Source organism: Lysinibacillus sp. HST-98 (assembly GCF_016757845.1).
Taxonomy (GTDB): domain Bacteria; phylum Bacillota; class Bacilli; order Bacillales_A; family Planococcaceae; genus Lysinibacillus; species Lysinibacillus capsici.
Genome location: NZ_JAENHX010000012.1, coordinates 57,672 through 115,342, shown reverse-complemented (window position 1 = coordinate 115,342; position 57,671 = coordinate 57,672). Strand labels below are relative to the sequence as shown.

Annotated in this window: 61 protein-coding genes, 1 pseudogene and 1 riboswitch (2 of these 63 cut by a window edge); of the genes and pseudogenes, 22 read left to right on the top strand and 40 right to left on the bottom strand. The window is 37.3% G+C overall.

All coding sequences use genetic code 11. The annotated features are described in order from the left end of the window. The 7 genes from JIN86_RS21090 to mutY all read right to left on the bottom strand — a co-directional run. Positions 1–506, bottom strand: the 5' portion of a protein-coding gene (locus JIN86_RS21090; protein WP_004230490.1) for an ABC transporter substrate-binding protein. It extends 1,111 nt beyond the left edge of the window; 506 of the gene's 1,617 nt are visible here — the first part of the coding sequence; the start codon lies at positions 504–506; the stop codon falls past the left edge of the window. Positions 507–527: 21 nt separating this feature from the next. Continuing rightward, positions 528–1,517 (bottom strand): ABC transporter ATP-binding protein, encoded by a 990-nt coding sequence (locus JIN86_RS21085; protein ID WP_009371538.1) that lies wholly within the window; start codon positions 1,515–1,517, stop codon positions 528–530. After that, positions 1,492–2,505, bottom strand: a complete 1,014-nt coding sequence (locus tag JIN86_RS21080; protein WP_009371539.1) for an ABC transporter ATP-binding protein — start codon at positions 2,503–2,505, stop codon at positions 1,492–1,494. Before JIN86_RS21080 ends, JIN86_RS21085 begins: the two co-directional genes overlap by 26 nt. Before the next feature lie 293 nt (positions 2,506–2,798). Next, complete coding sequence (locus JIN86_RS21075; protein WP_305067968.1) at positions 2,799–4,544, bottom strand: ABC transporter ATP-binding protein; 1,746 nt, start codon at positions 4,542–4,544, stop codon at positions 2,799–2,801. A gap of 179 nt (positions 4,545–4,723) precedes the next feature. Continuing rightward, positions 4,724–5,275 (bottom strand): nucleoside tri-diphosphate phosphatase, encoded by a 552-nt coding sequence (gene ntdP / locus JIN86_RS21070; protein WP_004230486.1) that lies wholly within the window; start codon positions 5,273–5,275, stop codon positions 4,724–4,726. A gap of 318 nt (positions 5,276–5,593) precedes the next feature. Further along, entirely contained in the window at positions 5,594–5,773 is a 180-nt protein-coding gene (locus JIN86_RS21065) for a gamma-type small acid-soluble spore protein (RefSeq protein ID WP_004230485.1), read from the bottom strand. Positions 5,774–5,850: 77 nt separating this feature from the next. Then, positions 5,851–6,900, bottom strand: a complete 1,050-nt coding sequence (gene mutY / locus JIN86_RS21060) for an A/G-specific adenine glycosylase (protein ID WP_202342782.1) — start codon at positions 6,898–6,900, stop codon at positions 5,851–5,853. A gap of 197 nt (positions 6,901–7,097) precedes the next feature. Between mutY and JIN86_RS21055 the strand changes: the two genes are divergently transcribed. Further along, the gene (locus JIN86_RS21055) at positions 7,098–8,084 is read left to right on the top strand and encodes a metal-dependent hydrolase (protein ID WP_202342781.1); all 987 of its coding nucleotides are present in this window, start codon (positions 7,098–7,100) and stop codon (positions 8,082–8,084) included. Positions 8,085–8,119: 35 nt separating this feature from the next. Here JIN86_RS21055 and JIN86_RS21050 read toward each other — a convergent pair whose 3' ends face one another. Genes JIN86_RS21050 through recX form a run of 3 tightly spaced genes read right to left on the bottom strand, consistent with a single transcriptional unit; the run spans position 8,120 to position 9,519 of the window. Next, positions 8,120–8,389: a YfhJ family protein gene (locus JIN86_RS21050; protein WP_004230480.1), complete on the bottom strand. Its 270-nt coding sequence runs from the start codon at positions 8,387–8,389 to the stop codon at positions 8,120–8,122. Then, positions 8,390–8,719 (bottom strand): YfhH family protein, encoded by a 330-nt coding sequence (locus tag JIN86_RS21045; protein WP_004230479.1) that lies wholly within the window; start codon positions 8,717–8,719, stop codon positions 8,390–8,392. Continuing rightward, positions 8,716–9,519: a recombination regulator RecX gene (gene recX, locus JIN86_RS21040; RefSeq protein WP_036219262.1), complete on the bottom strand. Its 804-nt coding sequence runs from the start codon at positions 9,517–9,519 to the stop codon at positions 8,716–8,718. The genes JIN86_RS21045 and recX overlap by 4 nt, the downstream gene beginning before the upstream one ends. Positions 9,520–9,724: 205 nt before the next feature. On the opposite strand from recX, the gene JIN86_RS21035 reads away from it, so the two are divergent. From JIN86_RS21035 to JIN86_RS21010, 6 genes and pseudogenes are all read left to right on the top strand, one after another. Then, positions 9,725–10,633 carry a TIGR01777 family oxidoreductase gene (locus JIN86_RS21035; protein ID WP_004230476.1) on the top strand — a complete coding sequence of 303 codons (909 nt, stop codon included), beginning with the start codon at positions 9,725–9,727 and terminating at the stop codon, positions 10,631–10,633. A 68-nt stretch (positions 10,634–10,701) separates the two neighbouring features. Beyond that, entirely contained in the window at positions 10,702–11,526 is an 825-nt protein-coding gene (locus tag JIN86_RS21030) for a polysaccharide deacetylase family protein (protein WP_202342780.1), read from the top strand. Positions 11,527–11,563: 37 nt separating this feature from the next. Next, complete coding sequence (gene rlmD / locus JIN86_RS21025; protein ID WP_202342779.1) at positions 11,564–12,952, top strand: 23S rRNA (uracil(1939)-C(5))-methyltransferase RlmD; 1,389 nt, start codon at positions 11,564–11,566, stop codon at positions 12,950–12,952. A gap of 233 nt (positions 12,953–13,185) precedes the next feature. Beyond that, positions 13,186–13,869 (top strand): Crp/Fnr family transcriptional regulator, encoded by a 684-nt coding sequence (locus tag JIN86_RS21020; protein ID WP_202342778.1) that lies wholly within the window; start codon positions 13,186–13,188, stop codon positions 13,867–13,869. A gap of 135 nt (positions 13,870–14,004) precedes the next feature. Next, positions 14,005–14,664: a peroxiredoxin-like family protein gene (locus JIN86_RS21015; protein ID WP_202342777.1), complete on the top strand. Its 660-nt coding sequence runs from the start codon at positions 14,005–14,007 to the stop codon at positions 14,662–14,664. Positions 14,665–15,144: 480 nt separating this feature from the next. Then, positions 15,145–15,336, top strand: a pseudogene (locus JIN86_RS21010) (transposase); the annotation flags it as partial. 320 nt (positions 15,337–15,656) lie between these two features. On the opposite strand, the gene JIN86_RS21005 reads toward JIN86_RS21010, so the two are convergent. Both JIN86_RS21005 and JIN86_RS21000 read right to left on the bottom strand, forming a co-directional pair. After that, positions 15,657–16,292 carry a hypothetical protein gene (locus JIN86_RS21005; RefSeq protein WP_004230473.1) on the bottom strand — a complete coding sequence of 212 codons (636 nt, stop codon included), beginning with the start codon at positions 16,290–16,292 and terminating at the stop codon, positions 15,657–15,659. 238 nt (positions 16,293–16,530) lie between these two features. Next, positions 16,531–17,715 (bottom strand): MFS transporter, encoded by a 1,185-nt coding sequence (locus tag JIN86_RS21000; protein WP_009371551.1) that lies wholly within the window; start codon positions 17,713–17,715, stop codon positions 16,531–16,533. A gap of 374 nt (positions 17,716–18,089) precedes the next feature. Between JIN86_RS21000 and JIN86_RS20995 the strand changes: the two genes are divergently transcribed. Beyond that, positions 18,090–18,275: an SE1561 family protein gene (locus JIN86_RS20995; protein ID WP_004230471.1), complete on the top strand. Its 186-nt coding sequence runs from the start codon at positions 18,090–18,092 to the stop codon at positions 18,273–18,275. A 40-nt stretch (positions 18,276–18,315) separates the two neighbouring features. Here JIN86_RS20995 and JIN86_RS20990 read toward each other — a convergent pair whose 3' ends face one another. Next, positions 18,316–19,116, bottom strand: a complete 801-nt coding sequence (locus JIN86_RS20990) for a YwqG family protein (protein ID WP_004230470.1) — start codon at positions 19,114–19,116, stop codon at positions 18,316–18,318. A 188-nt stretch (positions 19,117–19,304) separates the two neighbouring features. Between JIN86_RS20990 and JIN86_RS20985 the strand changes: the two genes are divergently transcribed. Together JIN86_RS20985 and JIN86_RS20980 are read left to right on the top strand one after the other, a co-directional pair. Next, positions 19,305–20,843, top strand: coding sequence for a fumarate hydratase (locus tag JIN86_RS20985; RefSeq protein ID WP_004230469.1), 1,539 nt, complete (start codon positions 19,305–19,307; stop codon positions 20,841–20,843). Between the two features lie 272 nt (positions 20,844–21,115). Beyond that, positions 21,116–23,020, top strand: a complete 1,905-nt coding sequence (locus JIN86_RS20980; RefSeq protein WP_202342776.1) for a heavy metal translocating P-type ATPase — start codon at positions 21,116–21,118, stop codon at positions 23,018–23,020. A 176-nt stretch (positions 23,021–23,196) separates the two neighbouring features. Here JIN86_RS20980 and JIN86_RS20975 read toward each other — a convergent pair whose 3' ends face one another. After that, complete coding sequence (locus JIN86_RS20975; RefSeq protein WP_004225576.1) at positions 23,197–24,114, bottom strand: YihY/virulence factor BrkB family protein; 918 nt, start codon at positions 24,112–24,114, stop codon at positions 23,197–23,199. Positions 24,115–24,136: 22 nt separating this feature from the next. Further along, positions 24,137–24,463, bottom strand: a complete 327-nt coding sequence (locus tag JIN86_RS20970) for a hypothetical protein (RefSeq protein WP_004225578.1) — start codon at positions 24,461–24,463, stop codon at positions 24,137–24,139. Positions 24,464–24,640: 177 nt separating this feature from the next. On the opposite strand from JIN86_RS20970, the gene JIN86_RS20965 reads away from it, so the two are divergent. Then, entirely contained in the window at positions 24,641–24,862 is a 222-nt protein-coding gene (locus JIN86_RS20965) for a DUF1128 domain-containing protein (RefSeq protein WP_004225580.1), read from the top strand. A 66-nt stretch (positions 24,863–24,928) separates the two neighbouring features. On the opposite strand, the gene motB is transcribed toward JIN86_RS20965, so the two are convergent. Together motB and motA are read right to left on the bottom strand one after the other, a co-directional pair. Beyond that, complete coding sequence (gene motB / locus JIN86_RS20960) at positions 24,929–25,681, bottom strand: flagellar motor protein MotB (protein WP_004225581.1); 753 nt, start codon at positions 25,679–25,681, stop codon at positions 24,929–24,931. Further along, complete coding sequence (gene motA, locus JIN86_RS20955) at positions 25,665–26,468, bottom strand: flagellar motor stator protein MotA (RefSeq protein WP_004225583.1); 804 nt, start codon at positions 26,466–26,468, stop codon at positions 25,665–25,667. The genes motB and motA overlap by 17 nt, the downstream gene beginning before the upstream one ends. 191 nt (positions 26,469–26,659) lie before the next feature. On the opposite strand from motA, the gene JIN86_RS20950 reads away from it, so the two are divergent. From JIN86_RS20950 to JIN86_RS20945, 3 genes are all read left to right on the top strand, one after another. Continuing rightward, positions 26,660–27,901, top strand: a complete 1,242-nt coding sequence (locus tag JIN86_RS20950; protein ID WP_202342775.1) for an aminopeptidase — start codon at positions 26,660–26,662, stop codon at positions 27,899–27,901. A gap of 140 nt (positions 27,902–28,041) precedes the next feature. Then, entirely contained in the window at positions 28,042–28,176 is a 135-nt protein-coding gene (locus JIN86_RS23840; RefSeq protein WP_004225590.1) for a hypothetical protein, read from the top strand. 179 nt (positions 28,177–28,355) lie between these two features. Beyond that, complete coding sequence (locus JIN86_RS20945; RefSeq protein ID WP_004225593.1) at positions 28,356–28,919, top strand: beta-class carbonic anhydrase; 564 nt, start codon at positions 28,356–28,358, stop codon at positions 28,917–28,919. Between the two features lie 73 nt (positions 28,920–28,992). Here JIN86_RS20945 and JIN86_RS20940 read toward each other — a convergent pair whose 3' ends face one another. Together JIN86_RS20940 and JIN86_RS20935 are read right to left on the bottom strand one after the other, a co-directional pair. Further along, complete coding sequence (locus JIN86_RS20940; protein ID WP_004225594.1) at positions 28,993–29,580, bottom strand: GNAT family N-acetyltransferase; 588 nt, start codon at positions 29,578–29,580, stop codon at positions 28,993–28,995. 147 nt (positions 29,581–29,727) lie between these two features. Next, positions 29,728–30,552 carry a polyphosphate kinase 2 family protein gene (locus JIN86_RS20935; RefSeq protein WP_004225596.1) on the bottom strand — a complete coding sequence of 275 codons (825 nt, stop codon included), beginning with the start codon at positions 30,550–30,552 and terminating at the stop codon, positions 29,728–29,730. Positions 30,553–30,751: 199 nt separating this feature from the next. Here JIN86_RS20935 and JIN86_RS20930 point away from each other — a divergent pair, with 199 nt between their 5' ends. Further along, positions 30,752–31,465 carry a hypothetical protein gene (locus JIN86_RS20930; protein WP_004225598.1) on the top strand — a complete coding sequence of 238 codons (714 nt, stop codon included), beginning with the start codon at positions 30,752–30,754 and terminating at the stop codon, positions 31,463–31,465. A gap of 29 nt (positions 31,466–31,494) precedes the next feature. Here the strand turns inward: JIN86_RS20930 and map are convergent, their stop codons facing one another. Together map and thiT are read right to left on the bottom strand one after the other, a co-directional pair. Continuing rightward, complete coding sequence (gene map, locus JIN86_RS20925; protein WP_004225600.1) at positions 31,495–32,250, bottom strand: type I methionyl aminopeptidase; 756 nt, start codon at positions 32,248–32,250, stop codon at positions 31,495–31,497. Between the two features lie 162 nt (positions 32,251–32,412). After that, positions 32,413–32,973, bottom strand: coding sequence for an energy-coupled thiamine transporter ThiT (gene thiT / locus JIN86_RS20920; RefSeq protein WP_009371558.1), 561 nt, complete (start codon positions 32,971–32,973; stop codon positions 32,413–32,415). A 134-nt stretch (positions 32,974–33,107) separates the two neighbouring features. Further along, positions 33,108–33,215, bottom strand: a riboswitch (TPP riboswitch). Between the two features lie 125 nt (positions 33,216–33,340). On the opposite strand from thiT, the gene JIN86_RS20915 reads away from it, so the two are divergent. Then, complete coding sequence (locus JIN86_RS20915; protein ID WP_202342774.1) at positions 33,341–33,664, top strand: magnetosome magnetite crystal formation protein family; 324 nt, start codon at positions 33,341–33,343, stop codon at positions 33,662–33,664. 55 nt (positions 33,665–33,719) lie between these two features. After that, positions 33,720–33,842, top strand: coding sequence for a hypothetical protein (locus tag JIN86_RS23835; RefSeq protein ID WP_004225603.1), 123 nt, complete (start codon positions 33,720–33,722; stop codon positions 33,840–33,842). 40 nt (positions 33,843–33,882) lie between these two features. Here the strand turns inward: JIN86_RS23835 and JIN86_RS20910 are convergent, their stop codons facing one another. The 9 genes from JIN86_RS20910 to JIN86_RS20870 all read right to left on the bottom strand — a co-directional run bounded on the left by JIN86_RS20910 (position 33,883) and on the right by JIN86_RS20870 (position 46,478). After that, the gene (locus tag JIN86_RS20910) at positions 33,883–36,963 is read right to left on the bottom strand and encodes an AAA family ATPase (protein ID WP_004225604.1); all 3,081 of its coding nucleotides are present in this window, start codon (positions 36,961–36,963) and stop codon (positions 33,883–33,885) included. Next, complete coding sequence (locus JIN86_RS20905) at positions 36,960–38,117, bottom strand: exonuclease SbcCD subunit D (protein ID WP_009371561.1); 1,158 nt, start codon at positions 38,115–38,117, stop codon at positions 36,960–36,962. Before JIN86_RS20905 ends, JIN86_RS20910 begins: the two co-directional genes overlap by 4 nt. Before the next feature lie 141 nt (positions 38,118–38,258). Continuing rightward, complete coding sequence (locus JIN86_RS20900; RefSeq protein WP_202342773.1) at positions 38,259–39,161, bottom strand: SGNH/GDSL hydrolase family protein; 903 nt, start codon at positions 39,159–39,161, stop codon at positions 38,259–38,261. Between the two features lie 30 nt (positions 39,162–39,191). Continuing rightward, entirely contained in the window at positions 39,192–40,421 is a 1,230-nt protein-coding gene (locus JIN86_RS20895) for an aminopeptidase (RefSeq protein WP_202342772.1), read from the bottom strand. A gap of 1 nt (position 40,422) precedes the next feature. Continuing rightward, positions 40,423–41,571, bottom strand: a complete 1,149-nt coding sequence (locus JIN86_RS20890; protein WP_202342771.1) for a DEAD/DEAH box helicase — start codon at positions 41,569–41,571, stop codon at positions 40,423–40,425. A 215-nt stretch (positions 41,572–41,786) separates the two neighbouring features. Then, positions 41,787–42,488: a cysteate racemase gene (gene cuyB, locus JIN86_RS20885; protein ID WP_004225616.1), complete on the bottom strand. Its 702-nt coding sequence runs from the start codon at positions 42,486–42,488 to the stop codon at positions 41,787–41,789. Further along, entirely contained in the window at positions 42,485–43,717 is a 1,233-nt protein-coding gene (locus JIN86_RS20880) for a carboxylate--amine ligase (RefSeq protein ID WP_004225618.1), read from the bottom strand. The genes cuyB and JIN86_RS20880 overlap by 4 nt, the downstream gene beginning before the upstream one ends. A gap of 55 nt (positions 43,718–43,772) precedes the next feature. Next, the gene (locus JIN86_RS20875) at positions 43,773–44,855 is read right to left on the bottom strand and encodes a C39 family peptidase (RefSeq protein WP_237497381.1); all 1,083 of its coding nucleotides are present in this window, start codon (positions 44,853–44,855) and stop codon (positions 43,773–43,775) included. Between the two features lie 126 nt (positions 44,856–44,981). Further along, positions 44,982–46,478 carry a class I adenylate-forming enzyme family protein gene (locus JIN86_RS20870; protein ID WP_004225623.1) on the bottom strand — a complete coding sequence of 499 codons (1,497 nt, stop codon included), beginning with the start codon at positions 46,476–46,478 and terminating at the stop codon, positions 44,982–44,984. 244 nt (positions 46,479–46,722) lie between these two features. Between JIN86_RS20870 and JIN86_RS20865 the strand changes: the two genes are divergently transcribed. Beyond that, complete coding sequence (locus JIN86_RS20865; RefSeq protein ID WP_004225625.1) at positions 46,723–47,316, top strand: metallophosphoesterase family protein; 594 nt, start codon at positions 46,723–46,725, stop codon at positions 47,314–47,316. Between the two features lie 40 nt (positions 47,317–47,356). Here the strand turns inward: JIN86_RS20865 and JIN86_RS20860 are convergent, their stop codons facing one another. The 6 genes from JIN86_RS20860 to JIN86_RS20835 form a co-directional block, all read right to left on the bottom strand. Continuing rightward, positions 47,357–49,108, bottom strand: a complete 1,752-nt coding sequence (locus JIN86_RS20860) for a methyl-accepting chemotaxis protein (protein WP_004225627.1) — start codon at positions 49,106–49,108, stop codon at positions 47,357–47,359. A gap of 281 nt (positions 49,109–49,389) precedes the next feature. After that, a complete protein-coding gene (locus JIN86_RS20855; protein ID WP_004225628.1) occupies positions 49,390–49,974 on the bottom strand; it encodes a DUF305 domain-containing protein in 585 nt (194 codons plus the stop codon). Positions 49,975–50,076: 102 nt separating this feature from the next. Further along, positions 50,077–50,265 carry a cysteine-rich CWC family protein gene (locus JIN86_RS20850; protein ID WP_004225629.1) on the bottom strand — a complete coding sequence of 63 codons (189 nt, stop codon included), beginning with the start codon at positions 50,263–50,265 and terminating at the stop codon, positions 50,077–50,079. A 77-nt stretch (positions 50,266–50,342) separates the two neighbouring features. Next, the gene (locus JIN86_RS20845; protein WP_004225630.1) at positions 50,343–50,540 is read right to left on the bottom strand and encodes a gamma-type small acid-soluble spore protein; all 198 of its coding nucleotides are present in this window, start codon (positions 50,538–50,540) and stop codon (positions 50,343–50,345) included. 14 nt (positions 50,541–50,554) lie between these two features. After that, positions 50,555–50,764 carry a hypothetical protein gene (locus JIN86_RS20840; RefSeq protein WP_004225632.1) on the bottom strand — a complete coding sequence of 70 codons (210 nt, stop codon included), beginning with the start codon at positions 50,762–50,764 and terminating at the stop codon, positions 50,555–50,557. 44 nt (positions 50,765–50,808) lie between these two features. Beyond that, positions 50,809–51,042, bottom strand: coding sequence for a hypothetical protein (locus JIN86_RS20835; protein ID WP_004225633.1), 234 nt, complete (start codon positions 51,040–51,042; stop codon positions 50,809–50,811). Between the two features lie 135 nt (positions 51,043–51,177). Between JIN86_RS20835 and JIN86_RS20830 the strand changes: the two genes are divergently transcribed. Continuing rightward, positions 51,178–51,672, top strand: a complete 495-nt coding sequence (locus tag JIN86_RS20830; protein ID WP_202342770.1) for a L,D-transpeptidase family protein — start codon at positions 51,178–51,180, stop codon at positions 51,670–51,672. A 39-nt stretch (positions 51,673–51,711) separates the two neighbouring features. Here the strand turns inward: JIN86_RS20830 and JIN86_RS20825 are convergent, their stop codons facing one another. Then, positions 51,712–52,470 (bottom strand): DUF2935 domain-containing protein, encoded by a 759-nt coding sequence (locus JIN86_RS20825; protein ID WP_202342769.1) that lies wholly within the window; start codon positions 52,468–52,470, stop codon positions 51,712–51,714. Positions 52,471–52,642: 172 nt separating this feature from the next. Between JIN86_RS20825 and JIN86_RS20820 the strand changes: the two genes are divergently transcribed. Continuing rightward, positions 52,643–54,316: a ribonuclease J gene (locus JIN86_RS20820; RefSeq protein WP_202342768.1), complete on the top strand. Its 1,674-nt coding sequence runs from the start codon at positions 52,643–52,645 to the stop codon at positions 54,314–54,316. A 44-nt stretch (positions 54,317–54,360) separates the two neighbouring features. Here JIN86_RS20820 and JIN86_RS20815 read toward each other — a convergent pair whose 3' ends face one another. Further along, positions 54,361–55,014: a restriction endonuclease subunit S domain-containing protein gene (locus JIN86_RS20815; RefSeq protein WP_202342767.1), complete on the bottom strand. Its 654-nt coding sequence runs from the start codon at positions 55,012–55,014 to the stop codon at positions 54,361–54,363. Between the two features lie 211 nt (positions 55,015–55,225). Between JIN86_RS20815 and JIN86_RS20810 the strand changes: the two genes are divergently transcribed. Continuing rightward, positions 55,226–55,615: a helix-turn-helix domain-containing protein gene (locus tag JIN86_RS20810; protein WP_004225641.1), complete on the top strand. Its 390-nt coding sequence runs from the start codon at positions 55,226–55,228 to the stop codon at positions 55,613–55,615. A gap of 41 nt (positions 55,616–55,656) precedes the next feature. On the opposite strand, the gene JIN86_RS20805 is transcribed toward JIN86_RS20810, so the two are convergent. Next, on the bottom strand, positions 55,657–56,532 hold the full coding sequence (locus JIN86_RS20805) for a radical SAM/SPASM domain-containing protein (protein ID WP_004225643.1): 876 nt from the start codon (positions 56,530–56,532) through the stop codon (positions 55,657–55,659). A gap of 196 nt (positions 56,533–56,728) precedes the next feature. Between JIN86_RS20805 and JIN86_RS20800 the strand changes: the two genes are divergently transcribed. Then, the gene (locus JIN86_RS20800; protein ID WP_004225645.1) at positions 56,729–57,142 is read left to right on the top strand and encodes a hypothetical protein; all 414 of its coding nucleotides are present in this window, start codon (positions 56,729–56,731) and stop codon (positions 57,140–57,142) included. Between the two features lie 199 nt (positions 57,143–57,341). Here JIN86_RS20800 and JIN86_RS20795 read toward each other — a convergent pair whose 3' ends face one another. Beyond that, a protein-coding gene (locus JIN86_RS20795) for a SpoVR family protein (protein ID WP_202342766.1) crosses the window boundary here: on the bottom strand, positions 57,342–57,671 show its end. The gene runs 1,074 nt beyond the window's last position; the window shows 330 of its 1,404 coding nt (coding positions 1,075–1,404); the start codon falls outside the window, past its right edge; it ends in the stop codon at positions 57,342–57,344.

Genomic DNA, 57,671 nt, shown 5'->3' with positions numbered 1-57,671 from the left:
TCTCCCTCTGCAGTTACTGATTCAATTACTTGCTTGTCACCAACGACAAATTGCGAACTAAAGTAAGGATGTTTATCCGCACCTGTTTTCCAACGTTCAATATTCTTAACAACAGCCTCAGCATTGAAATCTGTGCCATCATGGAATTTCACACCTTCTTGTAGCTGGAACGTATACGTTAAACCATCCTCTGATGCCTCCCATGATTTGGCTAATCCTGGTTGAATTGTTACATCTTGCTCTCCAAAGTTTACAAGTGTTTCATAAATATTAGCTGTCACCGTGAAGGATTCACCGTCTGTAACAACAGCAGGGTCAAGTGCTACAGAATCTCCACCACGACCATACACTAAAATTTTTGGTTCTCCACTGCCAGCTGTATCGCCACCAGTTGAAGTATCTTTACTACCCGTATCCTTAGTATCTGAGCCGCCACAAGCTGCTAAGATTGTCGAGAGAATAAGGAGTAGCATTACACCTAAAGTCCAAAACTTCTTTTTCTTCATCGAATTTCCCCCTATGAGTTTTTATATCATTGAATGTTGGAGTGCCTCGTAAAGATGGCAAGCAACATAATGACCTGGTTTCACTTCTTGCATTTTAGGTACTACCTGTGAGCACTGATCCTTTTTAAACGGACATCTCGTATGGAACGTACAACCGCTTGGTGGGTTTGATGCACTTGGAATATCTCCTGAAATGATGATCTGCTCACGTTCAAATGTAGGATCTGGAACAGGGACCGACGATAAAAGTGCCTGTGTATATGGATGAAGCGGTTCAGCATATAAGTCCTCACTCGCTGTCAGCTCAACTAATTTACCTAAATACATAACGCCAACTCGATTACTAATATGACGCACAACCCCTAAATCATGGGAAATGAAAATATAAGTTAGCTTTAAATCCTTTTGCAACTTTTGCAATAAATTCAAAACCTGTGCCTGAATGGACACATCAAGTGCAGATACTGGCTCGTCCGCAATAATTAAGCGAGGATTGGTCATCAGGGCTCTAGCAATGCCGATACGTTGCCTTTGCCCTCCACTAAATTGATGCGGATAGCGCTTGATATGATATTCATTCAATCCAACAATCTCAAGTAGCTCCAACACTTTCTGTTTTCGCTCTTTGGCATTACCTATCCCATGAACAATAAGAGGCTCCTCTAAAATTTTGCCGATGTTATGGCGAGGATTTAGTGAGGCATAGGGATCCTGAAAAATCATTTGAATATCTCTACGTGCCTTCCTCATTTCATTATTGGATAATTCTGAAATTATTTTACCTGCGAATTCTATCTTACCTCCAGTTGGCTCCAGTAAACGCATCAATAAGCGACCCGTTGTGGATTTACCACAGCCTGATTCGCCAACAATTCCTAATGTTTCTCCTTCAAATACTTCAAAGGAAACATCATCCACGGCCTTTACATCCCCGGCATGTGAATGAAGGACTCCTTTTCGAATCGGAAAATATTTTTTTAACCCCTCAACCTTTAATAACGCTTTCGACACGTTGCTCCACCTCCTGCTTCTCTAGTAAAAAACATCTCGATTTATGATTCTCTGCTGCTTCAAATAAAGGTGGTGTTTCCTGTAAACAACGTTCCATTGCATATTCACAGCGTGCCGCAAAACGACAGCCTACCTGAATACTTCCTGGTTTCGGTACACTTCCAGGAATGGAGTATAAATTTTCCTTTTTATAACGCATGTCAGGTACTGATTGAATGAGTCCTTGTGTATAGGGATGTTTAGGATTAGTGAAAATTTCATGAATCGGCGCCTCTTCCACTATTTGTCCTGCATACATAACAATCACTCGCTCACAAGTTTCCGCGACAACCCCCAGATCATGTGTAATTAACAACACAGCTGTATTCAATCGTTTATTTAAGTCTTTCATAAGCTGTAAAATTTGGGCTTGTATCGTAACATCCAATGCGGTTGTAGGCTCATCCGCAATCAATACTTGAGGGTCACAGACAAGTGCCATAGCAATCATCACACGTTGACGCATACCGCCAGACAGCTGATGTGGGTAGTCCTTTAGCAATTCCTCAGCACGTGGTAGACCTACCAATTTCATAATTTCAACCGCTCTTGCAAACGCTTCCTTTTTTGACCATTTTGGATTATGGATTAATATAGCTTCCTTTAACTGGTCACCAATCGTGAACAAAGGGTTTAGCGAAGTCATGGGCTCTTGGAAAATCATTGCAATGTCTTTTCCACGTATTTTTTGCATTTGTTTGTCCGTACATTTAGCAATATTTTTGCCATCTAGCAAAATTTCTCCACCCGTTATTTTACCTGGGGGTGATGGAATTAATCCCATGATGGACAGCGAAGTAACACTTTTACCACTTCCCGATTCTCCTACAATCCCTAAAATTTCTCCTTCATGGACAGAAAAATCGATATCGTCTACAGCAGGAATTTGCCCATTATCTGTAAAAAAGGTTGTTTTCAAACCTTTTATTTCTAGTAGTTTTTTCCTCATGTGTATCGCCCCAACCTACCTATATTTTACTTAAATGTATAATAATATTAGAATACTATAACTTTCGTTAAATTCCTTATTTTCAGATAATTCTAACTAAAAGTCATTACTCTTTCAATAATTAATATTCTGCAAATTAAATAAAATTTCTACAATAATCGCCTTCATTAATAATAAAATCTTATAAAGAGATATTTTTTTACATTTTTCAAAAAAAAATAGCCTTCCATTTTCGAATAAATGAAAGACTTTTTTTGAAAAAAATTCTTAAACCGTGTAATTTACGGAAAATTTTAATCTAAATGCTGCACTTGGAATAAATTATAATATGTCCCTTGACTGTCCATTAACTGTTCATGTGTTCCACTTTCAATTAATTGACCATGATCGATGACGAATATCTTGTCAGCATGGGTAATTGTAGAAAGACGGTGCGCAATAATAATAGTTGTTCGTTCATGAGCAAGCTTGTCTAATGATTCTTGAATCAGTGCTTCACTTTCTAGATCTAATGCAGAAGTAGCCTCGTCAAGGATTAGAATTGGTGGATTTTTTAAAAACACACGCGCAATGGCAACTCGTTGTTTTTGTCCGCCAGAGAGCTTTACTCCTCTTTCCCCAACCTTTGTGTCATAACCATTAGGTAGACTCATAATAAAGTCATGGGCATTTGCCGCTTTCGCTGCCTCGATGACCTGTGCATCTGTTGCATCTGGTTTCCCCATTAAAATATTCTCTTTGACAGAGTCACTAAAAAGTATATTATCTTGCAGGACAATACCAATTTGAGATCGTAAGGAATGTAAAGTGACATCCCGTACATCTTTTCCATCAATGGTCACTTGCCCACTTGTTGTATCATAAAAGCGAGGAATTAAACTGATAATCGTTGACTTACCACCACCACTCATCCCTACAAAGGCAACAGTCTCCCCAGGATTTATCGTTAAATCAATAGCATCTATAATAGGTGAGCCAGCTTCTTCATATTGGAAGGATACATTGTGAAAGCGAACCTGCCCATTTGCACGTGGGAGTTCACCAGCATTGTCCTTATCCTTCACTTCATAAGGCTCATCTATTAAATCGAACATTCGATCCATTGAAGCGATTGACTGTGTTAAAGTTGTGGAAGAACTAACCAGTCGACGAAGTGGGCCATACAGACGTTCAATATAAGCAATAAAAGCAACCATTGTTCCAACTGAAAGTGACCCATTTATTACTTGATAGCCCGCATAGGCTATAACTAGTAATGGCGCTACATCTGTAATGGTATTCACGACAGCAAATGATTTTGCATTCCACTTTGTTTGATCAAGCGCTTTTTCTAAAAACTCACCGTTTGCTGAATCGAACAATTTTTGTTCATGCTTTTCTAAGGTAAAGCTTTTAATAATGCTCATACCAGCTACACGTTCATGTAAATAGCTTTGTACACCTGCAAGAGCTTGAGAACGTTTCCGTGTTAAATCTCTCAATTTGCCAAAAAAGTACTTCACACTGAAAGCATAAAATGGAAATGCGACTAACGCTACTAGTGTTAGCTTCACGTCCATGGTTAGCATAATGGCAATCGCAATTACAATTGTCGCCAAATCTAACCAAACATTCATTAACCCTGTCATGACAAAGGTTTTTGTTTGTTCAACATCATTAATTACCCTTGAAATAACATCCCCTGCTCGTGTATTGGCATAGTACCTTAAGCTTAAACGCTGTAAATGTGCATAAATTTCCTTACGAATATCAAATAGCACCTTGTTGCTTACGTGTTGTGCAAAATATTGTCGATAATACTCAATAGGTGGACGGATAATAAAGAACACAATAATAGTGCCACCTAGCCAATAAAATAGTTCTTTTGTTTTTTCTACATCTGTTAAGTCATCTGCTGCAATAATATCGTCTAGCACAATCTTAATGAGCAGTGGAATAAATAGTGGAATAGCAAATTTTACTATACCAATGATAATCGTTAAAATAATTTCCCATGTATATGGTTTAACAAAGCGCATGTATCGCTTAATGCTTTCCAATTTATCATCACATCCTTACAAAAAGAAACAGACATTCGAAGATGAATGCCCTAAGTATTATAGCAATATTTTGATTAAAATACAGTTATGATGACTTTATAGCGAACTATTTTACCTTTACCTTAACAACACTCTGTTCCCTCCAATAAAAAAACACCTATTAGTTTAACTAATAGGTGTCATGATTGATCATCTGACTGCATATCAAGCTGGAACTTGTAACGATTTGTCCAAACATCGATGAAATCGGGTGCAAATGGTCCTCTTTTTTGTTGAATCCAGCTTATTAATTTATCGACATTGCGCTTTAAAATCTTATCTATGACATCAGGATAAGACATTTCCTTACGATGGAGCTCATATTCATCCTCGTCTAAAAGGGTATAAGACATGTCAGGAAAAACTTTAATATCTAAATCATAGTCGATATATTTAATGGCATTATTATCGAAAACAAATGGTGAGCTTAGATTGCAATAATAATACACACCGTCTTCACGTAGCATACAGATGATGTTAAACCAGTGTTCCGCATGGAAGTAGCAAATAGAAGGCTCTCTCGTTAGCCATGTACGACCATCGGATTCTGTCACAAGTGTCCGTTCATTCGCACCGATTACGATATTTTTCGTTCCTTTTAAAACCATCGTTTCTTGCCAAACACGGTGGATGCGGCCATTGTGCTTATAACTATGTATTTGTATCGTTTCTCCTTCTACCGGTAATGCCATTTTGTTAGCCCACCTTTTCGTCTATGCTACCTAAATCTAGCAGTCTCTAGTATATTATAGCAATGTGTACGCGAAAGGTGTAGTTAGAAAACCACAAATTTCACTACGCTATTTTGAATTTGTATAAAATTTAGTCAATTATAAGCGAATTTTATTATAATGTCAGCTTTGATGGGATTTTTTAGTTAATGCTATAGAGGATTTCCTTTTATGCTGACCATTTACTTACCTAAACAATTTGAAAGGGGCTGTCTTTTTCATCTTTTCGGATTTAAGACAGCCCCTTAGAGGTAAATGCAATTATGCAGTTACAAAGTGTTACTCACCTAAATCTTGGTTAGTTTTTGAGAAACGGCCAGAAGCTGGAGCTTTCTTTTGCTCTGCTTTCGCATTTTGCTTTTGCACTTCATTTACGTCCGTTTCATAACCAAACTCTTCACTTTGACGTTGCATGTTTTTATTCGGTTGGAAATTTTGGTTGTTTTGTTTTTTCATCATTCATTCACCTCCACGCTAGTTATTGTGTACGGAGGTGGTGACTTTTATGCTCATGAATCAATGATTTTAAGAAGGATTTATTTTCCTGCCGTTAGCTTTTTTACTTCATCCCAAATTTTTAGCATAGGCACAGGCATCGGTAAAAGTTCTATTTGCTCATAGTTCAGCCAATTACCTAGCTCAGTCGATTCGCATTTTATATAATAGCTATTTAAATGCCAAGTTAAATGTGAAAAAACATGTTTAAATGTAAGCAGTTCATATTTGGCCTGGACATTTACTGTATATTCCTTTGTAAAATTTTCTGCTGAAGATTGGCTTGTATCAATCATTGGAAATTGCCATAGATTAGCGAGCAAGCCTTCCTCAGGACGTTGTTGCATTAAAAATTGTCCTTTGTCATTTTCATATACGAGCACATTATATGTGAGATGCTTCATTTTTATCTTTTTTGATTTGACAGGTAATTTTTCTGGTTCTCCCTCATTAAAAGCTGTGCAATACTCTCTTACTGGGCATAATAAACATTTTGGAGAGGTAGGTGTACAAATAAGTGCGCCTAGCTCCATTAAGCCCTGGTTAAACGATGAAGCATGATCAGGATCAATTAGTTCCTCAACCGCACTTTCAAAAATTTTCTTCGTTTTGGGAAGAGCAATATCTTCATGTATATCAAGCACTCTACTTAGAACACGCATAACATTACCGTCAACTGCATGTTCAGGCTTATTATAGGCAATACTTAAAATAGCACCTGCAGTATAGGGACCAACACCTTTTAATTTAGATATTTCATGGCGATTGTCAGGTACTATACCACCGTAATTTGCTAAAACCTCACGAGCACCTGCTTGTAAATTGCGAGCACGAGAATAATAGCCAAGGCCTTCCCAATGCTTTAATAAGTATTCTTGGGGTGCTTCCGCAAGCAAATCTAATGTTGGAAAGCTTTCCATAAAGCGATTGTAATAAGGAATAACTGTGTCGACACGTGTCTGTTGTAGCATCACTTCAGATACCCAAATTTTATAAGGGTCTGTTGTGTGTCTCCAAGGTAAATCACGCTTCTCTGTGTTAAACCAGTCAACTAATGATTGTCGAAATTCTGTTACATATGGGTAATTCACAGTGACCTCCGTTATTTTTACGATTTAATTTATGATGAAAAGGGTATACAATGAAGAAAAGAATATTCGCGGAAGATCGACAATAATCGTCTCTTTCGCAAGAATGTTAGAATATTTCAATATACCTTTTATTATGTTTGAAATAAAGTTGTATGCACATTGTACTCGATTTTAATGCATACTAGGAGTGGATATTTTTGGATTCAGGTACACATTTCGTTATGGGTATTGCCCTTGGCGGTCTTGCATTAGCTGACCCTGTAGTAGCCAATCATTCAATGACTTTTACAGCAGTAATGGCAGGTACAATTATTGGCTCACAAGCTCCAGATGTTGACACTGTGTTAAAACTACGTAATAACGCCATTTATATCCGACATCACCGAGGAATTACACACTCACTACCAGCTGTAGCTATTTGGCCTATTTTAATTACAATTGTTTTATCACTGATTTTGCAAGATGTGAATGTGTTACATTTATGGCTTTGGACATTTTTAGCTGTCGCACTTCATGTTTTTGTCGATATTTTTAACGCGTATGGTACACAAGCAATTCGACCTTTCTCTCGAAAATGGGTTGCGTTAGGTGTCATTAATACCTTCGATCCCATTATTTTTTCCTTACATTGTCTCGGTATTGTATTATGGGCATTTGGCACAAATCCAGTATGGACATTCAGTATCATGTACGTGGTTATCGTGATTTACTATATTTTACGATTTGCTGTGCAAAAAGCGGTAAAAAACGCGGTGCATCATACTATTCAAGATGAGGAATATGTCATTGTAGCACCTACTATGCGCTTCTTCCACTGGCGAATCGCAGCCAAGTCCAAAACTCATTATTATGTTGGCCGTGCTTACGGAAGAACTGTTAATATTTATGATAAATTTGAAATTAAGCCTTTGCCTAAAACTGCGCTTGTAGATGCTGCAATGAAAGATCCTAACTTAGCTGCATTTGTGTCTTTCTCTCCTATGTATCGATGGGAGATTTCCGAGCTTGAAAACGGCCTAATAGAAGTAAGGTTAATCGATTTGCGTTACCGTAGTGACAATCGCTATCCTTTCGTTGCCGTAGCACATTTAAATGAAGCTAATGACATTATTACGTCTTACACAGGCTGGATCTTTACAGAAGATAAGCTCCAGAAAAAACTACAAATTGGTGCAAGTAATTAATCAGTAAACCCTGACCAATATTGGTCAGGGTTTTATTATTGTATCATATCATCACTAGCATCTAGTAAATGTATATACTTCGGATTGCGCCCTGCAAAGGCATGTAGTTTATCACCGTAGCTAGCAATTAATTGACGAACAAGATTTTCTGTATAATCTGCCCCACGATAATCATACCCTGCTTTCGCGGCAGTTGATTCAAAGTCACTCCATAACAACTCCACCCAAACCTGTGCCCGTCCAACAGACATCTGAGGATTCTTTGCAAGTAACTCTGCTGTTAATTTCTCAATTTTTTCATCCATTTATTTGCCCACCTTTACTGGGGAAAGGATAGATACTGGTAATGCCTCTTGGTATTTGTCTCCGCCTAAACGATGACCCCAAGCAAAGCGTCCCTTCAAATAATCTACTTGGAAAAATTCATTATCTGAACCATCAATACGATACATTTCTCCAGGAACGATCGTATCAAGATCCACTAAATAAGCCGCAGCCATTAAAGCTTTGCGTTCATAAACAGCAAACTCATTGATGATTCCTAGCTGTTCTGCCTTTCGAGCTTTCTCTTTTAGAGAGGCAATTTCCTCTCGCAATTCATGTTCAGACATAGCTGCATAATTTTTTTCACTCATTCTTCATTCTCCTTCTCTTCTATAAAACGATCTATTACTTCTATAGGAAAACCCTTTTGATAGAGCGCCTGTTTAACCTTCATTTTTAGCTCATAACCAGTATACTTCGATACGTACTTTTTCCAAACTTTTTCGCCTTGAGCATCAAGGAGCTGCTGCCAGTTGTCATCATCCTGCCCTATCTCAACTTGGCTAAGCACCTCTTCTACAATCGAGAAAGCATACCCTTTTCTTAATAAGTAATCCTGAATTTTGGTCTTAATTTGTGTTGGGGTCTTCTTGCTCTCCGCTCGAACAATTTTCTCTGCCAGTTGCTTCGCCAGTTTTACTTGTTCCTCAAAACTATATGTAGCAAGCACCTCATCCTGCAAGTTTTTCTCAATGCCTTTTTTGATCATGTCTTGTCTAATGGCTCTTGGTCCTTTTTTCATAGTAGCTTTCTTTGTATCAAGCAGAGCCTTTGAATAGTTTTCATCATTAATAAAACCATAGGATTTTAACTTTTGGATTGCCTCTAACACTACAGCTTCTCCAAATTCTAAGTTGAGCAGTTTTTTCTTAACCTCATGCTCACTTCGCATTTGATATGAAAGGAAGTTTAATCCCTTATTAAATGCCTTACGTATCTCATCTTCATAGGCAATCTCTTGAATTTCGAATTCATCGAGCACCTTTCCCTTTGTTAAACCAAATTGAATGAGAATGGCTTCATCAACCGGAAAAGCATATTCTTCATTTAAATAGATATTATAGCGTTCAGGATTGTTTTTTTGACGTGCAATTTTTGTAATCATACGCATAGTAAACACCTCACTATTATCATTATAGCATTTCTTTATGAGGGAACTGACAATTAGCACGGTTAATTTCCCTATGTTCGCGGGCATTCTTTTCCCTTCCACGGGTAAACTTCCTGCTCTGCAATTAAAGCCTAAAGATGTTTACTTTTTGGTTACATGATAAACTTATTAGTAAGCGTTTTATTCGAGAAAAGAGGTGCATGTTATGAAAATAGTGATTGCAGGTGGCACTGGCTTTGTTGGAAAAGCCCTTATACAGCTATTGCAGGACAACGGACATGACATTTTTGTCCTAACGCGTCATGAGTCAAGGCACGAAAATGGCGTTCACTATGTTCAATGGCTACATCAGCATGAGCAAGCTTTGACAATCTTTGAAGGTGTAGATGCCTTTGTGAATTTAGCAGGTGTTTCATTAAATAATGGTCGTTGGACAAAAAAACAAAAGAAAGCTATCTATTGGAGCAGAATGAATGCCACATCAGAGATTGTACGAATAATGGACATGCTCACGATAAAACCAAAAGTCCTTGTCAATGCTAGTGCAGTTGGTATATACCCAACTTCCACACAAGCCATCTATGATGAAGATTTTATGGATTACGCAACTGATTTTTTAGGCACTACAGTCCACGATTGGGAGCGACATGCGAAACGAGCGGAAGCATTAGGTATTCGTGTGGCTCTTGCACGCTTTGGTGTCATTTTAGGTAGAAATAGTGGCGCACTTCCACCAATGCTATTGCCTTATCAAATGCATATAGGTGGAACGATAGGCTCTGGAGAGCAATGGCTTTCATGGGTACATATTGAGGATGTAGCACGTGCTATTTATTTCGCTATTACAAATGAAAATATTCATGGACCATTTAATATAACAGCACCGCATCCGATGCGAATGAAGGAATTTGGTCAAACGATTGCAGAAGTCATGGGCAGACGTCATTGGCTGCCTGTTCCTAGCTTTGCGATGCGTTTAGCTCTCGGCGAACAAAGCACACTTGTTTTAGAAGGACAACAAGTGCTACCAACCCTTTTAGAACAACAACATTTTATATTTAAATACCCTTATCTAAAGCAAGCACTTGAAAATTTGTTAAAGGCTCAAAATTAGAAAAAATTAAGTTGGATAATTTTTTTACTAATTACGCATTCTAATGAAAAAGAAAGGATGCGTTTTTTATGTGGAAACAACATATTGTTGGTGCGGTAATTGCTACTTTTATTATTGCCGCAGGAATTAGCTTTAATCCATTTTTTGCTGCTGGTTCTGATGAACACCATTGGGGCTTTAAACGCGCTAAAAACGGTGAACAGGCAGAGGCAGGAGCACAGCTCGATCAGTTACTCGACAAATATGGTGCGATTTATAAAGGGAAGGCAGATAAAAAAATTGCCTATTTAACATTTGATAATGGCTATGAAAACGGCTTTACTGAAAGTATTTTGGATACATTGAAAAAAGAAAATGTATCTGCTACTTTCTTTTTAACAGGCCATTACTTAGACAGTGCTAGCGATTTAGTGAAACGCATGGTGAAGGATGGTCATACTATCGGGAATCACTCCTATGGTCACCCTAATATGGCTCGACTTTCGCCAGATGGCATGCGTGCAGAATGGCAAAAGTTCGATGGCAAGTTACGTGAATTGACAGGCATCGATCGTACAACATATGCTCGTCCACCTGAAGGGATTTTTAATGCAAAAGTGCTAGAGGTGGGCAATGCAGAAGGTTATCGTCATATTTTCTGGTCTGTGGCCTTTAAGGATTGGATGAAGGATGAGCGTCGTGGTGCAGATTATGCTTATAATGCACTTATGGAACAACTGCATCCTGGTGCCGTTATTTTAATGCATACAGTAGCACAAGATAATGCTGAAGCATTACCAATGTTTATTGCAGAAGCTAAAAAGCAAGGTTATACTTTCTTATCGCTTGACGATTTAGTATTAGAATATGAAGATTTTCCTGTTGCTTTGCAATCGCCTGCTCCTTCGCTATAATGGGGAGATGACAATATAGAGCAGGGACGTGGAACGTTTGACGCAGCAAACAACAATGACCGTGGGACAAAAATTCCCACTAACAATAAAAAGGCTAGGCATTAATGGTGAAGGTGTAGGTTTTTATAAACGTAATGTGATATTTGTAAAAGGAGCCATTCCTGGTGAAGAGATCACAGCTCAAGTAACAAAAACACAACGTAATTTTGCTGAAGCAGAAATTTTAGCCATTCGTAAAGCTTCAAAATATCGTCAGGAAGCACCTTGCCCAGTTTACAATGAGTGCGGCGGCTGCCAGCTTCAGCATATGACCTATGAAAAACAGCTAATAGAAAAACGAGACATTGTTATACAAGCATTAGAGCGCTATGCCAAACCTTTACTCGAAACAATTGAAGTGCGAAAAACACTTGGTATGGATGATCCTTGGCATTATCGTAATAAAAGCCAATTCCAAGTACGTAAAGAAGGCAAGCGTGTTTACGCAGGTTTATTTGCTGAAGGAAGTAATAAACTGTTAAACATTAATGATTGCCTTGTTCAGCACCCAATTACTTCTAAAATCACAGTTGCTACTCGAAAAATTTTGCAAAAGCTAAATATCACTATTTACGATGGTCGTACGCTAAATGGTTTAGTGCGTACGATTGTTGTACGTACAGGTATTCGTACTGGGGAAACACAAGTCGTTCTTGTCACAACAAGGAAAGAAATCCCTCATTTAGCTGAATTGATTACACGTATGAAAAAAATTGATCCGAGTATTGTATCCATTGCGCAAAATATTAACCGTGAAAAAACATCATTAATCTTCGGTGATGAAACTGTTGTACTTGATGGCAAAGAAACCATTCATGAAGAGCTTGGCGAATTGGCTTTTGATTTATCTGCCCGCGCCTTCTTCCAACTAAATCCAACGCAAACAGTTCATCTATATGATGAAATTAAAAAGGCTGCCGCTTTATCAGGAAAAGAAACAGTGGTTGATGCATACTGTGGCGTTGGCACAATTGGATTATGGTTAGCGGATAAAGCGAAGGAAGTTCGTGGAATGGATGTCATTCCTGAAAGCATTCAGGATGCTCGTAAAAATGCTCGAAATCATGGCTTCAAACATACGAAATATGCAGTCGGTACAGCGGAAAGTGTCCTAGCGAAATGGTGCAAGGAAGGATTTACTCCTGATGTGATTACGGTAGATCCACCACGTACAGGACTAGCACCTGAATTTATTCGAACAGTCCTTAAACTAAAACCTAAACGTTTTGTTTATACCTCCTGTAACCCATCCACTTTGGCAAAGGACTTACAACAGTTAACGAAGCTTTATGATGTTGAATATATTCAACCCGTCGATATGTTCGCACAGACTGCGCAGGTGGAATGCGTTTGCTCTATGGTTCTTAAAATAGAACATCGAAAATGATATTTACTTTGTAAATTTTGGCGACCTTGATTAGGCGTAGTCTGCATATTGTAGACTGCGCTTTTTTCTTTTTTGATAGTCGTTTCTAAAGTTTTATTGTCTAAGAAAAAATAGCTAAACATCTGAAGAACAAAATAAAAAATATTAAGTGATGTCACCGTTTCATGATTGATTTCAATGTGTTTACATTATGTTATAGTCTTGTTGGGCCCATGCAATTTTAAGGAGGAAAAATGGATAACATTCAATACTTATCACAATTTAATCTGCTTAATTCGCTCTCGAGGGAAGATTTAATAGAAATGGAGCAATTAACTTTAATAACCACCTTTCCGAAAAACACTTTTATTCAAACACCAGAAACTTTTTCAGAGGGGCTTTACTTTGTTAAAAAGGGGAAGTTGCGCCTGTATAAAGTAAATGCTCAAGGCAAGCAATTTACTTCGGATATACTTAACGAAGGTAATGTATTTGGTGAAATGGATATCATTTCATTTGGTACTCGAGAAAATTATATTGAAACGATAGAGGAAAGCCACATTTGTTTGATGAATAGGGAAAGATTTGAAGGTTTTTTAATTCAGCGGCCTCAATTTATGATGACATTATTAAAAGTACTAAGTAATCGAATTATCGATATGAGTCAATTAACGCAAAATCTAGCTCTTGGGAAACTACATGACAAAGTTTTATATGCACTTATTAAGCTCTCTGATCAGTTTGGACTTACTGGCGATAATGAATATTACAAAATAGATTTGCCCCTCTCACATCAAGAAATCGCCAATTTAGTTGGTGCAACCAGAGAAGCTGTAACTGGGGTCTTACAAGAGCTTGTTAAAGAAGAAGTCATTCAAACAGGATTTAAAACAATCTACATCCATCGAAAAAAGCTTTTGGAGAGAAGCATTTCATAGGCTGAAAAAATGCAGGGTAGTATCAAGTAACATTGAAATTTTCAAAATGAGTTGTAAACAATATTACATCTTCCTTCAAGAAAAAAATGTATCGTATAACTATATACAAAATATATACGATATGGAGATGAGATAATGGAAAACACATCATTTCAAAAATTGCAAAGAGAATTAGATATAGCAGCTACACATATGGAAGAGATGCTGTCAAAGGAAGTGCTGGATATATTTGAAAAAACGATACATGATTTACGAATATCTGATTCGGGTAGGGGTTTAATAGCTGGCGTCAAGGCGCCTGACTTTACTTTAGTGAATTCTACAGGTCAAAAGATAACATTGTCTGAAGAAATTTTGAAAGGTCCAGTTGTTCTTATATTTTACCGCGGTATATGGTGTCCATTTTGTAACCTTGAATTGAAAGCATATCAGCGAATGAATGAGGACATTAAGGCAATTGGAGGCCAATTGATTGCGGTTAGCCCGCAAACCCCAAACTATTCTGCATCTGTGCAAGACAAGAACGAATTAAATTTTCATGTTTTAAGCGACTTGCAAAATAAAACAGCTGAAAAATATAAGCTTAAATTTAAATTACCTGAGTATGTCTATCCTATCTACAGATCGCTCGATATTTCACTCGAAACATTTAATGGCGATCATTCTTGGGAACTTCCCGTACCCGCTACCTATGTAATTGATAAAGAAGGAATCATCCGTTTAGCTAGCGTGGAGGCAGACTATAAAAAACGTATAGAACCTAGTAAGGTGATGCACGTTCTCCAGTCACTTTAATAGCATCTTAGAATTATAAAAATATAATGAAAGACAGCCTCTAAGTTACCACATTCGTTTGGGATAACGAGGAATCGATTGATAATCTTCAAATTAAACATTAAAATAATCGTTACCAACTGTGATTTTACAATACATTCTTAATCAAAGCTTAAAACCTTTGTTGTAGAAACACATCAGTATGAAAAAGGACGTTTCTTATAGAAAGGTCCTTACAGACTGTAGACAAACTCAATGAATTTTGAGTTAGCCTACAGTCTTTTTTCTTTTACAATAAAATAAAGTAAAGCCGTTGATTTCCACTACGGGCGGACGCTTTCCGCGGGCGGGGTCGAGCTGCTTCCCTCGCTTCGCTCAGTCCAGGATCTCGACTTTCCCGCTTTTCCCGCAGGAGTCGCCACCCTTCGTTCCAATCAACTTCTACATAAAGAATTCCTTATTCATCTATTGATAAAAAGTACACTTTCGAGGTGATCAGCCATCATGACGAAAAATCAAATCAATGAACGTGAACAATTAGAAATGCTAACGATTGATCAATTAGTTCCCCAAAATCATTTAGTACGAAAACTAGAGGCGGCTATTGATTTTTCATTTATCTATCCCTTAGTAGAAAACCTCTACTCTGCTAAAGGACGCCCTAGTATTAATCCTGTTGTTCTCTTTAATCTGAAAGGACGTTTCTTATAGAAACGTCCTTTTTCTAATGCACAGCACAAGCTGCCTGGTGGATGATGGATGGTCCAGAAAAGTCGATACCTTAACCAATAACCCAGGATTTAAATGATTATTAAATGTTAAATTTTCAGCTTTTATTCAAAGAACTTTCAAACGTAAGCTTTGTACTTTCACCTTTTACCTTTGAGCTTTCAAATCAATTTAGTTGAAAGTTACCATTGGAGTAAGGCATGTTTTACGTTTTAACTCGCACACATGCCTTGAAGCGCGAGCGACTTTTCGTTTTCCATTTTCGCTAGGACATGCAAATCTTGTTAAACTTGTACTTCAATAAAGGTTGTGGCATTCGACTCTGATAAGACAGCGTCAACCTCTGATTCAAATTCTTCAATCCGATTGCTCAATTTCTCAATTTGTTGTTTAACATTTAGGGGATCAATGATTTCAAACTCATTTCTTTTCATAAATGTTTCGGTATGTAATTTGACTTCCTCTGGTGATTGTTTATCTTTATTGCCCAATATGTTAATTAAATAGGTTTCCAACTTTGCAGGTAAAGCATCATTTTCTTTTGCAACCGTATTGATAGCTGAACGATGCTGATGCTGTATAACTTCTAGCAAATTCTTTTCGTATTGAATGGATTGTTTCCGTTCAATTGCCTCCGCTACAGTCATTTCCTCTTTGCCCACCAACACCTTTGTGTTTGCATTGGACTGCACAACTAGCGCTTTTATTTTATTTCGATAGGAAATTAAACCTACCACTTTATCATAGGATGCTTGCATTTGTTTTTCATATTCAGGAATGTCTACACCATTAATTTTACGATTGCTTTTTCGATTAGCTACGACTGCGCTAACCTCATTTGTTGCTGCTTCAATTCGTAGAGTCAGCATTTTTAATTCTGTTAAAGCACGGTGGATAGATAGTTTTTTCATTTCTGTCATGATAAAAACCTCCTTTTTAAGCAAGTATTCTTTTATTATAAATAGAAAGATGGATAATGTCCAAAAATACCCATTTTCTTTTTTATTGCTTTCATTAGAACATGTCTGTATAATAACTTTCTAGGTGCCAAACCTATGTAACTTGGACGGAACATCCTTGTTACGCAAAAAACGCCATAACAGCACGGATTTGCTGGGCGTTTTTTGTTTTTTGAGCGGGAGATGAGCCCCGCTCTTTTTATTTTGCCATCGTTGGTTGTTGATGCTTGCGGCGTCCAAATATAAATAAAACGATTGCAACGGCTAGCAAAAGCATAGCCACAAGTAAAAGGAAGCTATAATTTTTTACATATTCTAAATAAACTCCACCTAAAAATGGACCTGTTAAACTACCAATACTTAAAGCAATTCCGCAAAGTAAATTCCCCGTAGGCAGTAGCTCCTTTGGTGTCAAATCAGCCATAAATGTAATCCCTAAAGAAAACATCGAGCCAACTAGCGTACCCGTTAAGAAAAATGCGACAGCCACAGCGAATTGTGAATGCTCTAAAAAGCTTGTAATCGCGAAAATAATTGCGCCACCAAATGACCCAATCATCAAAATATTCCTTCTCCCTACTTTATCTCCTAGTGCACCAAGCGGCACTTGCGTTAAAATACCACCAAATGTAAACACAGATAAAATGATAGGAATCATGCCGACTTCAAAGCCCTTGCGTAATGCATAGACAGGAAACAAGGCATTTAGTGAAGACTCCAGAAAACCATAAACAAATGGGCCTAAAAAGGCAATCCACCCAAATAAAATAGCCAGTTTATACCGTTGCCATCCTCTGGCATTTAAGTCACCTGTTAAACGCTCAGGCTTTTCATTTTGTAAGAGAAATACAAAGGACCATGCAAATAGGCACATGATTGAAGATACGATAAACGGTAGCGCTTCAGCAATTTCAATGAGCTTCACCATAAGTGGTCCGACAGCAAAACCTATGCTAAATGATAAACCATAGATGGCCATTCCCTTTCCTAAGCTTTTATGATCTGCTGTACTAGTAATCCATGTTTGTGTCGCATAATGCAAGGCATGATCGCCTACACCAATTAATAAACGAAGGACAAACCAAAAGGTCACACTTTTCCATAGAGGAAATGCAAGTAAAGACGCAAAAACTAGTGCTCCACCAATTAAAATAATCGGTTTATAGCCCCATCTGCGTAACGGCTGCTCGATAAATGGTGAAATCAGTAGTGTTCCTATGTATAAGCCTGTTGCATTCAAGCCATTCAATGCAGAGGATACCCCATCACGTTCAAATATTATCGAAATAAGCGGTAATAGCATCCCTTGTGAAAAGCCTGATATGGATACAATTACTACTAAAATGGTAAATCTTTTTGTGCTGTAATCTGAGAAGTACGTCATTTTTCCCTCCAATAACTAGTCATTCTCCCAAAGAACAGCATACCAAAAAGCCTTAGCGCTCACCACATGTGATTTTACGCTAAGGCTTAACTAATACTTATCCTCATTTAATTGTATAAACACGATTTTCGGCTTTTGAATATTACCGATTACTTGTTTAAACTCCCTCCTTTTCGAGTTAGCATTGGTCAGATGACTTTTTTCAATCAGCTCCTTTACTTTATCTTAAAACAAATTTAACACACATCCTCAATATTGTAAATATTCTGTCTATTGTTTTTTTAAAATTAATCTCTTAGTCCTAGGTGTTTCCCTAAACATTGAAATTTAAGCTCAAATCGGCTACGATGAAAGGGATGAAATGAGGTGTACGAATGTCAAAGCCAATCACTGATAAAGAGCAACAAGTAACCTATTTAAAAGAGCGTCTTGAGATGTTTCTAGAAGTATTAGATGCCCTTGATCCTGAAACAGCTGAGTTAGAAGATATTGATCGCTTAATCCAAATGATGGATGATTTAGAGGACAAAATGGAGCAATTTCAAGCTCGTGAACAATAATGAATAAAAAACAAGCGAGCGTCGTGTGCTCGCTTGTTTTTTAATGGCAATCCCAATTATAAAGTACCTTGCTAAAATCTTTATTCATTAACTCTTCCTCTGTGATAAAGAAATTGCCAACGCCACAATCGCCCCAAAGAATATTGTCGCCAACACTATCAATCTGTAACAGCATAATGATTGAATCTTTATAATCTCCATATGCTCGAGGATCCTCTTGCGTAAAGAATGGATACCCTCCAATTTTATGACCATCACCCGTCAAAGCATCATAGAAGCTGTCTTCTAATGCTTCGTCATCCTCCAAAGCTGTTAAGATGCTAGCATACTTGTCATTGCTTCTAAAATCATCAATCGACATCGGCTCAACGCTTGTAGTAAAGGATAATGCCATTTCACGCTCGACAGGAAAATATAATTCCTCATCATCTATTTCGATAAAAGAAAAATCTTGAATAAGCTGTGCTTCATCTTGCATAACTTGTTCATGAAATATTACACGAAAGCCTTCTTGATTTTGTCCATTATCAAAATCCATTCCTAAAACATCGTCATAACCATCAATATAAAACTGCAATATTCCCTCTTCTGGGAAATTGGGTAAATGCGTAGGAACCTCTGCAAAGTTAATTTGAGCTAATAGCTTCAACGGTTGTCCCTTCATGTTTTTTGGATATTCCATACCCAATGGGAAATAAGGATCTCCTGCAAACTTACTTTGAAATAAAGTTGTTTTACTTATCTCCGTATTAACCATTACAACAGGCTTCATTGTCCCTTCTATTAATGGTCTATATTGCTCGAATGCTTCTGGTAATTCAAGTAAAGTTTTAGCAGTCATGCAAGTTCCTCCTAATATTGGATTTATTCTATTTTAGAACAAACGTTCTATAAAATCAATACTCTCCTTCTATATTATTAAAATATGCTTTAATTTAGCAGTCTCAGATAAGGACTCTTTTTTTCATTAGTTGAAAAGAGTATAATGTAACGTGGAAATAATCAATTTTTCTATGGGGGGCAATACCAATGAATCTACAAAACTTGGAGAAGAGTCTTTACGATTTAATTACTGAAACATCTACGAATTTACCTAAGGATGTACGTCGTGCTATTAAAAAAGCAAAAGAAGCTGAAAATGCTGGTACTCGTGCAGCAATGAGCTTAGACACAATCGCAAATAATATTATTATGGCAGAAGATAACGTGTCACCAATTTGTCAGGATACAGGGCTACCAACTTTCAAAATTTATACTCCTGTTGGCGTAAATCAATTAGAAATTAAAGCTGCAATCAAAAAAGCAATCAATGATACAACTGCAGATGCAAAATTACGTCCTAATGCGGTGGATTCATTATCTGGTGCAAACAGTGGTAATAATCTTGGTGATGGTTTGCCAGTAATGAAATTTGAACAATGGGAAAAAGATTACATTACAATTAAGTTAATTCTCAAAGGTGGCGGCTGTGAAAATAAAAACATTCAATACAGTCTACCATGTGAATTAGAAGGTCTTGGTCGTGCAGGGCGTGACTTAGATGGTATTCGTAAATGTATTTTACACTCTGTATACCAAGCACAAGGTCAAGGGTGTTCTGCTGGTTTCATTGGTGTAGGTATTGGTGGAGACCGTTCTTCTGGCTATGATTTAGCAAAAGAGCAATTATTCCGCCATGTTGAAGATACAAATCCAAATGCAGATCTTGCTAAATTAGAAGAGTATGTGGTTAAAACGGCTAACACATTTGGTATTGGTACAATGGGCTTCGGTGGTGAAGCAACATTATTAGGCTGTAAAATTGGCGTAATGCACCGTATTCCTGCCTCTTTCTATGTATCAGTAGCATATAATTGTTGGGCTTACCGTCGTATGGCTGTGGATATCGATCCTCAAACTGGCGAAATTATGAATTGGCACTACCAAGAAGGTGAAAAAATTACCTTCAAAGAGAATGAAGTAGCTGCTACAACAGAAGATACAACTACAGATGTAGTCGAGCTTACTGCGCCAATTACTGAAGAACAAATTCGTTCACTAAAAGTTGGTGATGTCGTTTCTATTACTGGTCGTATGTATACTGGCCGTGACGCCATCCACCACCATTTAATGAGCCACGATGCACCAGTTGATTTAAATGGCCAAGTTATTTATCACTGTGGACCTGTAATGGCTAAGGATGAAGAAGGCAATTGGACAGTAAAAGCGGCTGGTCCAACTACTTCTATTCGTGAGGAGCCTTATCAAGGCGATATCATGAAAAAATTCGGTATCCGTGCTGTCATTGGTAAAGGTGGAATGGGGCCAAAAACATTAAAAGCGCTTAATGAGCATGGTGGCGTTTACTTGAATGCAATCGGTGGAGCAGCACAATACTATGCGGACTGTATTAAAGGCGTTGATGGTGTTGATTTAATGGAATTCGGTATTCCTGAAGCTATGTGGCACTTAAATGTTGAAAAATTTACAGCAGTTGTGACAATGGATTCACATGGTAACTCACTACATGCAGATGTGGATAAATCATCATTAGAAAAACTTGCTTTGCATGCAGAAAGAGTCTTCTAATTAAATAATAGATAGCAGTAGTAACTCGTTTTATTGCACAATTTTGTAAGGCACAGAATATTCCTAGTGAATAGACTGTGCTTTTTTCAATTCTTTCGCAAATTGTTTAAAAATCTCCATCAAACTTCCTACTTTATTTTTATAAATTCCTTTGTTATAATAATTCTAAATAATAGAGATGGTAATTGAAATCCATTTTCAATTAAACAGCTCAAAATAACGCTATTTTATAAAGGCTTTGATATTGATTTTCATTATCAGGAGGGATAGAGATGGAATACTCTAATCGAGAAAACGTAAGAGTAATTGAGAAAATAAAAGAACATGCCGAACTAATTGCCGCATTAATGGCTGGAATTTTCATCTTACTAGCATGGCGTTTAGACACAAATGGACAAACAACAGCTTCTGTTCTACTATATTTAATTGCCTTTTGTGTAGGTGGTTTCGCGAAAGCAAAAGAAGGCATTGAAGAGACCATAGAAGAGCGAAAGCTAAATGTTGAGCTGTTGATGGTATTAGCTGCAATTGGCTCAGCTGCAATTGGCTATTGGACAGAGGGAGCCATCCTAATATTTATTTTTGCAGTAAGTGGTGCACTTGAAACTTATGCGATGAATAAAAGTCATCGCGAAATATCTGCCCTTATGAATTTACAGCCCGAAGAAGCTTGGTTAGTGCGTGGTGGATTTGAACCTATGAAAGTATCAGTTTCCACATTACAAATCGGGGATCATTTATTGATTAAACCGGGTGAACGAATTCCAGCAGACGGCATTATTTTTAAAGGCCAATCTTCTATTGATGAGTCAGCTATTAGCGGAGAGCCACTGCCAATCTCAAAAAGCGAAGGAGACGAAGTTTTTGCAGGCACAGTCAACTTAAATGGTGCTATTACTATGGAAATGACAAAGGCGAATTCAGAGACCCTTTTCCAAAAAATTATACAGCTCGTTCAAAGTGCTCAAAGTGAAAAATCTCCATCTCAACAATTCATCGAAAAATTTGAAGGGACTTATGTAAAATTTGTTTTACTTGGTGTTGCCATTATGATGGTTCTTCCCCACTTCTTGCTCGGCTGGGACTGGACAACAACCTTTTACCGAGCAATGGTGTTATTAGTGGTTGCTTCACCTTGTGCACTCGTTGCTTCCATTATGCCTGCAACACTCGCTACGATATCAAATGGTGCAAAAAATGGTGTGCTATTTAAAGGTGGTTTACATTTAGAGCATCTTAGTGTGTTACGTGCATTGGCTGTCGATAAAACAGGTACTTTAACGCAAGGAAAACCAGTTGTTACAGATTTTATTGTCCGTGATGGAGTAGAACGTGATACGGCTTTAGCAATTCTTGCAGGAATTGAATCTCAATCCAATCATCCCCTTGCCCAAGCGATTACCTCCTATGCTAAGGCTGAAGGAATCGACATACTACCACAAGCAACAATTGAAGATATTCCTGGCTGGGGTATTAAAGGAACGATTCAAAACAAGGAGTATCAAGTAGGCAAACCAGAATTTGTTGATGTGCAACTTGCTAACATTTTTGCAAATAATGCTGTAACTAAACTTGCAGCAGAGGGAAAAACAGTTATTTTCATTCGCGATCAACACGGTATTGTTGCATTAACAGCATTAAAAGATACTGTACGCTCCGAAGCTAAGAAAGCTGTTACATTATTAAAAGAGCTTGGTATTCAAGTGGTGATGCTTACAGGCGACAACGAAAAAACAGCCAAAGTTATCGCGAAGGAGGCTGGCGTTACTGAATTCGTCGCAGAATGTTTGCCAGAAACGAAGGTAACTGAAATGAAACGCCTACTTACACAGCATCAATTTGTTGGCATGGTCGGCGACGGTATTAATGATGCCCCTGCATTGGCTACCGCAACTACTGGCATAGCGATGGGTGAAGGCACAGACGTGGCGCTTGAAACAGCGGATGTCGTGCTAATGAAAAATGACTTATCAAAAATCGCCTATGCTGTTCGTTTATCACGTAAAATGCAACGTATTGTGAAACAAAATATTTTCTTTTCTATCGGAGTTATTGTCTTATTAATCGCCTCTAACTTTTTACAAGTTGTCGACTTGCCTTTAGGCGTAATCGGGCATGAAGGTAGTACAATTCTAGTTATTCTAAATGGTTTACGCATGCTTAATAAAAATGTTTAACATCAAGTAAGCCTCAGCATAATTGCGTCCAGCTTGCTTGAAAGCTACTCTTCCTGCGACATCCGCTGAGGCTTTTATTGAGGAATTGATGGATTTAATCAGCTAAAATCAAGTAAAAATAGCCTCGCTACTCTTTAGGAGTTTAGCGAGGCTATTTTTAATGAATGATCATTTCCTTATCGACGAATTTCCTTTTGAAGTGCTCTTTTCTGCATTGTAGCATTTAATACGCCACCAAAGATTAAAATGATTCCCGTAAAATATAACCAGAGCATTAAAATAATGACGCCACCAATACTACCGTATGTAGCAGAATAATTTGCAAAATTATTAATATAAAAAGAGAAACCATATGTGACTGCTAACCAAGCAAGCGTGGCAAATAACGCTCCTGGCCATACGCCCATTATTTTCAAACGAGGACTTGTATTTGGCACAAACCAGTAGATGCCCATTAATACGATGAAAATCAATAATGGCGGGATTGACCATCTTAATCTATGCCAAACTGATTCAAATTGCTCCTCTATTCCGACGATTGAGAATAGGAAATGTCCAATTTGCTGACCAAAGACCGGTAATAAGAGCGCAACGGCAATAACAATAACGAGAGCGATTGTAAAAACAAGTGATAAACCCCTATCTAATATGCCTGCTCTCCCTTCTGTATCATAGGCTTTATTTAAAGCACGAAGTAATGCATTAATGCCTTTAGATGCAGACCAAATAGTACCTAAAACCCCAATGGACAGTAAACTACTGTTGCGATTTGTTAAAATCTCATTCAGTGTATTTTCAATAAGCTTATACACTTCATCAGGTAAGATATTCACTAAAAATGAATAGACCTGAGTGGTTTCTAAGTTAAGATATGGTAATAGTGTCACTAAGAAAATAAGTAAGGGGAAGAACGATAGTAAAAAGAAATAAGCCAATTGTGCAGCAAGCGCAGATATTTCAACTCGCTTGAGCCGACCTATTAAATCTTGGATAAAGCCTTTGGATGTCATAATATCAATCGCTCCCTCCTCTGGAGAGACAAACGATTTTACAAACCCAAAAGCGTTATGCAATGTTGCTTTATTCTTTTCCATACAATTCCTCCTAAAACGACCTTTACTCCTTATGAGGCAAAGTAAAGGCTGATTTCGTATCTTCAATCATTCCCTGTATCGTGGAAGGTAAATCCTTAAATTCATCCACCTTTTCAGCAATAGTGTTGACATTATCTGACACACTCTCACAAAGCACCTTTGCCGCGAGTACCTTTTCCTCTACCAAAACCTGCAATTCTTCTCGATTTGCTGCATAATATGAGACGGCTTCCTTCATCTTTTTAGTTGAGGCAATTGTTTTTTCTCGTGTAGCGCGATCTAACATACTTAATGCTGCTCCTACTGCTGCTCCTGCTACAATAGATGCTAATAATTTACTTTGACCCATATTAAAACCCCCTGCTTGTATAGTTGTATATTCCCTATTATTTCATAAATAAACAGTCTTCTGCACTTATTCTACCCAATAACAGTCTATTTTTAAAGCAATGCCCAAATACGGAGTTGACATTTTTTTTATTCAATGAAATGATATGTGCGAGGATTACGAAAGGTAGGGTAAAAAATGGATTTATCAGTTCCATCTAAAGAAAACGTTATGTATATGGTTGATCAAATGAAGGACAAGCTTCGTATGGTGAATGTCGATGCAATGAAATCAGAAAACTTCGATGAAGCAAATTATGAAGATTTAGTGTATCTATATGAAATGGTTATGAAAAGAGAAACTTTTAGTCCAAGTGAAATGCAAGCGATTGTTGCTGAATTAGGATCTTTACGAAAATAGGTAAAACGAAAAGCTATTAGCCTAAGACATTTGTCTGCTGCTAATAGCTTTTTATTACTGTGTACTCTAAGTTTCTGAACCATCCTCAGTAACTAATGGTTGAATTAATACTTCTACACGACGATTCTTCGCACGTCCTTCGGCTGTGTCATTTGGTGCAATTGCACGATACTCACCGTTTCCTTTTGCACTAAAGCGCGTAGGATCTAATTTGTCATTACTTTCAATAAGCAGTTCTAAAAATTTAGTTGCACGCATTACAGATAACTGAAAATTCGATGTAAAATTCGGACCTGCTGGCACATTATCTGTATGACCTGTGATGACAATATTTCGAGCTGGATCAGATTCCAGCATAGTTGATAGCTCTTTGGCAATAGGGACGTACTCAGGTTTAACTGTTGCCTGCCCTGGGTCAAATAAAATACTATCGCGGATTGTTACAAGCAACCCTTCATCCGTCATTTCTGTGGCAAACTGATCTTCCATTTCATTTACTGCAATAAAATTATCCACACTATCTTTTATTTCAGCTAACTCCTGTTGATCCTTTAAATAGGCAGAATTTTGCTGTGGCGTTTGGTCGCTATCTGCATTCGGAGTAGGCACTGGTGCAGGTTGCTCTAGAAAACTAGTTCCACCATCAAAGACTTGATTAAAAACTGCCGACATTCTTTCTAGCTTTTCTTGATCGACTGAACTTGAGGCAAACAAAATAATGAATACGGCTAGAAGCAAAGTTAAAATATCTGCGTATGGCACTAACCAAGATTCATCAATATGTTCATCATGCTTTTTTTTCTTAGCTTTCTTTGCCAAGGCCACCCGCCCCGCTTTCACCAGAAATTTGACGACGTTCTTCCATCGTTAAGTATGATGATAGTTTCTGTTCAATTACACGTGGAGCCTCCCCTTCTAATACTGAAAGGATACCCTCAATCATCATTCTTTTTTGTTTTACCTCTAAAGCAGATTTACGTTTTAGCTTGTTCGCAAATGGATGCCATAAAACATACCCTGTAAAGATACCGAGTAATGTAGCCATGAAGGCAGCTGAAATAGCATGTCCTAGCTTTTCGATATCATTCATATCAGCCAATGCGGCGATTAACCCAACTACTGCACCAAGAACCCCTAAAGTAGGTGCATATGTACCTGCTTGTGTAAAAATAGCTGCTCCACTAGTATGACGTTCTTCCATCGCTTCTACTTCTTCTGTTAAGACATCACGTATGTAGTCAGCATTTTGACCATCAATTGCTAATGTAAGGCCATTTTTTAAAAATGGATCTTCAATCTCTGAGGCCTTACTTTCAAGTGCTAATAGCCCTTCACGACGAGCTAGGTCAGCCCATTGTGAAAACATTTTAATAATCTCTATATCATTTGCTAATTTTGTTTCTTTAAAAAGAATTTTAAATAGCTTCGGCACACGCTTTAACTCCTGCATAGGAAAGGCAATTGTTACTGCGGAAATAGTACCAAAAATGATAATTAGGATAGCTGCAGGGTTATAAAATGCTGATAAACTTACACCCTTCATTACCATCCCTGTTAATAGTGCTACTAAAGCAAGTATTAACCCTATAATTGACGACTTATCCATTCTAGAACCTCCAAATCTACTATCTAATGTTATTTCGTCTTTTTTTCCATATTTTAAATATATATATTCCTAGTATAAATGTATTTCATATATTTTTCGATGTAATTAATGCTTTTTATTCACATTTCGACCATTTTTGATTATATTGAATTAAGAATATTACACTTAACTGTCTTAAATTGAAAGGGGATATGATTTTGTTATTATCGTTTGACACAAAATTACTAAAATATGCCGAGTTAGCGGTGAAAGTAGGAGTAAATATCCAAAAAGATCAGTATCTTTATATAAGCTGTTCGACTGATAACCTAAAACTCGCACAAATAATTACTAAAATTGCCTATAAAAATGGTGCAAAACAAGTTTTTGTCGATATATCCGATGATGAACTTGTACGTGCTCGCTATGAAGGGGCACCAAAAGACTCATTTGATTTCTTCCCACCTTGGAAAGTGCAGGAACGTGAATGGTTAGCTGAACATGGTGCTGCTTTCTTAAGCATTAGCTCACAAAATCCTGATTTATTAAAAGGTATTGAGCGTGATAGAATCATGGCATTCCAAAAAGCATCTGGCCAAGCACTTGCCAACTATTATCAATGGTTACAAGCAGATAAGTTTAGCTGGTCTGTCATTGCTGCTCCATCTAAAGCTTGGGCAGCAAAGGTCTTTCCTCACCTTCCAGAAGAACAGCAAATGGATGCATTATGGGAAGCTATCTTTGCAGCCACACGTATAGACGTTGAAAATCCTGTTGAAGCTTGGCATGCCCATGATCAGGAATTACACAGCAAAGCTGATTATTTAAATGCAAAGCAATTTAAGTCACTACACTATACTGCGCCAGGCACAGATTTAACAATTGAGCTGCCTCCACACCATGTGTGGACAGGGGGTAGTAGCATAAGTACACAAGGCCAAACATTTATGGCCAATATGCCAACTGAAGAAATTTTTACAGCACCGCTAAAAACAGGTGTGAATGGTTATGTATCAAGCACTAAGCCTTTAAGCTATGGCGGCAATATTATAGATAATTTCACATTAACATTTAAAGATGGTCGAATCATTGACGTCAAGGCGGAGCAAGGCCAAGAAATTTTAGCTTCTCTTATTGAAACAGATGAAGGTGCTCATTACCTTGGTGAAATAGCATTAGTACCACATCAATCACCTATTTCACAATCCGACCTATTATTTTACAATACATTGTTTGATGAAAATGCATCCAATCATTTTGCCATTGGTAGTGCCTATGCTTTTTGCATTGAGGGCGGCAAAGAAATGACTTCTGAGGAACTAAGTGCGCATGGTCTCAATCAAAGCTTGACACATGTAGATTTTATGATCGGCTCTACCGAAATGAATATAGATGGAATAACACATGATGATCAAATAGACCCAATATTCCGTGATGGAAATTGGGCATTCTAAATAATCCATTCCTACTAATAGTATTCTAGGCTAAGTATGTTAAGGTTGTCATAAATTATCCTTAGATTTTCCTAGTAACCTATTGTATAATTGTTTTAGGGAATTTTAGTAGATCATTTAAGTAGAGAGGAGCTCTAATAATGTTCATTACAACTGTTCTTGGCTTTTCAGCAGTTTTATTAATTTCAACGGGATTCTTCATCCACTACCTACAAGTTGGTTTAGATAGCAAGTCTTCAGTAACTGTAGATCCAAAGCCAAACGAAAAATTTTAATGTGTAAAAAACAGCTACTATTATAGGTAGCTGTTTTTTTATAGCTTACAAGTTATTTCATCTACTAAAGCGTATGAAACTGCTCCTTTATTGTAAAAATTATCTGAATAAAGTCTTTATTGTTTGCATATTGAAAATTTTGCTCTACAATATTTTTTGTAAGGAAGGGAGCAATATTCATGACAATGTTACAAGATATTCTAGAATTTAACAAAGAGTTTGTACAAGAAAAAAAATATGAGCCATTCATCACTACGAAATATCCTGATAAACGTATTGTTGTTTTATCTTGTATGGATACTCGTCTTGTAGAGCTTTTACCAAAAGCGATGAATTTGCGTAATGGCGATGTAAAAATAGTGAAAAGTGCTGGTGCGTTAGTGAGCCATCCTTTCGGTGCAGTTATGCGTAGTTTATTAGTTGCTGTCTATGGCCTACAAGCTGATGAAGTGTATGTTGTTGGTCATTATGACTGTGGTATGAGCGCGGTTGATCCTGATGCCATGCTTAGCGAAATGGTACAACGAGGCATCGATCCAGAAACAATTAAAATGTTGGAATATTCTGGTTTTGATTTAAAGGAATTTTTACGAGGTTTCGGTGATGTAGCAACAAGTGTTAAGAAAAGTGTCGATACAATTCGTAATCACCCCTTAATGGTAAAAGACGTACCTGTTCATGGTTTAATAATTGATCCAAATACAGGTCATCTAGATTTAATTGAAGATGGAAATAAACAATAAAAATTATTTCTTGATACATTAATAAAAGAACAAGTGCCTATCCTCACTATGTGGAAGATAGGCACTTATTATTCTATTCATCCTCTAAACGTGCATACATATAGTGATCTATCCAATGACCATTGATATACAGTAGCTTTCTTAGCAGACCCTCCTGCTGGAATCCAGCCTTCTCTAATACACGCATGGAGGCAGTATTTTGTGTCGATACATAGGCCTCTACACGATGTAGACCAATTTGTTCAAATGCAAATCGGACCACCATATTCACAGCTTCTGTGACAATGCCCTTTCCAACATAAATCTCATCCATCGCATAGCCAACAAATGCACTCGAGTACGGTAAGCGTTTGACAGCATAAAGTGCAATATGCCCTATTAGATTATTTGTACCATGCTCAAAAATACCAAAAGTAAATTCACGCTTTGACTCCATTAAATAGAGACTTTCTTGAATTTTTTTGTATTGAGCATCGACTGTATAGTATTCTGGTCTTTGCAGTGGCTCATAAATAGACCAAAAGTATTTATTACGGCTTACGAGGCCCATTAAACTTCGTGCATCTTTTTCTTGGAATGTGCGGATGTAGCATTTTTCCCCCTTTATTGTTACCACATTCCCACCCTTTTTTCTTAATAGATTCCAAATTTTAAGCACCATTTCTCCACACTAGCCTTCCAATAAAAATCAATACATTTCTCTTTGTTACATTGGCTATAAACCCTATTTATATTTCATTGTATGTAAAAAAACAGGCTGCTACAACCAAAACAGCTTATGTCTTATTGTCATAGCAGCACAATTTAATTATTTAGTTTTTTGTTCTTTCTTTTTCTCGTTTACTATTTCTAAGCTGGAAGAATCAGCATCTTCTAGTTGTGTATTGTCTAACACATTTGTTAAATGAAGACCACGTCTTTGAGCCTCTCGTTCAATGTGTGCAATAGTTTCCTGTAGCACCTGAACACGTGCATACTTTTTGTCATCTCCAGCGACTAAGATCCATGGTGCATCTTTTTTATCTGTCTTTTCAAACATCGCATTTGCTGCATCAATATACTGAGGTGTTTTATCTCGATTGCGCCAATCCTCGGCTGTTAACTTCCAAGATTTATAAGGGTTTTGTTCACGTTCTTTAAAGCGTTTTAATTGCTCCTCATCTGAAACATGAAGCCAGAACTTAATAATTATGTAATCTCCTGCAGTTAAAATCTTCTCGAAATTATTAATTTCTTCATAAGCACGAGACCATTCATCCTTTGTTGCGAATCCTTCGATGCGTTCTACTAATACGCGACCATACCACGAGCGATCAAAAATAGCGATTTGCCCATGTTGAGGCAATTTTCTCCAAAACCGTTGTAAATAATTGTAGCGTAATTCATGAGCTTGAGGGGCAGAAATAGGATGTACAACATAACCGCGGGGATCGACACGTTCGATTAATCGTTTAATAGCGCCACCTTTACCAGCCGCATCCATTCCTTCGAATACCAAGATCAAGCCAATCTTGTTTTTTAATAAAAATTGTTGTGCATTCAACATTTCATATTGGAGTACTTTTAATTTCTTTTTATACATCTTTTTGTCTAGTTCAACAGTTAGATCTAGATTCTTCAAATTTTGTGTCATGAAACTTCACTCCTTTTATTTGGCTATTCTTATTGTACTAAAGAAATATATGGATGCCTATCAGACATGGTAAATTGTAGGTATTATTAGTAAAACAACACGATACATTGTTGGAAATTTCCGTTATAATAAAAAAAGTGACAGTACTATACTTATTTGTCTTTTCCCTATACAATCTAACACGAAGGGAGAGGAAAACATGCCTCGGTTTATCATGATGACAATCTCTTATATTGTCTCAATCATCCTAACCTTTTCATCCTTTTTCGTGAACATCAACGGTCAATCTTCGCTAGAAATCGCTAATCGTTTTTCTGTAGTATTTGCACCAGTTAGTGTAAGTCATGTAATTTGGATTATCATTTATTTTTTACTCGGTTATTGGTTAGTTATGAACATAAAAAAGACAACTTTGAAACAGTCTGCGCTTTTTAGTTGCATAAATATATTACAAGCATTAATGATATATGTCTGGCACCATGAGTTATTTATTGTTTCTCTTGGCATTACATTACTCTTAGTCTTGTATTTGTTTATGTTGTATAATACGTACCCTCTTCAGAACAAATCCTTGTTTGGTCGTATTCCTTTCTCTATTTATTTAGCATGGATGACATTTATTTTTATCACAAATACAAGCTTTACGTTAACGGCTTATGGTTGGAACGGCTTTGGTCTTAGTACGCCTCTTTGGGCAGTGATTTTACTTACTTTAGGAGGAGCCATTGCGCTACATATCCGTTTCCATCACTTTGATGTTATGTATCCAAGTGTTTTTATTTGGGCTTATATTGGAATCGCCATACATAATGGTTTTGATGAGCTACTTGTCACTACAGCCGCTTTATTTTTATGCGGTGTTCTCTTTGTTGGCATTTTATTTATTAAAAAAAATCCTGCCTACCAAAAATAATTTGGTTAGCAGGATTTTTTCATTGCATCCTATTCTTCGTCTAATGACGTTAAGATAATTGGTTTATCTTTTGTTACAATGACTGAATGTTCGATTTGAGCTACAAGTGATTTATCAGGCGTCACGAATGTCCAACCATCACCTGCTTCTACGATATGCTCTGCATTTGCTGAGATAAATGGCTCAACCGCAAGGACCATACCTTCTTTCATAATAGTAGAATCCCATGCATCGTAATAATTTAAAATATGGTTTGGTTCATCATGTAAAGATTGACCTAAGCCATGACCTGTTAAATTCATAATAACAGTTAACCCATTAGCATTTGCCTCGCGTTCAACAGCTTTACCAATTTGATTTAATTTAGATCCAGCCTTTACTTTTGTCATTGCTCGATCAAAGGCACTTTTAGCAACACGGCAAAGCTTTTCTTTGTCCTCATAGCCATCACCCACAACAAATGAAATACCTGTGTCAGCAAAATAGCCATTTAAAGAGCCAGAAACATCAATATTTACGATATCTCCTTCTTGAATAACACGCTTTCCTGGAATACCATGTGCTACTTCTTCATTGACACTAATACATGTATACCCTGGAAAATCATATTCTCCCTTTGGTCCTGAAATAGCGCCAGCCTCTGCAAACATGCGACCAGCAATTTCATCAAGCTCAAGTGTTGTAACTCCTGGCTTTGTTGCAGCTTTCATCGCTTCACGAATCTCAGCACAAATGCGTCCTATTTTTTTAAAAGCTTCAATCTCTTCTTGCGTTTTTACAATCATGTATAACGTCCCTTTCATCTAATATCTATTCTTTAATATAACATAACTTTTTATGGGTATAACGATAAACGCTTTAAATATTGTATGCTTTCCTACTTTGCAAAGTGCTAAAAGAGCTATTCACGATAAAAAAGTCCCTCCACTCACGTGAAGGGACTAGCATTAAGCTTTTCTTTGCATTAATTGTGGAGCGGCTGTGAATAAAAGAACACCAACGATCGCCGTTAAAATGGTTGCTGGTAGCATATATGTACCATTGTAGATGATGGAATAGATCCATGCATTTTGGTCACCCGCATATTCGGCAAAAAATACAGCACCAGCAATTGTATGTGCTGTGTATCGTAAGAAGCCTGCGAAAACGGTACCTATGATTATATAAAGTGCCATTTTTGTTTTGTTCATATGTTTAGCAGCGTCTAACACTGGTCCACGTACAACCGCCGCTAATCCTACAACAGTAAAAGCAACGCCATAATCCAGGAATCCTTGTAGCCAATGCACAATCGTAGCACCAAACATGGTTTGCATTACACCTACGAGTAATCCAGTTGTTAGCCCAGCTACTAAGCCCCAGCGAAATGCTATTAACATAATTGGTACCATAACAAGACTAACTGAGCCGCCTTGTGCCCATACTTTAAAGGAAACCTGATCCAGTACGAGACCAATCGCTGCAAAAATCGCAATCTCCACTAGCATTAATAGTCTTTTTTTGTCCATACATATTCTCTCCTTTGTTCCGATGTAGGATACAAGAGCAGGAATAGAAAAGCGCTGATATGTCTCTTTTTGACACCTTTTTTCCTTTAAGGACGAAAAAACGATGTCAGGACAGAGCCTCACATCGTACAAGTGTCGGTTTCTATCCACATCCCTACGCAAGCATTAACTTACAGGTTCGAAGAGTCAAGGCATTACGTGCCCAGTCTCAGCTGACATCATCAGCTCCCCTTGTGGTCGTTACATCTGAATTTATTTGAACAATCTCATTGTACGCAAAGGATTGAAGGATTACAACCTTCCATACATCATTTTTTTGAAACTTTGCTGTTTTTCATGCGTAAATATTTAAAAAGGAGATACAACTATGGAGAATCAAAAAATTTTAGCTGCCTTTAGTTATCTTAGTATTTTCTTCGCCCCTTTTATCGTTCCATTAATTGTATATTTCGTGACAAAAGACAGTGATGTAAAAAGCCATTCGATTCGTGCACTTGTCTCTCATTTAATACCTTTTGTTTTTGGCATTCTATTCTTTATTGTCTTTGTTTTTTCTACATTTAGTTTAGATCCAACCTCCAATAACAAGACGATGATGATTATTTGGTTTGCTTCATTCGCCATCTATGCCCTCGTCTCACTCGGTATTGTGATTTGGAATATAATTCAGGCTGTTCGTGTTATCCGTTAATGTTTTATTTTTAAGAGAAACAGGTAGTAGTAATTGTAAAAGGAGCTGTTTTGGGATGAAAGTATCAAACGTTGTAAAAACTGCCGTTAAGTTAGCACCTATTGTTATTCCTATCGTAAAAAAAGTAATGGCTGCAAAAAAGGGCACAACGCCTACAACCACAACCCGAAAAAAATAAAACGAAGGCGTATTCCTTTTAGAGGAAATACGCCTTCGTTTTATTTCACTTCAAAATGGGTTTGACTATGGCCATTTAATGTTTTTTCCACATGTAAAACTGCTGGCATCGCGGATTTCAATTCAGGCACATGCGAAATAACGCCAATCATACGACCAGAATCCTGCAAATCAATTAATGTATCGATTGCTTTATTTAGTGATTCCTCATCGAGCGAGCCAAAGCCCTCATCAATAAACATCGTTTCAATATGAATATTACCTTGGTAGCTTTGAATCACATCTGCCATCCCCAATGCAAGGCTCAACGAAGCATTAAATTTTTCGCCACCTGATAAAGTTTTGACATCTCGTAATTGATCTGTAAAAGCATCATAAACATCAAGACCAAGGCCACTTTGCTTCGCATGCTTTTCTAATCTATCTGAACGTCTAAGCTCAAATTGACCGTTTGATAAATGATACAGACGTATATTGGCAGCTTCTGTAATTTGATCTAAGTAGTTAATTTGTATATAACGCTCAAAGGATAGCTTTTTCGAGTTTTGTCCATTTAATAATCCATAGAGCTCCTTTACTCGCCCTGCTTCTTGTTCAAGTAAATGAAGCTCTTTCGCTATTTCTTCCACCTTTTCACTAAAGCCTTGGCATGCTTGTATAAAGCCATTCATCTGTTGCAAACGTTTAAATGCTTCCTCATAGGAAACTCGATGCTGTTCTACTCTTGCTTCCATTGCCTCTAAATCTTGCTTCTCTTTCCCTTGAAGATAGGTAGCCCCTTCGGTAATCTGGATTTGCAACGTGTGCACTTGTAAAGTATAGTCACTGCATGCTTTTCGAAGTGCATCTAATTGTATGGCACTCCGTTTAGCAGTAGCATAAGCCTCATAGCTTTCGAACCCTAATTCTTGCATATTTGCTGTAAATTGCTGAAGCTTTTCATTCATTTTAAGCTGTAATTCCTCAAAGGACTGTTTGGCAATTTCTACAGTTAGTGTTGCATTGCTAGCCGTTTCCTTTGCTGCATGCAAATTTTCTTGACTCACTTGCCAACTTTTTTGAAGCTCTTCTTTCTGTTTGCTAACTTCATTAAGTTGTTGCTTTAATTGCTGTAAAGTTGGTAAATTAGGGGGCATCTGCTTAAGTTGTTCGTCTACAACCGCTTGTAATTTTGTCCATTCTTTTATCTGCTCTGCTAAATATTGCTCTAGCTTCATATGTTTATTTCGTAGCTGTTCTATTCGATCATGCTGATGCTTTATTTTCAATCGCACATCAGCTAATTGATGTTGAATAATTTTTAATGCAGCAATCTCTTGTTCCACTTCATGTAAAGTAGCGGTGATCTGTGATTGGTCTTCTTGTTTAATATGCTGCGCCTCAAGTTGTTGCCATGTATCTTGAAGAAGTTGCTGCGCTGATGCTAAAAATGCCTCTTTCTCTAAATACTTACGCTCGTCTGATGATGCCTTCGCTCTTAATGCTTCCACTTGAGCAAGCTCAATAACTTCCAGTTGCTCATTGTGCGCTTTCTGATGTGTCATACTACCACAAACAGGACAGGGTTCTCCTTCCTTCAGTTGTTCTGCTAAAATACTAGCTTGACTCGTCAGCCATCGTTGCTGCAAAAGTTGAAGAGCCTCTTTACTTTCTTGATAGAGACTGTCTAAAGCAACTACATCCTGCTTAGCTAACTCTACGGCATGTTCATATTTCTCCGCTTGCTTGATTAAAGCAACTTGTTCCCGTAGTTTCGGTAATTGGTCTAAATAGCTTTCATAGGGTTCAACCTGTTTTTCATAGCCTTCTAACGATCGAGAAAAATGCTGGAATTGCTCTTGTTCATTTTCCAAAAGTTTGAGGTTATCATTTACTGCTCGTTTTGCATTTTCAGCATATTGCTCTGCTATTTGCAGCTGTTGTATATTGTTTTCATAGGCTTCAAATTTCGGCAATAGCGCTAGCATCTGCATTTCCTGCTGTAAGATTTGCTGTCGTTCAGATTCTTTAGCCTGCTCCATCTCATATTTTTCTTGTGCTTCTTGCAACTTTTCTTGTGACTGCTGTTGCTTAACCTTTGCTTGTTGAAAAGCTAGTTTCTTTACATTCAGTTCAGCACGTAAATCCTTGCATTGTTGTTCGAGCAGCACAAGTCGCTCTGCTTGTTCTGCTAAAGCAATCTCCTTCTCCTTTGCTTGGTATAAATCCTGCTGCTGTAAAAGCATTTGCAGCCGTTGCTGTCGATTAGCTTGTTCATCAAATTGCTCATTTAGCGTTTTTGCTAAGCGATAATATTCCTGCTCTTTTTGATGAAGGCTATATGCTTCTTCATAGTATGACTGTTCATCTTCTCCACATTTCTTATAGTAACTAAGCTCCTCATCAAGTGCCTCTGTTAGTTGATGTAAATTTTCCGTATTATCAGCAATCAATGTGAATAAAGCGGAAGAACGCTGTGGTAAGGCGCCCACAATTTGACCAAGTAAATGTTCTTTTAATTGTTTGGCACGTTCAAGATCACTTTCTGCTTCTTTACGCTTGGCATCAAGCTTTTTTGCCATGACACCGAAACGATCAGTTTTAAAGATTTTCCGTAAAATTACTTCTTTATTTGTTGAATCAGAGGTTAATAGTTTTCTAAATTCACCTTGAGGTAACATGACAATTTGGCTAAATTGATCTTTTGTGAGACCTATAATTTCCTGCAATTTCTTATCGACTTCAAGCGTTTGCTGTTTCTCTACAATGCTATAATCCAGCTTTCCCTCTTTTACTTCTGCTAACTCTATTTTCTTTCCAGTAACCGTTTTATTTTTTTCTTTAATATGACCTGGCTGTCGTACTATTTGATAGACTTTTCCATGCATTTCAAAGACGAGTTCTACAGCTGTATAAACTTCATCATGTGCAAAACCGCTTCTTAGTAAAGCTGTATCCTGTCGATCCTCCCCACTACCTGATCCGTAAAGAGCATAGCAAATAGCATCGAAAATGGTTGTTTTACCTGCACCCGTTTTTCCAGAAATGGCAAACAATCGATGCTCCCCTAGCTCTTGAAAATCAATTACTTCCGTGTCTTTATAGGGACCAAACGCAGTAATTGTTAACTTTAATGGCTTCATTTTACAGTCTCTCGCTCCTCATCTAATAACTCCTGTAACATCTCTGTGAATAGGCGTTCCGTATCTTCATCAGGCTGAATGCCAATAATATCAGTGAAGAATGAACGGAATAAATCAATATCCTCTAGTTTTTCAGCTTCTACTACTTGTAGTTCACGTGGCATATCTTGTCTTAGTACCTTCCGCTCCACATGCATAGCGTGCGGAAATACACTACGAATGCGTTCCATTGGTGAAGTCACAGATATTTTATCCGTCAATCTAACAAATACATAATCCTCACTTGGTGTGAAGGTTAATAACTCCTCTAATTGACCTTCTATTACTCGTAGATCTCTTCTTGGCACAAGCTTTCTTTTACTTACTGTGGTGTTACCTTGCTCGTCTAATTCGATGATTAAAAAACCTTTCTCATGTAAATGCTCAGATAACGAGTATTTTAAGATAGAGCCTGCATAGCGTATGGTTTCGTTTAAAACAAAATGTGCCTTATGTAAGTGCCCAAGAGCCGTGTAGTGAAAAGGTTTGAATAAAGCTGCATTCACACAATCTGAGCCTCCAATGGAAAGGGGTCGCTCGGAATCACTAGTATTTGCTTCCTCCTCACCATACTTCGTCACAAAGGCATGTCCAACAAAAACATGACGCTTACTTGTGTCCATGTCTTCTGTGATATGCTCAATAATTTTTCGCATGGCGTCTTGATGAGAACGGATTGACTCATCTTCAAAGATGTTGCGAATAGTAGCTGGCTCTGCATAGGGCACTAAATGAAAATGTACTTCTCCATGTTGATCATTCAAAACAATAGGTGCATGATTTTTTGTAAATTGGCCCTTAATATATAAACCACTATCACGCATTAAACGACTACCAAAATTTAAACGACCTGCACTATCATGATTTCCCGCCACTGCTAGAACAGGAATCTTCTTTTCTAATACTATTTTCGCTAATACATCATTTAGTAAATTAACTGCCTCAATAGGAGGCATTGAACGGTCATATAAATCACCTGCGATGATAATTACATCTGGTTTTTCCTCATCTATCGCTTGTATAAATTGTTGAAGAATATAATGTTGATCTTCTGTCATATAGACACCTTGAACAAGCTTTCCTAAATGCCAATCTGCTGTATGAAATATTTTCATTCTAGTACCTCCTAGTCTTCTCTATATTTTAGCATGACTATTCCCCATCTAGTGCATACTAAAGGTTTAGTAGTTCTAGCCAAAATTGGTTTTCATAGAAAAAAGCATCTTAATAGGTAAGATGCCTTAGATATCGATTATTTAGATGTATTTGATAAATGCCTTATATCCTGGGAATCCCTGAATTACGTAAGTCATACGAGGAGATTGATGTTGTGCCACATTTTGCTTCCGAGGCTTCTCTGATGATTGTTGCTTTAGGATTTCCTCAAATGATTTGGGATTTGGCTCTGGCAATTCTGCTGAAGAGATGTTTAAAGCATCACTCCCACTATAAATCTGTAAAAATGAGTTAGCCATTTGTCGATAGCCTTCAATATTTGGATGAACATCGGCACTATTTGGTAAGTAGTTGGTTGCATTCAAACCAAAGGCATCATAGACATTTATATAAGCTGCGCCAGCTTGCTCTGCTTGTTGTTGTAAAATTGTATTTAATCTAACTAGCTGGGCGTTTGTTCCTTCTTTTTGCGTCGGATGAACTGTTGGATAAGCAAAATAATACCCTATGACATAGATTTTTGCTTTAGGCGCACGTTCTTCTAATTCATCCAAAATCGATAGCATATTTTTTCTAGCCGAATTTAAAGCGTAATCTGCCTGAAGCTGTGAAAAAGCTAAGGTCCCTGCATTTGGGTTTACTTGGACAAGACGTAATAAATCATTAGCCCCTGCCGAAATTGTAATAAGTGTCGCATTTGCCAATAAATTTTGCGCTTCCTCAGATCGTATTCGTTCTAATACATCCGCCGTAGTAAAGCCTGGAAAAGCAAGTTCTTTTGTATAAAATGATAATTGACCAATCGAACTTAATTTCATGGCAATCAGATCACTATACCCTACATCAATTTCTTTGTAGGGTGTTTGACCTGCTGCTAAGGAATCGCCAATAGCCACATAGGTTTCTGTTTGAGCAAAAGCAGATGAAACCCAAATTGTCATGAATAATACTGTCATACCTAGCAAGCTACATAATCGTTTCATCTGCTTCCCTCTTTTCTTATTGACTAAAAATTAAAAAGCCCAGCTACCCTTGCGGAAAATTGGCTCAACCGTACCATCTGGTAAAATACCATCAATGTCCATTTCACCACTGCCAATCATGAAATCTTCGTGTGTCACAGAAATATTGGCACCCAATGCTTCAAGTTGACCGTTTTCTAGGTCTCTACCGCCCTCTAAGCAAGTCGGATATGCCTCACCAATAGCTAAATGGTTTGAAGCATTTTCATCAAACAGCGTATTGAAATATAGAATCTCCGACGCTGAAATTGGTGATTCGTGAGGGACAAGTGCTACTTCACCTAGGTAGCTTGAGCCTTCATCCACTTGAATAAGCTCTTGCAATAAATCATGTCCTACTTCAGCCTCTGCCTTAATAATTTTGCCCTCTTCAAATGTTAATTTAAAGCCATCGATGATATTGCCCTGATAGACTAATGGCTTCGTATTACTAACATAACCGTTTACACCTTGTTTCATTGGCAGTGTATAAACTTCTTCTGTTGGCATATTGGCCACAAAGACATTATCTTCTGGTGTTTTACTACCACCAGTTAGCCATTTATGTTGTGGTGCTAAAGCGATTGTTAAATCTGTACCAGGTGCTGTATAGTGAAGCTTTGCATACTTTTTATTATTTAAAAGCTGTGCACGAGATTCTAAATTAGCTACATGCTGACGCCAATTATCAACTGCATTGCCTTCTCCAATATGAACCGTTTTAAAGATAGCTTCCCATAATGCAGGTACTTGCTGCTCCTCTGTTAATTGAGGGAAGACCTTTGCTGCCCATTTAGCTGAAGGAACTGCTACAATGGACCAGGCAATTAAATCCTTCATGACTGCATTGCGATAGTTTTTCAATGCTGCCCCTGATACTTTTTGATGTATTGCTAGTCTGTCTGCTGGAATTCCTGTTAGCTTATCAGGATCTGCTGCATCAATCCATAAAAGAGCTCCTTTACGTTCAATCAGTTCATCACGCATTTTCACAACCCATTCAGGGAAGCGATTAAATTCCTCATCGGAAGCATGCTCAAAATAAGCACGATCCAATTCATCATCGGAAAAATTTACATGAACACGGCCTGCTCCAGCCTTATAAGCCTCTTTTACAACTAAACGGGCAAAATCTAAAGCATCCACAGATGTATTGACTAATAAGTACTGACCTGGTTGGATGTTCACACCAACTTTTACTGCAAGCTCTGCATATGCCTGTAATTTCTCTTCAAATGTCATACTATTTCCCTCGCTTCTGTCCAATTGTTTTAGAATTACCCTCAATCAGCTCGCCATCATGCCATATTTTTTGCACAGGCTTGCATGGAATTTCCCTTGTCCATTTTTTATAGGTTTTTTCATCACGATAAGATAATAAGGTTAATACTTCACCATCTGCTCCAGCACGCCCAGTACGACCAGAACGATGCAAATACTGTTCAATTGTTCGTGGGACATCAACATGAATAACATGTGTTAAACCAGCAATATCTAAACCACGAGCTGCAATATCTGTTGCAATTAAAATACGTGCGTCTCCTTTACGGAATGCATCTAACGCTTTTTTCCGTTCTTCTTTCTTCATATCAGAGTGGAGCGTGACAATCGGTGCTGAACGGTATTGTAGTTTTGTTTCCTTCATTAATAATTGATCGATATTATTAACAAAAGCCAACGCTCTTAAACCCTCTGTATGGGAAAGTCGGCGGAGGAAATCCGTTTTATCACGTTCTTCTACCTTCACAAAAGAATGGACAACTTTACCAACCTTTAACATGTCCTCAGGCTTAATTTTAAAACGCAGTGGCTCAAACATCATACGACTCGCCACTAATTCAATTTCCTCTGTAATCGTAGCCGACACAACAACAACTTGTCGGCCATAGGCAGAACCTTCGATAAAGGATTTGATAACAACACGGTATTCACGACTTAGTAATTGATCACATTCATCTAAAATAACTGTTTCGACTTCTTTGAGTTTTAATTTTCCTGCTCGTGCTAATTCGTTTAAACGACCAGGTGTGCCAACAACAATCGTTGGCTTTTTCTTCAACTTTTCAATTTGACGAGCAGAATTGGCACCACCAATCAGCTGTTGAACAGTAATGTCTGTTCCAGCTGTCCACTCACGTATAACTTCTACGATTTGCATAGCGAGCTCTTGCGAGGGAGCTACGATCAGTCCTTGCGTTTGCTTTTTTGCCCCATTCACTTTATTTAATAATGGTAAGACATATGCTAACGTTTTACCTGATCCTGTAGGTGATTCCGCGACAATATCTTTGCCTTCAAGCATAGCTGGTATCATTTCATCTTGAATTTTCATGGGTGTTTCAAAGTTCCATTTTGCTTGTAGTTCTTCTTTTAATAAATTAATGACTGACATGTTATTTCCCACCTTCTATCTACTTGACACTAGTTTAACACACTCCGTAGGTTCCTACTTTATATGTACGTAAGCAATTATCTAATCGTTTCAAGAAACATTGCTTCCTTTCATAAAAAATCTGCTTCACTCAACACGGAAAAGTAAGCCTGTCCACAACTCTTTCAAGAATTGTAGCTTACCCGTGAAAAGCAAGCAGATTCTTTTCAATTCAACTAATCGATTAATTCATAACCACAAGCTAAAATGGCACATTCCGCTAAAACGATTAATGAATCAATATAAATGTCACTTAGCTTCAAATCTCTGTTAACAATAGAAAGCTCTGTACAACCTAATACAATTCGATCACAATTTAATGCTAGCATCGCCTCTTCTATCGGTTGCCAGTCTTCTAGCGTAACATCCTTCCCAGCCTTGACATAATCATAAATGATTGACATCACATAGGATCTCATTTCATTATCTGGAACAACTGGTGTAATACCAAACTGCTCAAGTGCTTCCTGATACATCCGTGATGTTAACGTGCCTGTTGTTGCTAAAATACCTACTCGCTTTGCTCCTAAATCAGCAGCACGCTTCGCTGTTTCGCGAATCATATGCAAGACAGGTATAGGAGAACCCTCTTCAATTTCTTGATAAAACGTATGCGCCGTATTACAAGGGATCGCAATTATGTGTGCTCCTACCGAAGCTAGTTTTTTTGCATCCTCAATAATCACTGGTACCGGATTCTCCTTTGTATTATCTAAAATATAAGCCGTACGGTCAGGAATATTTGTATCATTATCAATAATGGTATGTAAATGGTCCTGATCTTTTTGTGCCTTTGTACGCCTTACAATCATTTCTCCTATAAACATTGTTGCAAGTGGACCAACGCCACCAATAATACCTAAAGTTTGTTTTTTCATGTGTTAGACAGACCTTTGTTATTAAAATATTTCTTATAGCTGCGATAGAAGCTTAAATTATCAAGCGTGACATTCAACCAACGTTTTGCATTCATATCCTTATAGTTAAAAATAGAATCTGTAGCCATTCCTTGTCGAATTAAACTTTTCGCCTCCATTACTAGTTGTTCATTTTGAACATATTTGAACAGCACACCATTCGGTACGATTGTCCAAAGATGCTTGTTCTTCAAATATGTTAGTTGTTGTTTACTTCCTCGAACATAATCGTCCGCTACATACTGCATTAAATTAAAGCCACTGGCCGTCACATAATAATTGGAAAGTTCATTATGTAATTCAATACTCAACAATTTATATTGACCGTCACGATCATCATATTTCATATCAAATGTGGCAAAGCCATGGAATTGTATCGCTTCGAGAAAGGACTTAACATTATCCATTAATTCCTGATGATAGGTTGTCATAATCGCTACATAACGTCCTATCCCTTTTGGAGAATGCTCTTCTAAAATAGGGTTTCCTACGGCAAGAAGTTTTGCCTTCCCATCTTGTCCTATATATGCATTAACAACCCGCATGTTAGCATCTTCTCCAGGAATATATTGTTGTATCATCAAATCATCACGATATGCTGATTCTTTATAGATAGCACGTAATATACTGTCCTTTTCATCCTTATCGTATGCAATATATACTTTTTTCTTACCAGGAAAAATGCATGTAGCATATTTTGTCATATTCATCGGCTTAATGACAATTGGATAATCAAATGGCATGTCGTAGTCTTCATAATCATTCACCGTGCATACATGTGTGGCAGGGTATTGAAAACCAAATTGTGCGCATAGTTCATACATACTTTCACGAGTTAAAAGTTGATGCGCAAGTGGGGCGTCTACATAAGGAACTAGAAAATTCTCTGCTAACTCCTCTTTATGTTCAACGATTTTTTTGACATAAAATTCATCACAGGCTAATAACAGTAATTTTTTGTCTTGGAACTCCTCCGCAATAGCTTTTAAAGCGGTCACAAACCTTTCTTCGATATGAAGTCGCGGTATCTCACGAAAAGTCCATAAATCACTTTGTTGAATTTTTTCCATATTCGTATGGTTTAGTGCAAGTGGCTTCACACCATAGGCTTCGTAAAATGCTCTGGCCATGCCATAAGCATTCATTTCATCTCCAAGTAAAACAGGTAAAAAAACGTGCTCAATGGCCATTCTACTCAACTCACTTTTACTTTTTTATTAGTGTAACATACTAATGATTTATAGCTTATTTATGAACAGCTACAGCTTGTTTGCCTAATTCCTGATAACTTTTGAAAAATTGATCGACATTGTAAGTCACATACCCTTTTAAAGGATCCATTACGACTACCTTATCACCTAAATGTCCCGTTAAGACGACTGCATGTAAGTTCATAAAAGCATCATGCGGAGTCGTTTCTCCTGTATAAATCCAGCCTCTTTCTGCTTTTCGTTTAGGCTTCGATAGATCTAGCGTTACCCATGTCACGACAGGAATACCTTCACGCACAAGCTGTAAAATATCATCCTGTGAGGCGTTACTCATATTTTTGACATGTAAGTCAGCTTGTTTATCTGTAATAACTGCCTCAGCCGCTTTGACAATTGGAGCAGCAAAAACATACATGCCTCGAGCTTTATCACGAGGATTACCTGCAAAAGCTTCATTGGGATTTGGTCCAAAACGTTGATGGCCTACAGTTCGTATTTCTTGCTTTGGTAAATACTTGTCAGTCATTTCGAGTTTTGACACATTCATTCCAAAATAATTTAATACGGCTGTAAGTGAAGTAATTTCACAGCCATGTGGCAGCTCAGGGTTTTGCATGACAACAGGGACATCTAACTCCTGATCGTCTCTTAAAAAGTGTGTTTGCAATCGATAATAGGGCTTTGTTGTATCGTAAGTGAAATTCTCGATTGTTGTATACCCATTATTTGTCGTACTATTTTCAAGTGTCGTTGCCGCAATTGCATATTCTCTCCCTGCCTTTAGCTTCGAAAAGATAGCTTCTCCCTCTTCTGAACCAATCGCTTCTTCCACTACATCACCTGTTTGTACATCTGTAACCGTAAGGAAGAGATTTGGAATAGGTGCCCCGCTATTAAATTCTACTGTTAAAACCGTTAATTGTTTTTCTTGTTCAGCATCTTGCTGAGAAAATGGCTGACAGCCTGAAAGTAACATAATAATCAAAATGCCAATAAGTAAAAGGCGTTTATACCCCGTCCACAAGACAAATTCCGCTCCTATTCTAAGGCGAAGAGCAGCCTCTTCGCCATACTCATTATTCCATTTGTCGTAGACTCTATTATACGATACTTTCATAGCCGTTCCTATTTTATCTTGATTTAATAACTATATTTTGTACTAATAGCGAGTTTCACAAGACTCTTTTTCGAGTAAACTCCAAAAATCTGGATAGCAATTATGCCAAAGGATAATTGAACTGTCTTAAATCGTTGTTACTTTCGGTCGTAATGTATGCTTTAGTACCTTCCCAGAGGCATTACGTGGCAATTCTATTAAAAATTCAATTTCATATGGTACTTTATATTTGGCAAGTCGTGTTTGACAATAGGATAGTATCGAATTTTCATCAAGAGACTTCCCCTCCTTTAACACCACAAATGCTTTTGGTACTTCTCCATATACTTCATGTGGCAATCCAACCACTGCTGCTTCTAAAATTTCCGGCATTTGATATAGAACTTCTTCTATTTCGATTGGGTAAATATTTTCTCCACCGCGAATAATCATATCTTTTTTTCGATCTACAATATATAAATAGCCTTCCTTATCAAAGCGTCCTAAATCGCCTGAGTACAGCCAGCCATCCCTAATCGCTCTTGCTGTTTCCTCTGGATTGCGCAAATAGCCCTTCATTACTTGTGGTCCTCTTACGCATATTTCGCCCACCTCTCCAGCTGGTACGGTCTTTCCATCGCTATCAACTACACAAACCTCTGTCTGTGCTAATGGTTTTCCCACTGAGCCAATTTTCGTCAATGCATCTGTATCTAATAAAGAGGTAGCTGCAGGTGAATTTTCAGTTTGACCATAAAGATTTTGAACCTTTACATTTGGAAATGCTTCTTTCACTTGCTTTACAAGCTCATAAGGCATAGGGGCAGCCCCGTAACATAATAAACGTAAATGCTTAAAGCTATGTTCCTTGAATCCTGGAGTATTTAATATGATCGTATACATAGATGGAACACCAAAGAAAATTGTCGTTTCAGTAGCTACAATTTGAGCTAACGTTTTAGTTGGTGAAAATGCTTCTTCAATGACCACTGTTCCTCCTTGATAAAACATAGGCATAGCAAATACATGAAGACCTGCACAATGGAACAAAGGTGTACAAATAAACATTTTGTCCTTGCTCGACATATTCATAGAAGATGACCAAATATCTGCTGTAGCCACGATATTTTGATGCGTTAGCATGACGCCTTTGGGTTTACCTGTTGTTCCTGACGTATACATGACCACTGCCGTATCGTCAGCCTCTAATTGCACAATTTTTCTAGCATGATTATCATGCTCAATTATGTTTTTCATTTCTTGAAATCCGATTGTATGTTGGAATGAATAGGAAACGTCCTCTAATACCTCTGTTAATCTTTCATCAAAAATTAAGCCCCTTGCTTGTGAATGAGTAAAAATAAAATCAACCTCAGGAGCAGCTAATTTAGTGTTAATAGGCATCACAATAAATCCAGCTAATTGGACACCTAAATAAGCGATTAAAAATAAATCTGAATTGAGCGTATATAGGGCAATCACATCATCTTTTTCAAAATCTTGTTCCTGCAAGTAAGCCGCAAATCTTTCTACACGTTGATAAAAATCATGATAGCTTAATGCCTTTCCATCATACAAGGTTGCAATTGCATTTGGTTGCTGCCCTGCATAGTCTTCAAGAATATCTGTCATAAACTTCGTCATTATAAGCCCTCCATACATTCATTTTATTATTACTGAATAAACAAGAATGGGAAACTATTAAACTTCTTAATATTCAGAAAATTATGATTATATTTTATCAAGCAATGTATTTCTTGGCAATTTTTCCACACATTCAAAATATGTAGCTGAAGTAACGAAATATTCTTAGACATTTTACTTTTCTAGCAATTTCTATTGGGTGTATGATACTTGTACCATTATTATTAGGAAAGGCCGGGTTTAAATGCTTTATGCACTTTTAGGAGATTTACATTCTAATATAGAAGACACTAAAGCTGTTCTAGCTCATATTCAACAAACAGCAGAGGAAGCAAAAATCATTGGGTTAGGGGATTTATATGAATGCACTGTTAGTAAGAAAAAGGCACAAACCATATCTGGCTTACCTTTGCAAAAGGCGGCCATAGTAGAAAGTGAATTTGAAAAACTACTAACCTTCCCCTCTATTCGAGGCAATCAAGAAGAACGTATTACTCAGGTCACTGGCATTGAACGTTTTAAAGCTTTACCTGAGACAATAGAGATTGAAGGAGCCACGCTTATGCACGGACATCAATTTAAGTGGAATGTAAGCTGGCAACCGACTTTCCCACCCTTTCAAAAACCATTATTTTTCTTTGGGCATAGTCACGAATCAGGTCTTTATCATCAACAAAAAAAGCTGCCGATTCGTATTCGCTACGGGCAACCAATTGCGTTACAAGACAAACAATATGGTGTGAATGTAGGCTCTGTTATCAATCACCGTGAATGGTGTCTTTATGATAGCCAAAAGCGTACAGTGACATTTATGTGTGTTCCACCTATTCATCTATAAAAGAGCAAGCTAGTATGTAGACTAGCTTGCTTTCCATTTTTTAATGAATATATTGCTTTTTCTCGCTCAATAAAATTTCCTTTAACTCTTTTAATTTTTCAATTACAACATACGATTCATCCGTAATTTCTTTCAGGTATTTTTCAGCGCCCGTTTTATTGCCTACATTGTATTCACGCACTGCTTTTTTTGCTATATCATGGACGTGGATAAATGGTTGTTCTAACTCTGCATAGACACGCTCATCACCTAATAGTTTCTTTCCTGTGCCGTAATACCATTCGCCAAGGCGTGATTCTTTTGGAGACCCTACATCCTGCTCCGTCATCGTTTCAAAGCCTAGTAGCAAATTGTAGATTTTCCATCTCCACAATAGATGATCGGTAATAGCTAATTCAATAATATCCTCTTGGCTAATAATAAAGTTTTTAGAAATTGTTGTGGATCTGTATCCATCAATCATTTTACTTAACTTATAAATGGCAGAGCCCATATCAAAAACGATTACCTTACTTTTTTGCATGCTCTCTGTAATTGTATGGTTACGTTCAGAAATAGTAGTAGCAGATTGTGCCTGAACCTTTGTCGTTGTAGCTATTTCCTCAAAGCGCGCCCCCTGCTGCTGTAAGTTTTTATTTAGCTCAGCTAGCGTCTGTGATATATATAAGGTATCTGTAACACCTTGATGTAAATCTTGGGAAAATTGAGTCGTCAATGAACTAATATTATGGGTAATATGAAGTAGCTCCTGTATATCTGTATGTATAGATTTGACAGATGTACTTGTATCATCAGCAAGTTTCCGAACTTCCTCTGCAACAACCGCAAAACCTTTTCCTGCTTCTCCCGCACGAGCGGCCTCTATTGATGCATTTAAAGCCAACAAATTTGTTTGATCTGCAATTTTTTTAATTAATTCCATTAATTTCGCTACACTATTTACACGTTCAACTAAACGCCTAATGTCTTCCTGCATTGATTTATGGCCTTCATCGGTCGTCTGTAAAATAGATGATACTTGTTGTAATGATTCCAAATCCTGATTTAATTTTTTAAAGGCATGCTTTGTTTGCTCTGAAATATCACCAACTGATGTGGCAATTTCTTCAATACTTTCGTCTAACTCATGCATTAATTGATCTGCTGCAACAATCTCCTGTTGCTGAATCTCCTGAAATTCAATCAGTTCCTTAATGGTATCTAACTGTGTATTATAAGTAATTATTTCACCTAATCCATTTACTACAGATCCTGCTTGAATTTCAATATAGGTCTCTAAAATAATTTGTTGATCAATTGTTACTAAGCTATCGTAAGACAATAAAACATCCAGCATTTTTTCTTCATCACGAGATAGTTCTTTGACAATAAGTGGAATGATTAATTGATTAATCAGTGTATAGGCAGAAATCATCCAATTCGGTAGTACACCAATTCTTGCATGAACATATGCAATTTTACGACGCTTAAAGACATAATCTAAATCTAATTCATCATCAAATAAGCTAATGAAATGTGTATCAAACAATCCTTTTAAGCGCTCTACTGTTGAATGTGTATTGATGACATGATTAAACTCTGGGATTTCCAGTAGACGAGCATAAAAATTATCGAGTATATGCTGTCGATTATTCTCATAAATTTTACGTAAAAATCCAACAGATTCTCTTCTAATTCTAGATAAAGCAAGGAAATCCAATTTTTCCTTAAAGCGTTCATTTGTTTCGATGTCTGAATTTTTCGTAGCCGAAAAATAATCATAACTTTGATTAATCTTCTTCCTTTTGAACATAGCTCCCACTCCTAGTTGTATTCAAGTAAAATAAAATTACCAATATTTTAAAGCCAATTATAGATTTCTCTTCATTACCTTCAACTAATAAAACATATATATTTTACCAACAATAGAATAACAAAAATAGATTCTCATTTAATTCTTTACACTTTATTATTTTTCCGTCCACTTTATTGACAATTTCTTATTTTCTTAGTTAAACACTGTCTTTACGCAGAAAAAGCGCTAAAATCCCGATTGATTTAGCGCCTTCTTCCCATATAAACTTCTCGTTAGTGCTAGCACTCGCAATCGCAATTTTGTAAACTATCCAGTAGCTTTTCCATGGCTTCTAGTTGCTCACACAGCGTTTGAATCATGCAACGTAGGATTGGAATTAACTCTTGACAGATGCAGAATCTAAGCACATTTTGTGCCAGTCGTATACCACCCTGATGATGGACGATCATTTCCCGAAGATAATTGATATTAATGCTATTAGAGACTGGTGGAGCACACATTGCATTGAACATAGCTTCTGTAATTTCTTTGTAAGCACACATATACTCGTATAATTCATACTCTGAATTTTGTACGACACAACAGCGATTTTGTATCGCTTCAAGACTCTCAACCATTTCTGTATGTGTGCGAATGATTTCTAAGGCGAGATTTTGCACAGGTATATTCGTTGTATAACGTAAAACATTTTCAGACATTTGGATTGCTGCAACTTGATGAGGGATGATTTGCTTAATAAAATTTTCTGAGATACTACAAGTAATGGTTACATAGGTCATACCCTGCATCATTTTTTTGAGGATTCGCTGATATTCCTCTAAATATGCCTTTGTCACATTACTGAGTTCAATAGGTTTAGCCATTAGACACACTCCTTTCAGAGTAATGTATGCCTGCTAGGTTGTTGTGCGATAGACAATTGTACCAATTGCTCAATTTTTATCAACCTTTATCATCGTAAAAAACTATACTTGCTCTTTCTTATATGTAGCTATGCATGTTGAACAAATGCATAGATTTGGCTCTCTTTGCACTGTAGTTAACAGGGTTTCTGGAATGCTAACTGTCATACACCAGCACTCTTTTTTGCCTTTTGCCACGCCACAATGGTTTTCGCCTCCGCATAATGGACATCTCATTTCTCCAGTTGACATGATTTACAACTCCTTTATTTTTCACCATTGTAAAATAAAAAGGGAAGAGCGCTCAATACCTTGCTCCTCCAAAACGTTTATTGTTGATGTTTGTGTATGTCTTGTTTGACTTCATCAATGTCTGTGTCGCTATAAATAGACGTACCATGTCCACCACCTTTAGCTAACAACGCCTTTACTTCATTATAGGATAATCCTGCCTGTGCATTTTTTTGCTTCACTTCATTAATATTTGTTCCTGCAGCTGTAAATTGGACGTCTTTTTCATGATTCATTGATTTTTCACCTCCTATAATTCATCTGGCTGCATTTCAATTAATTCGTCGCCTTCTCTTTTGACTCGCTTATTGAGTTCCTCTATCGGAATGGCATCCACAGTTTGCATATCCTCATGCAAATCGAAAAGACTAATTGTATCTGATTCAACCATGTCAGGCTTGTCCTTACTATTTAAATTCATGAACATTTTCTTTTCATGTGGTATTTTTTCGATATCCATTCTGTCACACTCCTTTTCCTATAATGTGTGTAATGCTGAACAGATTATGTGTCTTTCTCATTCGCACTTTTATTAATTCGATGATACTCAGCTATTTGAATAACTCGTACATGTTTTGTGTGCAGTTCATGGTATATCCCCCTACTATCCGTAAAGGAGATATATTGATCACGTTCATTTTTCACTAATTTTTCTGCCTCTTGTTGTGATTCAATAAAAATGAACCTTCGAACATAATGTACCTCATCAAAAAAATACGTAATTTTAAATTCCTTCATCTTTATGCCCCTTAATCCTGCAATGTCACCGCTTATTCTGTCCAGAAACTGAAAAATCTTGCATTCCTAAAATTACATCAAACATTCTGAAGCATATAGTAGAGCAATAAACCTTTGCATTGGAGGGACTAAAAATTGATTCATACAGTCAAAGCTGGTGAAACCCTTGTTCAAATTTCTCAAGATTACCGTACACCTTTGTCATCTATTCTCGCTGCTAATCTAGGAATTCAGCCTGACCATCTTTTCAATGGTCAACAAATTATCATCCCCGGCTTGCCCGACCCCGAAGCAATTCCTTACCATATCGAGATATCTACCAATAATCGCTGGCTCCGTTTATATAAAAACAATATCCTTCAAAAACAATACCCAATTGCAGTTGGACGCATGCTTCACGAAACACCAGTAGGTAGTTTTATTATCATCAATAAAGCGCCAAACCCTGGCGGTCCTTTTGGTACGATGTGGATGAGTCTTTCTAAAGAACACTACGGAATTCATGGCACAAATGATCCTAGCTCTATTGGGCATGCTGTTTCACATGGGTGTATCCGCATGCAAAATCGAGATGTTGAAGAGCTAGCCAGTATTGTGCCAATAGGTACAGAGGTAGTGATTCACCCCTAACCAAAAAGGCTATCTAGTCAGCTTAGATAGCCTTTTGTTTTAATTATCTTGTTCTCTAGCCTGTGCAAGCTTTGTTAAATAGTATTGCTCTTCACGCCACATATGATCCGCCATCGGAGCTGTAAATGTACCTAGCACTTCTGCACTTAGCTCCATTTCTTCTAATTCTCTTAAGGAATGTTTTATTTCAAGCTCAACATCTTTATTAAAGCGTTTTAAAGCAGGAAAGGAATCCATATTCGTACGTAAATAGCCTGTTAATTCTACGGCCTTTAAGTAAAATTGTTCAAAGTGTTGAGCAAACTCATGACTCTTTTGCTTCAAACGCTTCTCAACACCATCTAAATCATCATTAATAATGCCTGCGTGTCCAGTAGCATCTAAAAGCCAAACTAAATGATGATGAAGCTCATGAAAAATCGGTGGTGCTTCTCCTTTTTTCAAGTAATTCAGCACATTTTGGTATTCTTCTAATTCATTGACCATATGGTTGACAAACGTAGGCGTTAAATGAATCCCAATATCCCCCAATAGTTGATGTCTGAGTAGATGAAGCTTGAACTGCTTAAATTGCTCAACATTGTCGTCCACGGACACTGAAAAAGATACAGCATTTGAATCATCGAGCGATGGTACATATGCAAGTAGCTGCGAGAATTGATAAATATACGTATGGGCTCTTTGAATATCATCCTTTTCTGAGGGATAGAGGGCGTCATGAATAAATTGAGCGTGATTTTGCATGATTTCTAGCCAAAATCTATGCTCAAAAATAGCATGTTGCACAAAACTAGACAAAGCTTTACCTCCTTTTAATTTGATTTTAGAGAAATATTCTTGTTATCTCTCCATTCTATTCTTTACATTTTACAGTTAGTCGTATAGCAAATTTCGTATAGGATGAAATGCTAAAAGCTATACTACTTATGGCAAAAGCATTTAGATATTTAAGACTATAGGAGGGAATACGTTGTCAACAAGTAAACAGCTATTATCCATATTCGCCCTTGGTGGGATAAATGAAATTGGTAAAAATATGTATGTAGTACGATATGCAGATGACATAATTATTATTGATTGCGGAGCAAAATTTCCTGACGAAACCCTGCTCGGAATTGATTTAATCATTCCAGATATTACGTATTTACTTGATAATAAGGAGAAAATTAAGGCATTAATTGTCACGCATGGACATGAAGATCATATTGGTGGTATTCCTTACTTACTAAAAAAATTAAATGTCCCTGTGTATGCTACCCGATTCACACTAGGACTTATTGAATTAAAGCTTAAGGAACATAAACTCTTACGAGAAACCGATTTAATTGAAATTCATGCAGACTCAGCTCTACATTTAGGACAATTCGATGTTAGTTTCTTTAGAACCAATCATAGTATACCCGATTGTTTAGGTATTGTTTTAGCCACTCCCGAAGGAAACGTTGTCCATACTGGAGACTTTAAATTTGACCTAACGCCTGTTAACAACCAATATGCTGATATTCATAAAATGGCTGAAATCGGTTCAAATGGTGTGCTAGTTCTTATCTCGGAAAGTACAAATGCGGAAAGACCAGGTTTGACGCCTTCAGAGCAACTTGTAGGGCATCATATTGAGGAAGCCTTTTTACATGCTGAACGAAAAGTAATCATCTCTACCTTTGCTTCAAATGTTAATCGTATTCAGCAAATTGTACATGCAGCAATTGCAACCAATAGGAAACTAGCTTTAGTAGGGCGTAGCATGGTCAATGTCGTTGATGTCGCAATTGAACGAGGTTATTTATTTGTACCAGAAGATCTGTTAATTGATGCACGAGAGGTCAAATACCTCCCTCCAGAAGAGGTGGTGGTCCTCTGCACAGGTAGCCAAGGCGAGCCTCTAGCTGCACTTGCAAGAATAGCAAATGGTAATCATCGTGAAATTAAAGTTTTACCAGACGATACAGTCATTCTTGCCGCTTCACCAATCCCCGGTAATGAAAAGGGTGTTTCTCGTATTGTGGACAATTTGTTTCAGCTTGGTGCTAAAGTTATTTATGGTTCTTCCAGTCATACAGGTATGCATGTATCAGGACATGGTCATCAAGAGGACTTAAAACTTATGCTGACGTTTATGAAGCCTAAATTTTTCATACCTATTCATGGTGAGTATCGTATGTTACATCAACATCGTTTATTAGCAGAATCTATTGGCGTTCAAAAGGGGCATACATTTATTATGAAAAATGGGGATGTTGTTGATATTGAAAATTCAAAGGCAAGGCAAACACGGAAAATTCCTGCTGGGGATACCTATGTAGATGGGATTGGCATTGGTGAGGTCGAAGGAATTGTCCTGCGTGATCGCAAGCAACTTTCAGAAGATGGAATGCTTGTTATTGTATTGACACTCAATAAAGCTGATGGTGCTTTTATTTCAGAACCCGATACCATTTCACGTGGTTTTGTTTATGCTAAAGATTTCGAGGCACTGTTAACTAAAGTCAATGTGCTTACCAAAGAAATCGTCAATGAGCTTCAAGAAGAGAGCAGACAGCAAATACATGTTCTTCGCCGAGAAATTAAAAGAGCTGTTGGACAATATTTATTTACCCAAACAAAACGTAAGCCCATGATTTTACCAATTATTATTGAAATTTAACAAGTCGGTGCAAGGATTGCCCAATCCATTTGCACCGACTTATGTTAATTGCTCAACCTTTGAAAGGAATCATTTAGGAAATCTCCATTATAAACCTTATGTAACATATCAGCATATAGATATTGGAGCTGGTCAAAGCTATGATGTAAGTTTTTTGCATGCTGATTTACTTGTTTTGACACATTATCGAAATACTGTGGAAGTTTTTCTACCGCTGTGACTAAAGAATCTTTATTCATTAATAAATGCTGAATAGCGTTTAATAGTTGAGCTGCTCTATGCTGTATATCAAGAGGAGGTAATTCAATTATTAAACGAAAGATAGGACGCTTCTCTTTATTTATTTGATACCATTTAAAAAAGTGAAATAAATAGTCACTAACAACAATGGATTCATTTGGAATAATGGCAATGATATCATGACCGATGCATACAGCTTTTTTACATTGATAAATAATGGTTTCCTTTAAATTTAATTTATTGAGTAGAATGCTTTTTGCAGGCACTAGTGACAAATTTAATGAATCAATCGTGTGATCAACCTTTGGCACTTGACTAGCATCATCATCTACCAGTAATTTCAATAGTGTTGCTTTGGTGATAAAAGGAGTACCTTCCCTTTTAAACCACTGATCGTTCGCAATTAAATGACCAATTTGGACTTTTGCTATTTCTTCTAAAAAAAACTGCTTCACCATGTATGAACCCTCCAATCCTCTGTCCCAATTAATACCCTGAATACAATCTTCATTAACGCATACCTAGTTATTTATTTAGATCATTTGTATGGATAAAAGTATTACTCTAAATATTGTACCATTTAAATGTAACATTTTCTCTATTATACCACTATAATAGTATAGTCATTTCCATTGTTTTTCACTAGCTTTTAACATAGAGGTGAATCATATGTCAGATTTTTTAAAGCTAGTAGGTGAACAACTTCGGATTATTCGATTATCCAAAGGACTTAGCCAAGAAGAAGTGGCTGAAAGAACAGGGAAGTTAGGTTTCAGTAAAGGAAGAGTTTCCAATATTGAGCATGGACAATCTAATATTACCTTAAGTACTTTGGAAACAATCATGAAGGCATTAGACATTACCCCTGAGGAGCTATTTAATTTTCAAAAATTATCTGGCGTTACTGATATTGAGGAGAAAAACCTCATGCTAGACATTCATCGCTCATTATTAAGAGAACGAAATTTAGACGAGGTAAAATATGTAGTTCGTATAACGAAGGATTTTTTAGATACGATTGATTCTCAATCAAAGAAAAACAGCTCTAACGGTCAATGACCATTGGAGCTGCTTTTTTATTTCAAAGTAACTTTTAGTAGCTACATACCAAACTTTTGACGATAGCCGCATTTTCTACATAATTCTTCCACAGCTTCTCTTCTTGAGAAGCCTTCAACAATCTTGTTGGCACGCTCCCCTTCTACAATGTCGGAGAAGGATTTTTCATGTACATTTCCTAAATTAATCACACCTTCCCCATCCAAACAGCAAGGTACAACGGTACCATCCACCAATATAGCCGCTTGACTACGCAGTGCATGACAAAAACCCTTGCCTTCATCCTCTGGCTCTAGAAGACTTGGCCATCTAAACTCATGATCCTGATTTAAATACACATGAGGGGCAATTTTTACCCCTTTACCAGGTTCTACTTTTTCTTCTATACGATAATCAAGATGATACTCATTTTCTAATATTTCTAAAGTCTCGCGGTTGCGACGAGCTGCAACATCCGAAACATGATCCTGTTGTAGATTCCATAAACGATAGGAAATAATCGTATTGAATTCCCTAGAATCTCGCACAAAATCCAAAATATCCTCTAAATATTTTTCACGATTTTCGGAGCCTTCATGCCCATCAAAGCTATGCAACGAGAAATTAATTTGACGTAACGCTGGCTTTCCTAATATTTTCTCGCGATTTTTTTTGATTAGCGTACCATTCGTTGTAATATTGACTTTGAATCCTTTTGCATGTGCAGCATCTAATAGTTGATCAATTCTTGGATGTAGTAAAGGCTCTCCTTTCACATGCAAATAAATATATTTTGTATGTGGACGAATTTCATCTAATATTTTATTAAATTGTTCGACTTTTATAAGCCCCTTTGCACGCGCTGTAGGTGGACAAAAACTGCATGCTAAATTACAAACACTCGTAATTTCTATATAAACCTTTTTAAATGTTCTCAATGTTGCTTCTCCGTTCCCATTCACTAAATAATCAAATCTCATTCATTTTAACAAATTTATTGGATAGTTAGCAAAAATCGTTGAGCTTTCCTCTGGACACTCCTACCTTTTCTCTAGGTAACATGGCTACACGTACAGGTGGGTTCAAGAAGCGCTAATATCCTAATAGTAATAGGAAAGGAAGGGAGGAGAAACGATGTCTGGTTTTAATTCTAAAAAATTTTATGGACCTGACGAACCTGAGCAGGAATCATCTAACAAGCAAGGGAAAAATCATATAACAATAAATTTCACATTCAATATAGGAAATACTGATTTTCACTTTGAGCAACGTGCAGAAGGCGGAGGCCAAATCAATCATGATGTAGGCACAAATGCCAACCAAGGTGGACAAAATGCTAGTAACGGTAGTCATACACGCAACGTCAATTCGCAATTTGCTGACGGTAATGGAAGAAGTGGTATTGCTGGTAATAATAATGACGAGGCTGGTGGGCAACAAGGCATTAAAGTACGGGATAGTCTTGTCATTGAAAGTGATATTCATTCATCCTCTAACCATAGTGAAAGTAATGAAGAAACTGATGTATTAACTGAAGAAGATAAGTAGATTGGTTTCAAAAGAACATGTCAGTAGTAAAAAAAGGCCATTTGACACGAAGAGGCTCTGTGCTCTGCCACTGGAAAACAAGTAGCCTGCAACCAATTGTTGAACTTTCACAAAAATACTATTGATGGTTTTGTTTTTCAACACGATGAAAAAACTTCTATCTGCTTGATGGTACCCTCAACAGATAGAAGTTTTTTTATTATACATTGCGTTTATAGTTTTTTGTGCCGTCATATGAATAAAGCATCGGCTTTTTATCCACATAGGTTTCTAAATGAACAGGACGTCCCCATAGCTGGTAAATATAAGGTAATACATTTTCTAAATAGTGTGGATCTAACTCCATCCCTTCATAGCCATGAACTAAATATAGCTCGCCATTCCTCAAATAATCACCATTTTTTACTACAATGTATGGGAAGCCACCGTTTACACGCATGGATACAAGTTGATCGCGAACCATCTCGTGATCCTTATCCGTTATACGATATTCATTCCCTTTCTTTTGGAATAAGTACAAATCTTCACG

Coding starts and splice junctions, on each gene's coding strand:
- JIN86_RS23840 (WP_004225590.1), top strand. CDS start 28,042: ATGTTCATTACAACTGTTCTTGGCTTTTCAGCAGTTTTATTAATTTCA.
- JIN86_RS20905 (WP_009371561.1), bottom strand. CDS start 38,117: ATGAAAATATTTCATACAGCAGATTGGCATTTAGGAAAGCTTGTTCAA.
- JIN86_RS20990 (WP_004230470.1), bottom strand. CDS start 19,116: ATGACTGCTAAAACTTTACTTGAATTACCAGAAGCATTCGAGCAATAT.
- JIN86_RS20845 (WP_004225630.1), bottom strand. CDS start 50,540: ATGAATCATGAAAAAGACGTCCAATTTACAGCTGCAGGAACAAATATT.
- JIN86_RS21065 (WP_004230485.1), bottom strand. CDS start 5,773: ATGATGAAAAAACAAAACAACCAAAATTTCCAACCGAATAAAAACATG.
- recX (WP_036219262.1), bottom strand. CDS start 9,519: ATGCGTATGATTACAAAAATTGCACGTCAAAAAAACAATCCTGAACGC.
- JIN86_RS21050 (WP_004230480.1), bottom strand. CDS start 8,389: ATGGATGAAAAAATTGAGAAATTAACAGCAGAGTTACTTGCAAAGAAT.
- JIN86_RS20950 (WP_202342775.1), top strand. CDS start 26,660: ATGATTTTGTTATTATCGTTTGACACAAAATTACTAAAATATGCCGAG.
- thiT (WP_009371558.1), bottom strand. CDS start 32,973: ATGGACAAAAAAAGACTATTAATGCTAGTGGAGATTGCGATTTTTGCA.
- JIN86_RS21045 (WP_004230479.1), bottom strand. CDS start 8,719: ATGAGTGAAAAAAATTATGCAGCTATGTCTGAACATGAATTGCGAGAG.
- JIN86_RS20965 (WP_004225580.1), top strand. CDS start 24,641: ATGGATTTATCAGTTCCATCTAAAGAAAACGTTATGTATATGGTTGAT.
- JIN86_RS20995 (WP_004230471.1), top strand. CDS start 18,090: ATGTCAAAGCCAATCACTGATAAAGAGCAACAAGTAACCTATTTAAAA.
- JIN86_RS21015 (WP_202342777.1), top strand. CDS start 14,005: ATGGAAAACACATCATTTCAAAAATTGCAAAGAGAATTAGATATAGCA.
- JIN86_RS21005 (WP_004230473.1), bottom strand. CDS start 16,292: ATGACAGAAATGAAAAAACTATCTATCCACCGTGCTTTAACAGAATTA.
- JIN86_RS20980 (WP_202342776.1), top strand. CDS start 21,116: ATGGAATACTCTAATCGAGAAAACGTAAGAGTAATTGAGAAAATAAAA.
- map (WP_004225600.1), bottom strand. CDS start 32,250: ATGATTGTAAAAACGCAAGAAGAGATTGAAGCTTTTAAAAAAATAGGA.
- cuyB (WP_004225616.1), bottom strand. CDS start 42,488: ATGAAAAAACAAACTTTAGGTATTATTGGTGGCGTTGGTCCACTTGCA.
- JIN86_RS20880 (WP_004225618.1), bottom strand. CDS start 43,717: ATGGCCATTGAGCACGTTTTTTTACCTGTTTTACTTGGAGATGAAATG.
- JIN86_RS21030 (WP_202342780.1), top strand. CDS start 10,702: ATGTGGAAACAACATATTGTTGGTGCGGTAATTGCTACTTTTATTATT.
- JIN86_RS20855 (WP_004225628.1), bottom strand. CDS start 49,974: ATGGCTAAACCTATTGAACTCAGTAATGTGACAAAGGCATATTTAGAG.
- JIN86_RS20975 (WP_004225576.1), bottom strand. CDS start 24,114: ATGGAAAAGAATAAAGCAACATTGCATAACGCTTTTGGGTTTGTAAAA.
- JIN86_RS20985 (WP_004230469.1), top strand. CDS start 19,305: ATGAATCTACAAAACTTGGAGAAGAGTCTTTACGATTTAATTACTGAA.
- JIN86_RS20800 (WP_004225645.1), top strand. CDS start 56,729: ATGTCTGGTTTTAATTCTAAAAAATTTTATGGACCTGACGAACCTGAG.
- JIN86_RS20815 (WP_202342767.1), bottom strand. CDS start 55,014: ATGGTGAAGCAGTTTTTTTTAGAAGAAATAGCAAAAGTCCAAATTGGT.
- JIN86_RS21000 (WP_009371551.1), bottom strand. CDS start 17,715: ATGACGTACTTCTCAGATTACAGCACAAAAAGATTTACCATTTTAGTA.
- JIN86_RS20910 (WP_004225604.1), bottom strand. CDS start 36,963: ATGAAGCCATTAAAGTTAACAATTACTGCGTTTGGTCCCTATAAAGAC.
- JIN86_RS20900 (WP_202342773.1), bottom strand. CDS start 39,161: ATGAAACGATTATGTAGCTTGCTAGGTATGACAGTATTATTCATGACA.
- JIN86_RS20890 (WP_202342771.1), bottom strand. CDS start 41,571: ATGTCAGTCATTAATTTATTAAAAGAAGAACTACAAGCAAAATGGAAC.
- JIN86_RS20940 (WP_004225594.1), bottom strand. CDS start 29,580: ATGGTGCTTAAAATTTGGAATCTATTAAGAAAAAAGGGTGGGAATGTG.
- JIN86_RS20865 (WP_004225625.1), top strand. CDS start 46,723: ATGCTTTATGCACTTTTAGGAGATTTACATTCTAATATAGAAGACACT.
- JIN86_RS20850 (WP_004225629.1), bottom strand. CDS start 50,265: ATGTCAACTGGAGAAATGAGATGTCCATTATGCGGAGGCGAAAACCAT.
- JIN86_RS23835 (WP_004225603.1), top strand. CDS start 33,720: ATGAAAGTATCAAACGTTGTAAAAACTGCCGTTAAGTTAGCACCTATT.
- JIN86_RS20895 (WP_202342772.1), bottom strand. CDS start 40,421: ATGACATTTGAAGAGAAATTACAGGCATATGCAGAGCTTGCAGTAAAA.
- JIN86_RS20840 (WP_004225632.1), bottom strand. CDS start 50,764: ATGGATATCGAAAAAATACCACATGAAAAGAAAATGTTCATGAATTTA.
- JIN86_RS20835 (WP_004225633.1), bottom strand. CDS start 51,042: ATGAAGGAATTTAAAATTACGTATTTTTTTGATGAGGTACATTATGTT.
- motA (WP_004225583.1), bottom strand. CDS start 26,468: ATGGATAAGTCGTCAATTATAGGGTTAATACTTGCTTTAGTAGCACTA.
- ntdP (WP_004230486.1), bottom strand. CDS start 5,275: ATGGCATTACCGGTAGAAGGAGAAACGATACAAATACATAGTTATAAG.
- JIN86_RS20875 (WP_237497381.1), bottom strand. CDS start 44,855: ATGAAAGTATCGTATAATAGAGTCTACGACAAATGGAATAATGAGTAT.
- JIN86_RS20810 (WP_004225641.1), top strand. CDS start 55,226: ATGTCAGATTTTTTAAAGCTAGTAGGTGAACAACTTCGGATTATTCGA.
- JIN86_RS20945 (WP_004225593.1), top strand. CDS start 28,356: ATGACAATGTTACAAGATATTCTAGAATTTAACAAAGAGTTTGTACAA.
- JIN86_RS21035 (WP_004230476.1), top strand. CDS start 9,725: ATGAAAATAGTGATTGCAGGTGGCACTGGCTTTGTTGGAAAAGCCCTT.
- JIN86_RS20970 (WP_004225578.1), bottom strand. CDS start 24,463: ATGGGTCAAAGTAAATTATTAGCATCTATTGTAGCAGGAGCAGCAGTA.
- JIN86_RS21080 (WP_009371539.1), bottom strand. CDS start 2,505: ATGAGGAAAAAACTACTAGAAATAAAAGGTTTGAAAACAACCTTTTTT.
- JIN86_RS20935 (WP_004225596.1), bottom strand. CDS start 30,552: ATGACACAAAATTTGAAGAATCTAGATCTAACTGTTGAACTAGACAAA.
- JIN86_RS20930 (WP_004225598.1), top strand. CDS start 30,752: ATGCCTCGGTTTATCATGATGACAATCTCTTATATTGTCTCAATCATC.
- JIN86_RS20860 (WP_004225627.1), bottom strand. CDS start 49,108: ATGTTCAAAAGGAAGAAGATTAATCAAAGTTATGATTATTTTTCGGCT.
- JIN86_RS20870 (WP_004225623.1), bottom strand. CDS start 46,478: ATGACGAAGTTTATGACAGATATTCTTGAAGACTATGCAGGGCAGCAA.
- JIN86_RS21020 (WP_202342778.1), top strand. CDS start 13,186: ATGGATAACATTCAATACTTATCACAATTTAATCTGCTTAATTCGCTC.
- JIN86_RS20915 (WP_202342774.1), top strand. CDS start 33,341: ATGGAGAATCAAAAAATTTTAGCTGCCTTTAGTTATCTTAGTATTTTC.